The organism is Vibrio sp. L5-1 (assembly GCF_021728315.1).
Lineage (GTDB): Bacteria > Pseudomonadota > Gammaproteobacteria > Enterobacterales > Vibrionaceae > Vibrio > Vibrio splendidus_K.
Genome location: NZ_JAKKCQ010000012.1, coordinates 1 through 57,671 on the forward strand (window position 1 = coordinate 1; position 57,671 = coordinate 57,671).

Annotated in this window: 60 protein-coding genes (1 of these 60 running past the window's edge); 25 read left to right on the forward strand and 35 right to left on the reverse strand. The window is 45.5% G+C overall.

Translation table 11 applies throughout. The annotated features are described in order from the left end of the window. Positions 1-202 precede the first annotated feature (202 nt). The gene (locus L3V35_RS23370) at positions 203-748 is read left to right on the forward strand and encodes a gamma carbonic anhydrase family protein (protein WP_054548297.1); all 546 of its coding nucleotides are present in this window, start codon (positions 203-205) and stop codon (positions 746-748) included. Here L3V35_RS23370 and L3V35_RS23375 read toward each other — a convergent pair. The 4 genes from L3V35_RS23375 to L3V35_RS23390 all read right to left on the reverse strand — a co-directional run bounded on the left by L3V35_RS23375 (position 745) and on the right by L3V35_RS23390 (position 3,432). Beyond that, complete coding sequence (locus L3V35_RS23375; protein WP_054548298.1) at positions 745-1,014, reverse strand: DUF1488 domain-containing protein; 270 nt, start codon at positions 1,012-1,014, stop codon at positions 745-747. The two genes, L3V35_RS23370 and L3V35_RS23375, sit on opposite strands and share 4 nt — an antisense overlap. 17 nt (positions 1,015-1,031) lie before the next feature. Next, on the reverse strand, positions 1,032-1,862 hold the full coding sequence (aroE, locus tag L3V35_RS23380; protein ID WP_054548299.1) for a shikimate dehydrogenase: 831 nt from the start codon (positions 1,860-1,862) through the stop codon (positions 1,032-1,034). Between the two features lie 75 nt (positions 1,863-1,937). After that, complete coding sequence (gene hemF, locus L3V35_RS23385) at positions 1,938-2,855, reverse strand: oxygen-dependent coproporphyrinogen oxidase (protein WP_054548300.1); 918 nt, start codon at positions 2,853-2,855, stop codon at positions 1,938-1,940. 19 nt (positions 2,856-2,874) lie between these two features. Beyond that, positions 2,875-3,432: an L-threonylcarbamoyladenylate synthase gene (locus L3V35_RS23390; protein WP_054548301.1), complete on the reverse strand. Its 558-nt coding sequence runs from the start codon at positions 3,430-3,432 to the stop codon at positions 2,875-2,877. A 195-nt stretch (positions 3,433-3,627) separates the two neighbouring features. On the opposite strand from L3V35_RS23390, the gene purE reads away from it, so the two are divergent. Together purE and L3V35_RS23400 are read left to right on the forward strand one after the other, a co-directional pair. Next, positions 3,628-4,113 carry a 5-(carboxyamino)imidazole ribonucleotide mutase gene (gene purE, locus L3V35_RS23395; protein WP_004735777.1) on the forward strand — a complete coding sequence of 162 codons (486 nt, stop codon included), beginning with the start codon at positions 3,628-3,630 and terminating at the stop codon, positions 4,111-4,113. A 5-nt stretch (positions 4,114-4,118) separates the two neighbouring features. Beyond that, positions 4,119-5,249, forward strand: a complete 1,131-nt coding sequence (locus tag L3V35_RS23400) for a 5-(carboxyamino)imidazole ribonucleotide synthase (RefSeq protein WP_237300721.1) — start codon at positions 4,119-4,121, stop codon at positions 5,247-5,249. Between the two features lie 85 nt (positions 5,250-5,334). On the opposite strand, the gene L3V35_RS23405 is transcribed toward L3V35_RS23400, so the two are convergent. From L3V35_RS23405 to L3V35_RS23420, 4 genes are read right to left on the reverse strand one after another with little or no spacing between them, the layout of a single operon-like run. Beyond that, positions 5,335-5,904: a topoisomerase DNA-binding C4 zinc finger domain-containing protein gene (locus L3V35_RS23405; RefSeq protein WP_004735775.1), complete on the reverse strand. Its 570-nt coding sequence runs from the start codon at positions 5,902-5,904 to the stop codon at positions 5,335-5,337. Between the two features lie 12 nt (positions 5,905-5,916). Next, on the reverse strand, positions 5,917-6,393 hold the full coding sequence (locus tag L3V35_RS23410) for a DUF494 family protein (protein WP_059022081.1): 477 nt from the start codon (positions 6,391-6,393) through the stop codon (positions 5,917-5,919). A 3-nt stretch (positions 6,394-6,396) separates the two neighbouring features. Further along, entirely contained in the window at positions 6,397-7,509 is a 1,113-nt protein-coding gene (gene dprA / locus L3V35_RS23415; RefSeq protein WP_237300722.1) for a DNA-processing protein DprA, read from the reverse strand. Next, positions 7,506-8,597: a LysM peptidoglycan-binding domain-containing protein gene (locus L3V35_RS23420; protein ID WP_237300723.1), complete on the reverse strand. Its 1,092-nt coding sequence runs from the start codon at positions 8,595-8,597 to the stop codon at positions 7,506-7,508. Before L3V35_RS23420 ends, dprA begins: the two co-directional genes overlap by 4 nt. Positions 8,598-8,737: 140 nt before the next feature. On the opposite strand from L3V35_RS23420, the gene def reads away from it, so the two are divergent. The 6 genes from def (at position 8,738) to L3V35_RS23450 (ending at position 15,312) form a co-directional block, all read left to right on the forward strand. After that, complete coding sequence (gene def, locus L3V35_RS23425; protein WP_048611208.1) at positions 8,738-9,250, forward strand: peptide deformylase; 513 nt, start codon at positions 8,738-8,740, stop codon at positions 9,248-9,250. 38 nt (positions 9,251-9,288) lie between these two features. Further along, positions 9,289-10,254 (forward strand): methionyl-tRNA formyltransferase, encoded by a 966-nt coding sequence (gene fmt, locus L3V35_RS23430; RefSeq protein WP_237300724.1) that lies wholly within the window; start codon positions 9,289-9,291, stop codon positions 10,252-10,254. 119 nt (positions 10,255-10,373) lie between these two features. After that, the gene (gene rsmB / locus L3V35_RS23435; RefSeq protein ID WP_054548306.1) at positions 10,374-11,654 is read left to right on the forward strand and encodes a 16S rRNA (cytosine(967)-C(5))-methyltransferase RsmB; all 1,281 of its coding nucleotides are present in this window, start codon (positions 10,374-10,376) and stop codon (positions 11,652-11,654) included. Positions 11,655-11,764: 110 nt separating this feature from the next. Next, the gene (gene trkA / locus L3V35_RS23440; protein WP_004735766.1) at positions 11,765-13,141 is read left to right on the forward strand and encodes a Trk system potassium transporter TrkA; all 1,377 of its coding nucleotides are present in this window, start codon (positions 11,765-11,767) and stop codon (positions 13,139-13,141) included. Between the two features lie 96 nt (positions 13,142-13,237). Then, entirely contained in the window at positions 13,238-14,683 is a 1,446-nt protein-coding gene (locus L3V35_RS23445) for a TrkH family potassium uptake protein (protein WP_237300725.1), read from the forward strand. A 26-nt stretch (positions 14,684-14,709) separates the two neighbouring features. Beyond that, entirely contained in the window at positions 14,710-15,312 is a 603-nt protein-coding gene (locus tag L3V35_RS23450; protein WP_237300726.1) for a DUF3157 family protein, read from the forward strand. Here the strand turns inward: L3V35_RS23450 and L3V35_RS23455 are convergent. Continuing rightward, entirely contained in the window at positions 15,309-15,962 is a 654-nt protein-coding gene (locus L3V35_RS23455) for a hemolysin III family protein (RefSeq protein ID WP_004735763.1), read from the reverse strand. The two genes, L3V35_RS23450 and L3V35_RS23455, sit on opposite strands and share 4 nt — an antisense overlap. A 109-nt stretch (positions 15,963-16,071) precedes the next feature. After that, positions 16,072-16,863, reverse strand: a complete 792-nt coding sequence (locus L3V35_RS23460; protein WP_237300727.1) for a sporulation protein — start codon at positions 16,861-16,863, stop codon at positions 16,072-16,074. 283 nt (positions 16,864-17,146) lie between these two features. Here L3V35_RS23460 and L3V35_RS23465 point away from each other — a divergent pair, with 283 nt between their 5' ends. The 6 genes from L3V35_RS23465 (at position 17,147) to L3V35_RS23490 (ending at position 22,264) form a co-directional block, all read left to right on the forward strand. Continuing rightward, the gene (locus L3V35_RS23465) at positions 17,147-17,314 is read left to right on the forward strand and encodes a hypothetical protein (RefSeq protein WP_004735761.1); all 168 of its coding nucleotides are present in this window, start codon (positions 17,147-17,149) and stop codon (positions 17,312-17,314) included. A gap of 131 nt (positions 17,315-17,445) precedes the next feature. Continuing rightward, positions 17,446-17,709 (forward strand): YihD family protein, encoded by a 264-nt coding sequence (locus L3V35_RS23470; protein WP_054548310.1) that lies wholly within the window; start codon positions 17,446-17,448, stop codon positions 17,707-17,709. Positions 17,710-18,036: 327 nt separating this feature from the next. Continuing rightward, a complete protein-coding gene (gene ccoG / locus L3V35_RS23475; RefSeq protein WP_237300728.1) occupies positions 18,037-19,455 on the forward strand; it encodes a cytochrome c oxidase accessory protein CcoG in 1,419 nt (472 codons plus the stop codon). A gap of 74 nt (positions 19,456-19,529) precedes the next feature. Further along, positions 19,530-20,516, forward strand: a complete 987-nt coding sequence (locus L3V35_RS23480) for a serine/threonine protein kinase (protein ID WP_237300741.1) — start codon at positions 19,530-19,532, stop codon at positions 20,514-20,516. 55 nt (positions 20,517-20,571) lie between these two features. After that, positions 20,572-21,171, forward strand: a complete 600-nt coding sequence (locus tag L3V35_RS23485; protein WP_004735755.1) for a thiol:disulfide interchange protein DsbA/DsbL — start codon at positions 20,572-20,574, stop codon at positions 21,169-21,171. A gap of 139 nt (positions 21,172-21,310) precedes the next feature. Beyond that, positions 21,311-22,264, forward strand: coding sequence for a DUF2860 domain-containing protein (locus L3V35_RS23490; RefSeq protein WP_237300729.1), 954 nt, complete (start codon positions 21,311-21,313; stop codon positions 22,262-22,264). A gap of 127 nt (positions 22,265-22,391) precedes the next feature. Here L3V35_RS23490 and L3V35_RS23495 read toward each other — a convergent pair whose 3' ends face one another. Next, the gene (locus L3V35_RS23495; protein ID WP_237300730.1) at positions 22,392-23,915 is read right to left on the reverse strand and encodes a YifB family Mg chelatase-like AAA ATPase; all 1,524 of its coding nucleotides are present in this window, start codon (positions 23,913-23,915) and stop codon (positions 22,392-22,394) included. A gap of 472 nt (positions 23,916-24,387) precedes the next feature. Here L3V35_RS23495 and ilvG point away from each other — a divergent pair, with 472 nt between their 5' ends. The 5 genes from ilvG to ilvA are packed head-to-tail and all read left to right on the forward strand — an operon-like array spanning position 24,388 to position 30,723. Further along, a complete protein-coding gene (gene ilvG, locus L3V35_RS23500) occupies positions 24,388-26,034 on the forward strand; it encodes an acetolactate synthase 2 catalytic subunit (RefSeq protein ID WP_237300731.1) in 1,647 nt (548 codons plus the stop codon). Position 26,035: 1 nt separating this feature from the next. Further along, positions 26,036-26,320 (forward strand): acetolactate synthase 2 small subunit, encoded by a 285-nt coding sequence (gene ilvM / locus L3V35_RS23505; RefSeq protein ID WP_017077311.1) that lies wholly within the window; start codon positions 26,036-26,038, stop codon positions 26,318-26,320. Positions 26,321-26,332: 12 nt separating this feature from the next. Then, a complete protein-coding gene (locus tag L3V35_RS23510) occupies positions 26,333-27,301 on the forward strand; it encodes a branched-chain amino acid transaminase (RefSeq protein ID WP_017095708.1) in 969 nt (322 codons plus the stop codon). A 33-nt stretch (positions 27,302-27,334) separates the two neighbouring features. Beyond that, positions 27,335-29,176, forward strand: a complete 1,842-nt coding sequence (gene ilvD, locus L3V35_RS23515) for a dihydroxy-acid dehydratase (protein ID WP_054548317.1) — start codon at positions 27,335-27,337, stop codon at positions 29,174-29,176. A 2-nt stretch (positions 29,177-29,178) separates the two neighbouring features. Next, the gene (ilvA, locus tag L3V35_RS23520; RefSeq protein WP_065205706.1) at positions 29,179-30,723 is read left to right on the forward strand and encodes a threonine ammonia-lyase, biosynthetic; all 1,545 of its coding nucleotides are present in this window, start codon (positions 29,179-29,181) and stop codon (positions 30,721-30,723) included. A 97-nt stretch (positions 30,724-30,820) separates the two neighbouring features. On the opposite strand, the gene punR is transcribed toward ilvA, so the two are convergent. Beyond that, on the reverse strand, positions 30,821-31,735 hold the full coding sequence (gene punR / locus L3V35_RS23525; RefSeq protein ID WP_004735746.1) for a DNA-binding transcriptional activator PunR: 915 nt from the start codon (positions 31,733-31,735) through the stop codon (positions 30,821-30,823). Positions 31,736-31,898: 163 nt separating this feature from the next. Here punR and punC point away from each other — a divergent pair, with 163 nt between their 5' ends. Continuing rightward, positions 31,899-33,110, forward strand: a complete 1,212-nt coding sequence (gene punC / locus L3V35_RS23530) for a purine nucleoside transporter PunC (protein ID WP_017090728.1) — start codon at positions 31,899-31,901, stop codon at positions 33,108-33,110. Between the two features lie 126 nt (positions 33,111-33,236). Here punC and glmU read toward each other — a convergent pair whose 3' ends face one another. The 23 genes from glmU to L3V35_RS23645 form a co-directional block, all read right to left on the reverse strand. Continuing rightward, entirely contained in the window at positions 33,237-34,595 is a 1,359-nt protein-coding gene (gene glmU, locus L3V35_RS23535; RefSeq protein WP_004735743.1) for a bifunctional UDP-N-acetylglucosamine diphosphorylase/glucosamine-1-phosphate N-acetyltransferase GlmU, read from the reverse strand. Between the two features lie 215 nt (positions 34,596-34,810). Next, positions 34,811-35,233: a F0F1 ATP synthase subunit epsilon gene (locus L3V35_RS23540; protein ID WP_004735742.1), complete on the reverse strand. Its 423-nt coding sequence runs from the start codon at positions 35,231-35,233 to the stop codon at positions 34,811-34,813. 18 nt (positions 35,234-35,251) lie between these two features. After that, positions 35,252-36,655: a F0F1 ATP synthase subunit beta gene (gene atpD / locus L3V35_RS23545; protein WP_017077305.1), complete on the reverse strand. Its 1,404-nt coding sequence runs from the start codon at positions 36,653-36,655 to the stop codon at positions 35,252-35,254. Positions 36,656-36,689: 34 nt separating this feature from the next. Further along, positions 36,690-37,556, reverse strand: a complete 867-nt coding sequence (gene atpG, locus L3V35_RS23550; RefSeq protein WP_004735739.1) for a F0F1 ATP synthase subunit gamma — start codon at positions 37,554-37,556, stop codon at positions 36,690-36,692. Between the two features lie 48 nt (positions 37,557-37,604). Beyond that, the gene (gene atpA / locus L3V35_RS23555) at positions 37,605-39,146 is read right to left on the reverse strand and encodes a F0F1 ATP synthase subunit alpha (protein ID WP_004735737.1); all 1,542 of its coding nucleotides are present in this window, start codon (positions 39,144-39,146) and stop codon (positions 37,605-37,607) included. A gap of 13 nt (positions 39,147-39,159) precedes the next feature. Continuing rightward, on the reverse strand, positions 39,160-39,693 hold the full coding sequence (gene atpH / locus L3V35_RS23560; protein ID WP_004735736.1) for a F0F1 ATP synthase subunit delta: 534 nt from the start codon (positions 39,691-39,693) through the stop codon (positions 39,160-39,162). A 15-nt stretch (positions 39,694-39,708) separates the two neighbouring features. Then, a complete protein-coding gene (gene atpF, locus L3V35_RS23565; protein WP_017077303.1) occupies positions 39,709-40,179 on the reverse strand; it encodes a F0F1 ATP synthase subunit B in 471 nt (156 codons plus the stop codon). Between the two features lie 58 nt (positions 40,180-40,237). Continuing rightward, positions 40,238-40,495, reverse strand: a complete 258-nt coding sequence (gene atpE, locus L3V35_RS23570; protein WP_004735734.1) for a F0F1 ATP synthase subunit C — start codon at positions 40,493-40,495, stop codon at positions 40,238-40,240. 50 nt (positions 40,496-40,545) lie between these two features. Next, on the reverse strand, positions 40,546-41,343 hold the full coding sequence (atpB, locus tag L3V35_RS23575; RefSeq protein ID WP_004735733.1) for a F0F1 ATP synthase subunit A: 798 nt from the start codon (positions 41,341-41,343) through the stop codon (positions 40,546-40,548). Positions 41,344-41,351: 8 nt separating this feature from the next. Then, positions 41,352-41,741: a F0F1 ATP synthase subunit I gene (locus L3V35_RS23580; RefSeq protein ID WP_004735732.1), complete on the reverse strand. Its 390-nt coding sequence runs from the start codon at positions 41,739-41,741 to the stop codon at positions 41,352-41,354. Between the two features lie 191 nt (positions 41,742-41,932). Further along, positions 41,933-42,814 carry a ParB/RepB/Spo0J family partition protein gene (locus L3V35_RS23585; RefSeq protein WP_237300732.1) on the reverse strand — a complete coding sequence of 294 codons (882 nt, stop codon included), beginning with the start codon at positions 42,812-42,814 and terminating at the stop codon, positions 41,933-41,935. Positions 42,815-42,837: 23 nt separating this feature from the next. Beyond that, positions 42,838-43,611 (reverse strand): ParA family protein, encoded by a 774-nt coding sequence (locus tag L3V35_RS23590; protein ID WP_017077301.1) that lies wholly within the window; start codon positions 43,609-43,611, stop codon positions 42,838-42,840. 14 nt (positions 43,612-43,625) lie between these two features. After that, positions 43,626-44,258, reverse strand: coding sequence for a 16S rRNA (guanine(527)-N(7))-methyltransferase RsmG (gene rsmG / locus L3V35_RS23595; RefSeq protein ID WP_017058801.1), 633 nt, complete (start codon positions 44,256-44,258; stop codon positions 43,626-43,628). Then, on the reverse strand, positions 44,258-46,153 hold the full coding sequence (gene mnmG / locus L3V35_RS23600) for a tRNA uridine-5-carboxymethylaminomethyl(34) synthesis enzyme MnmG (RefSeq protein WP_237300733.1): 1,896 nt from the start codon (positions 46,151-46,153) through the stop codon (positions 44,258-44,260). Before mnmG ends, rsmG begins: the two co-directional genes overlap by 1 nt. Before the next feature lie 481 nt (positions 46,154-46,634). Further along, positions 46,635-47,069 carry an FMN-binding protein MioC gene (gene mioC / locus L3V35_RS23605; protein ID WP_114634140.1) on the reverse strand — a complete coding sequence of 145 codons (435 nt, stop codon included), beginning with the start codon at positions 47,067-47,069 and terminating at the stop codon, positions 46,635-46,637. Positions 47,070-47,116: 47 nt separating this feature from the next. Further along, entirely contained in the window at positions 47,117-48,478 is a 1,362-nt protein-coding gene (gene mnmE / locus L3V35_RS23610; RefSeq protein ID WP_004735804.1) for a tRNA uridine-5-carboxymethylaminomethyl(34) synthesis GTPase MnmE, read from the reverse strand. A 130-nt stretch (positions 48,479-48,608) separates the two neighbouring features. Continuing rightward, on the reverse strand, positions 48,609-50,231 hold the full coding sequence (yidC, locus tag L3V35_RS23615; protein ID WP_004735803.1) for a membrane protein insertase YidC: 1,623 nt from the start codon (positions 50,229-50,231) through the stop codon (positions 48,609-48,611). Between the two features lie 2 nt (positions 50,232-50,233). Then, positions 50,234-50,491 carry a membrane protein insertion efficiency factor YidD gene (yidD, locus tag L3V35_RS23620; protein ID WP_004735802.1) on the reverse strand — a complete coding sequence of 86 codons (258 nt, stop codon included), beginning with the start codon at positions 50,489-50,491 and terminating at the stop codon, positions 50,234-50,236. Continuing rightward, positions 50,458-50,781 (reverse strand): ribonuclease P protein component, encoded by a 324-nt coding sequence (gene rnpA / locus L3V35_RS23625; protein WP_017055478.1) that lies wholly within the window; start codon positions 50,779-50,781, stop codon positions 50,458-50,460. Before rnpA ends, yidD begins: the two co-directional genes overlap by 34 nt. A 45-nt stretch (positions 50,782-50,826) precedes the next feature. Next, positions 50,827-50,961 carry a 50S ribosomal protein L34 gene (rpmH, locus tag L3V35_RS23630; RefSeq protein ID WP_004735800.1) on the reverse strand — a complete coding sequence of 45 codons (135 nt, stop codon included), beginning with the start codon at positions 50,959-50,961 and terminating at the stop codon, positions 50,827-50,829. A 206-nt stretch (positions 50,962-51,167) separates the two neighbouring features. After that, entirely contained in the window at positions 51,168-51,905 is a 738-nt protein-coding gene (locus L3V35_RS23635) for an amino acid ABC transporter ATP-binding protein (protein ID WP_004735798.1), read from the reverse strand. Continuing rightward, positions 51,902-52,573, reverse strand: a complete 672-nt coding sequence (locus L3V35_RS23640) for an amino acid ABC transporter permease (RefSeq protein WP_237300734.1) — start codon at positions 52,571-52,573, stop codon at positions 51,902-51,904. Before L3V35_RS23640 ends, L3V35_RS23635 begins: the two co-directional genes overlap by 4 nt. Positions 52,574-52,702: 129 nt before the next feature. Further along, positions 52,703-53,452 carry an amino acid ABC transporter substrate-binding protein gene (locus L3V35_RS23645; protein WP_054548324.1) on the reverse strand — a complete coding sequence of 250 codons (750 nt, stop codon included), beginning with the start codon at positions 53,450-53,452 and terminating at the stop codon, positions 52,703-52,705. A gap of 309 nt (positions 53,453-53,761) precedes the next feature. Here L3V35_RS23645 and dnaA point away from each other — a divergent pair, with 309 nt between their 5' ends. The 4 genes from dnaA to gyrB all read left to right on the forward strand — a co-directional run. After that, on the forward strand, positions 53,762-55,183 hold the full coding sequence (dnaA, locus tag L3V35_RS23650) for a chromosomal replication initiator protein DnaA (protein ID WP_017081729.1): 1,422 nt from the start codon (positions 53,762-53,764) through the stop codon (positions 55,181-55,183). A gap of 81 nt (positions 55,184-55,264) precedes the next feature. Beyond that, positions 55,265-56,365 carry a DNA polymerase III subunit beta gene (gene dnaN, locus L3V35_RS23655; protein ID WP_017073815.1) on the forward strand — a complete coding sequence of 367 codons (1,101 nt, stop codon included), beginning with the start codon at positions 55,265-55,267 and terminating at the stop codon, positions 56,363-56,365. Between the two features lie 81 nt (positions 56,366-56,446). Continuing rightward, positions 56,447-57,526 (forward strand): DNA replication/repair protein RecF, encoded by a 1,080-nt coding sequence (gene recF, locus L3V35_RS23660; protein WP_237300735.1) that lies wholly within the window; start codon positions 56,447-56,449, stop codon positions 57,524-57,526. Positions 57,527-57,543: 17 nt separating this feature from the next. Beyond that, on the forward strand, positions 57,544-57,671 hold the beginning of the coding sequence (gyrB, locus tag L3V35_RS23665) for a DNA topoisomerase (ATP-hydrolyzing) subunit B (protein ID WP_237300736.1). Its footprint extends 2,290 nt past the window's final position; only the first 128 of its 2,418 coding nucleotides appear in the window; the start codon lies at positions 57,544-57,546; its stop codon lies off the right edge, out of view.

Genomic DNA, 57,671 nt, shown 5'->3' on the forward strand with positions numbered 1-57,671 from the left:
GCTTGTTGGTTCGTTTTGGTTTCCTAAGAAGCCTTCCCGTTTCAACGAGGTCGCATTATAGAGATTTCGATCACACTGGCAAGCCCTTTTTGAAGTTTTTCTTACTTTTTTGATTGTTCGAGCGTTTTTTGTTCAAAACACCTCATTATCACTAGTATTCCCCTTAATTAAGGGCTTAAGGTACCTATATAAAGGAGGACTTATGAGTTCAATACGCAGTTATAAAGGAATATCCCCTCAGATTGGACAAGGTGTCTATATAGATACAAGTTCGGTACTGGTTGGTGATATCAAAATCGGTGACGACTCTAGCGTGTGGCCTTTGGTTGCAGCTCGAGGAGATGTGAACCACATTCATATTGGAGATAGAACGAATATCCAAGACGGCAGCATTTTGCACGTCACCCATAAGAATGCTGACAACCCTGAAGGTTATCCTCTACTAATAGGTAATGATGTCACTATCGGACATAAAGTAATGCTGCATGGCTGTACTATTGAAGATCGCGTACTTGTTGGCATGGGAGCTATCGTGCTTGATGGCGTGATTATTAAAGAAGAAGTGATGATTGGTGCTGGTAGCTTGGTTCCACCTAATAAGGTACTTGAAAGCGGTTATCTATATGTAGGAAGCCCAGTAAAACAAGCACGCCCATTAAATGATAAAGAGCGTACCTTTTTACAGAAGTCAGCTGACAACTATGTTCAGAATAAAAACGACTATCTAGACTCTGTGCTGCCAGTCTAAAGCATTTTGATTTGAATCCGATTAGAGGAGTCATACTCCTCTTCTTCTATTAACTCTTCAGCTAGTTCTTCAATATCAAAACGTAACTCTGAAAAGATAACTAAAGCTTGATCGCCTTCTTCTATATCTTTACCTGCCAATCGAGACAGCTCTTCAATAGACATAACACACTCAATTAGTGCGCCAGACTGCTGTGCTGGGAATATGATTGATTGATTTTCTTCATCCCAATCTTGGATATCAGGAAATAGGATTGATTGATTCATTTTTTATAAATACCTCATTACATCTCTAGGTTTTTACGTAGTTCTCTTAAAATCTGTTTTGTTCCCGGACGAAGACCACGCCAAAGCATAAAACTCTCTGCTGCCTGCCCCACCAACATACCCAAACCATCATAAGCAGCATGAACACTATTATCTAATGCCCATTGATTGAATACTGTGGTTCCCGATCCATAAACCATGTCATAAACGGCGCTAGTAGAATTGAAAATAGCATCAGACACTTCAGGAAGCTGCCCGCTTAGACCAGACGAAGTCGAGTTAATAATGACATCAAAGCCATCACTTACATCACTTAACCCCATCCCCTTGATGTTGCCATGCGACGAAAACATCTCAGCCAATAGTTCTGCCTTGGAGCTAGTTCGATTAGCGACCACCAGCTGTTTTGGCTTTTGGTCGAGAAGAGGTTGAATCACTCCTCTCGCAGCACCACCAGCGCCAAGAAGAAGAACACGTGCTCCTTTTAGCGTGACTTGATGTTGAAGTAGGTCTTGAACTAAACCCTCACCATCGGTGTTATCACCAATGATCTCTCCATCATCTAACTTCTTAAGGGTATTTACGGCACCGGCCAGTTCAGCCCTCTCAGTTAGGCGATTAGCAAACTGATAGGCATCTTCTTTAAAAGGTGCTGTTACGTTACATCCTCGACCACCTTCGCTGAAAAAGGCTTTGGCAGCAGTGATAAATTCACCATGCTCTGGCTGTAATGCTGTATAGGTAAGTTGTTGGCTGGTTTGGCGAGCAAATAATGTGTGAATGAATGGCGATTTGCTTTGCCCAATAGGGTTACCGAAAACGGCATAACGATCTACTTGCTGTGTCATATCCTTACCTAACAGAAATAAAAAAGGGTCATCTATATAGATGACCCTATCACTATCCCTATAAGGAAGGAAGAACTACCAAACTCGAGGCTTTAGGTAGTCGCTATAAAGCAGAGCTTCTGGTGAACCCGCTTGTGGTTCGTAGCGGTATTCCCAGCGAGCCAATGGCGGCATCGACATCAATATAGACTCTGTACGACCACCGCTTTGTAGACCAAATAGGGTGCCACGGTCATACACTAAGTTAAATTCAACATAGCGACCACGACGATAAAGTTGGAAATCACGCTCGCGCTCACCATAAGGCGTCTCTTTGCGTCGTTCTACAATTGGTAAGTATGCGGCTGCAAAACCTTCACCGACCGCCTGCATATAAGCAAAGCTCTTTTCAAAGCCCCACTCGTTAAGATCATCAAAGAACAGACCACCCACACCACGTGTTTCGTCTCGGTGAGGCAGATAGAAGTACTTATCACACCACTCTTTGTGCTCTTGATAAACATCATCACCAAATGGCGCACAAAGATCTTTGGCTGTTTGATGCCAAGATTGGCAGTCTTCGTCGACAGGATAAAATGGCGTTAAGTCAAAACCACCACCAAACCACCAAATCGGGTCTTCCCCTTCTTTTTCTGCTATGAAGAATCGAACGTTCGCGTGTGAGGTAGGGATATATGGGTTTTTAGGGTGGATAACTAATGATACCCCCATCGCCTCAAACTTGCGTCCGGCTAATTCAGGGCGATGAGCGGTGGCTGAGGCTGGCATCGCCTTACCCGCTACGTGAGAGAAGTTAACCCCACCTTGTTCAAATACCGCACCGTTGGTCATCACACGAGTTCGACCACCGCCACCAAGGCGCTCGCCAGGTTCACGCTCCCATGCATCCTCTTCAAACAGTGCAGTACCATCAGCTTGCTCAAGCTGCTGGCAAATCGAATCTTGTAGGCTCAGTAAAAACTGTTTTACTGCTTCTTTATCAATTGCTGACATCTTTCTTCCTCTGCAGGGTTTAACCCTGTCTTAATATTTTCGACGTTTTTGCATCTCTAATTTCGCTTGGCTTCTCACGACCACCCGTTTGACCTTTTAAAATAGCCACCAAATGTTGGCCAAGTTGCTGTTGAACTTCTTCAGTCGTCATACAAGGCGGTTCACCTGTCAGGTTAGCACTGGTCGAGGTTAACGGCTTACCGAATTCATTACACATTCTTTGAACTAAAGGGTGATCCGTCACTCGCACCGCGATGGATTCAAATTGGCCACTGACCCAGTCAGTTACTTTACTGCTGGTTGGCATTATCCAAGTCACTGGTCCCGGCCATGTTGCTTTTACGGTCGCTAACTGCGCTTCCGTCAACTGGCTTTCGTCAATATAGGGCAGCAACTGCTCGTAACTCGCAGCAATTAGGATCAACCCTTTCTCCATCGGCCGCTGTTTTAAATCGAGCAATTTCTTAATGGCTTGTGGATTATCGGGATCACAACCGACCCCAAAAACGCCTTCAGTCGGGTAAGCAATGACTTCACCTTGTTGTAATGCCTGCAAAGTATGTTGAAAGTTATCCAAGGGTTGCCTCATTAATTCTGTTATCGAACTCGCTAAGTGTACAAATTATCATTCACTGTGACTAAAGCTATTTGTTTATAAAATGTATCAATTAACAACTTAGACTGACGCAAACGTTTTCCTTAAGCAATTTTACCCGTATAATGCGCGCAAAATATCTAATCACTAATTAAATCGTACCTGAAGGAGTTTGAGATGACTGTCGGTATTATCATGGGTTCTAAATCTGATTGGCCAACAATGAAGCTAGCTGCAGAAATGTTGGATCAGTTTGGCGTGGCGTACGAAACAAAAGTGGTTTCTGCTCACCGCACACCTCAGTTGCTTGCTGACTACGCAACCAGTGCGAAAGAGCGCGGTATTAAAGTAATTATTGCTGGTGCTGGCGGTGCTGCGCATCTTCCGGGCATGGCTGCAGCTTTCACAAGCGTACCTGTTTTAGGTGTTCCTGTTCAGTCTAAAGCACTGAAGGGCATGGACTCACTGCTTTCTATCGTACAAATGCCAAAAGGTATTGCGGTAGGTACTTTGGCTATCGGTGAAGCTGGTGCTGCCAATGCAGGCATCCTAGCAGCTCAAATCATTGGTACACACAATGAAGAAGTAATGGCAAAAGTAGAAGCGTTCCGCTCTGAGCAAACAGAAACGGTTCTTGCTAATCCTAACCCTGCAGAGGACTAATTCCCATGCATGTTCTTGTGTTAGGCGCGGGCCAACTTGCTCGCATGATGTCCCTAGCTGGGGCACCGCTGAATATTGAAATTTCTGCTTTTGATGTTGGCAGCAAAAATATTGTTCACCCATTAACGCAAGCGATTCTGGGCAACGGCTTAGAAAATGCGATTGAGCGTGCGGATGTGATTACTGCCGAGTTCGAGCATATCCCTCACGATGTTCTTGAGGTATGCGAGCGCAGCGGTAAATTCTTACCGACAACAGAAGCAATCAAAGCCGGTGGTGACCGTCGCCTTGAAAAAGCTCTGTTAGACGAAGCAAGCGTGAAAAATGCTAAGTACTACGTGATTAACTCTCGCGAAGACTTTGACGCTGCGATCGCTCACGTTGGCTTACCAATGGTATTGAAGAGCACACTTGGCGGTTACGATGGCAAAGGCCAGTGGCGCTTAAAGACATTAGATAATGTTGACGCGACTTGGACAGAAATGGCTGAGTGCATTGCCGCAACAGACAACCAAGCCATTGTGGCTGAAGAGTTTGTTCCATTTGACCGCGAAGTATCACTGGTTGGTGCTCGTGGTACCAATGGCGAGATTCAAGTGTACCCACTGGCTGAAAATGTTCACACCGATGGCGTGTTGAGCTTATCGACAGCGATTGATGACATTGAACTGCAAGAGCAAGCGAAAGCCATGTTCACTGCCATTGCTGAACGCTTAGATTACGTTGGCGTACTCGCGCTAGAGTTCTTTGATGTTCAAGGTTCACTGCTGGTGAATGAGATTGCACCACGTGTTCATAACTCTGGCCACTGGACACAACAAGGCGCTGAAACTTGTCAGTTTGAAAACCATCTACGTGCCGTATGTGGGATGCCATTAGGCAGCACTAAGCTGATTCGTCCAACCGCAATGATCAACATCCTTGGTGAAGATACCCTACCTGAAGCAATTCTTGCTCAAGGTGGTTGTCATGTTCATTGGTATGGTAAAGAGAAGCGTGCAGGTCGTAAGATGGGCCACATTAACGTGAGCGCTGACTACAACGCAGAGCTGCAAAGAGCGCTATGCTCACTGGCAGACATTCTCGATAAGCAAGCCTACCCTGCTGTGCATGAATTTGCTGAGCAGATGAAGTAAATCTACATTGCTTGATGAATATAGAACGTTTATTGGATATAGAAACGGCGCTCATTGAGCGCCGTTTTTTGTCTATAACATCAAGTTATTGAGATTGAATGTGATGACACTTGCGATCAGCACATTGCTTCTTAGTGCCACTGGCCGTTTTCTTCTCCAGCAACAGCGGGAACTGACACTCTTCACAACGACCTATAACAGGTGGCTGATTAACGGCGAACTTACACTTAGGGTAGTTATCGCACGCATAGAAGGTTTTGCCATAGCGAGATTTACGCTCAACCAAATGGCCTCTGCCACACTCAGGACAAGCAACAAGTGGCTGCTCTTCAGGTTGTTCTTTTGGTTGGTCCAAAGATTCGATGTGATTACACGTTGGGTAGCTACTACAACCAATGAACATACCAAAGCGACCTTGCCTTAATACCAATTCGTTTTGGCATTTAGGACACGGTACACCCAGCTCTTTCACTACGTGGCCATCGTTCTGATGCAGAGGCTTGATGTAATCACAGCTAGGATACTGCTTACAGCCTAAAAATGGGCCGTGCTTACCATGGCGAAGCTGAAGCTCTCCACCACACTGTGGACATGGTTCATGCTCTAATGCATGTTCATGTGCCGAAAAAAGCTGATTATCAATCTTACTACTCATGACAAGCCTGTATTAATGCAAGATACCTTGCTCTTTGGTGTACAACAGCTCTTCCATTTGCGTGTAAGCACTTTCATTACCCGGCACATTAAATAGCACCATTAAGATAATCCATTTCAGATCATCCAATTCAAATTCGTTGGTCTCAAGCCCCATCACACGATCAATCACCATTTCACGAATCTCTGTCGTGAGGACATTGATCTGCTCAAGGAACAGTAAGAAGCCTCGACACTCCATATTAATACGTGAAATTTCTCGACTGGTATAAATACGCATCGAGGTATTAGAACACATAGTAATCGCCGCTTGATTCTCAGTATCTTGCAATGCCGCAAGATCTTCTAACCAATGGAGGGCCTTATAAATATCATCTTGGTGAAACCCTGCTCGAAGAAGCTCATCTTCCAGCTCATCTTGATCCACCTGCAATTCAGAATCGCTATGGATGTAGGTTTCAAACAAGTACATCAGTATGTCCATCATCATAGCTTAGCCTCTCCCCTTTCGAATATAGCCACCGGAAACTGCAACAACATGCCCTGAGAGCTCAAGCTCTAAAAGCTGCATCATGACCTCATGCACAGGTATATGGGTTCTCTGTGCCAAAATATCAACGGGTGTCGCCTCTAACCCTACGTTAGCTAACAGCTGTGGAAATGGCAATTGTTCATTTTCCCCCATACTGAGCGTAGGTTCGAACAAGCTGGGTTGCTGATCGATAGACCAGTCTAGCAGACTCTTTATCTCAATCAGAACATCTTGTGCACTCTGTACTAAGCATGCTCCAGCTTTGATTAAGCTATTTCCTCCTCGACTGGTTGGATTATGAATAGAGCCAGGAAGCGCAAACACCTCTCGGCCTTGCTCCATGGCATAGCGAGCTGTAATCAAAGAACCACTCTTCTCAGCCGCTTCAACCACCAAGGTTCCGAGCGATAACCCACTTATAATACGGTTACGGCGAGGGAAATGTTCAGGTCGTGGTTTGGCACTTGGGCGAAACTCTGAAATCAACGCACCATTTTCACAGATCTTATCGGCTAAATTTCTGTGTCGCGCAGGATAAATGGAATCCAAGCCAGAACCCAACACAGCAAAAGTTTCCCCACCTTTATCTAGAGCACCATCATGAGCATAACCATCAATACCGAGCGCTAAGCCACTGGTGACAATCAAACCGTTTTGGACGAACTCTTTGGCGAAGGACTTCGCGGTTTGCAGCCCTTCGAGACTGGCATTGCGACTGCCGACCATAGCGATTTGAGGCTCAATCAGCTTTTCAACGTGACCTTTAACAAAAAGCACGCTTGGCGCAGAGGCGGTCTCATTCAGCAGTTTGGGATAATGCGAGCAATTCGGGGTAATGATGTGATGGTTGGGTTGTCTTGCTTGCCACTCTAGGCAAGCCTCCACTTCTCTCGGGGCTTGCTCTCTTAGATAGGCAATTTGCTTGGCAGACAAACCAAGCGCTTGCAGTTGCTGACTTGAGTAACTAACAATATTCGAAGGGGAATCAATGCTCAGCAGCCGAGAAAGTCGCTTGCCACCCAATTGCGGAACAAAACTTAGAGTTAGCCAAGCACTCAGTTGTTGCTCATTCACTCGGTGCCCTTAACTTGTTCCGTCAAAACAAGATCCACAGGCGATACCGCCAGAATGTCATTGCTAACAGGCTTAGAGCTCTGAGTAATCAGGGCGAGGCTAAAATACTCGTAAGGGCGGATGACCATCAAACTACCGAGTGAGGTACTTGGTAATTGCACCTTATCGCTCGCCGCAGACTCTTTGTAGCTGTATTCACCTTGCTTACCAAACACCACGGCGCCGCTTTCGCTGAGGGTAAACATAGAGCCTTGGCGAAGATTGTCCTGTGAGCCTTTATTGATAACAACCACCTGATTCTTTGCGCTGTATTGGCTGCCATCTAATGAACCCAAGATATTGGCAAACTGACCCGCAGCACTAGGCGTAGGGTAAAACGTGGTTGAGAGCTTCACCTGATCAACGCCAAGTTCAGGTAACACGAGGTCATTAAGTAACACCTCTTGCAGTTGAGTCTCTATCTGTAAACTACTGAACTCAGCATCCACCTCTTTCAAGCGCGCCGTGGCGACCAAACGCAAAGAGGTAATACTCGCTTGAGGTTGTTGCCTTTGATAAGTCTCGACGGCACGGTAGATACCCCATTTTTGATGCTGCTGGTTCCCAGAAATAAACAATCGGTCTTCACCTGATAAGAAACGCTTGCCATCACTCGTCCCCAATACTCGTTGCGCCGATTGAATATCTTGCTGTTCAACCAAGCGATCAGATTGTAGATACGGTAGAACAAGCCCCTCATTCACGGTAGGTACTGCTTTCTTCTCTGATACACGAATCTTAGGGCTTAGCTTTATGACGGGTTTGAGGCTCAACACAGGCTCGCCATTAATCCAAACCAGAGACAATTTATCTCCGGGGTAAATAAGGTGAGGGTTTTCTATTTCAGGGTTTACCTGCCATAGCCTTGGCCACAACCAAGGGCTATCGAGATACATCGCGGAGATATCCCATAAGGTATCCCCCTTAACCACCACATACGCCTCGGGTGCGCCTTGTTTAATGGTTAAAGGTTGCTCACTATTTTCAGCCATAACGACGAACGAAAGCGAGGCACAAATAAGAGAAAAAGTGGGAGAAAAATGACGCATGACCTAGGTTCCTTGGTCTGAATATATGACATCTGATTAGAGAATTAACTTCAGGATGCTGTCATTTGACCTCTAAAATGTCTAGAATTGAGCCAACAAGGTTTAAGCTGTTTCGGCACAGTTCAATATTTCGAGTGTATATGTCTGTATTACAAGTATTAACATTACCAGATGATCGTCTACGTACCGTGGCGAAACCGGTAAAAGAAGTTACCCCAGAGATTCAAAAGTTCGTTGATGACATGATTGAAACCATGTACGACGAAGAAGGTATCGGCCTTGCTGCAACGCAAGTAGATTTCCACCAGCGCATCGTTGTTATCGATATTTCAGAAACACGTGACGAGCCTATGGTTCTGATCAACCCTGAAATTACCGACAAACGTGGCGAAGATGGTATCGAAGAAGGCTGTCTATCTGTACCAGGCGCTCGAGCTCTAGTACCTCGCGCTGCAGAAGTAACGGTTAAAGCACTAGATCGCGATGGCAACGAATTCACATTCGACGCCGATGATCTATTGGCTATCTGTGTTCAGCACGAACTTGACCACCTAGAAGGCAAGTTGTTTGTTGATTACCTATCGCCACTAAAACGCAAACGTATTCAAGATAAGCTAGCGAAGATTAAACGTTTCAACGAGAAACAAGGTTAATAACCGCTGCTATTACTAAATTAAGAAGGAAGTCTACCTTGAGTCAATCTTTAAGAATTGTCTTCGCAGGTACTCCGGATTTCGCCGCCCGTCACTTGGCGGCGTTGTTGTCTTCGGAGCATGAAGTTATTGCTGTTTACACACAGCCAGATCGTCCAGCAGGCCGCGGTAAAAAACTGACTGCGAGTCCAGTAAAAAACATCGCACTTGAAAATAATATTCCGGTTTACCAACCCGAAAACTTCAAGTCAGATGAAGCTAAGCAAGAGCTAGCAGATTTGAATGCTGACATCATGGTTGTCGTAGCTTACGGCTTGCTTCTTCCACAAGCTGTATTAGATACACCTCGCTTGGGTTGTATCAACGTGCATGGCTCGATCCTACCGCGCTGGCGTGGTGCTGCTCCGATCCAACGCTCTATCTGGGCGGGCGATAAAGAGACTGGCGTGACGATCATGCAGATGGATATCGGCCTAGATACGGGGGATATGCTAAGCATCGCAACGCTACCAATCGAAGCTACAGATACGAGCGCTTCAATGTACGAGAAGTTGGCTGGCCTTGGCCCTGATGCTCTTGTTGATTGTTTAGCAAACATCGCTTCAGGTAAAGCCGTCGCAGAAAAGCAAGACGACGAACTTGCTAACTACGCGAAGAAGCTAAGCAAAGAAGAAGCTAAAATTGATTGGAATGACAGTGCAGAACACATCGAACGTTGTGTGCGCGCTTTCAATCCATGGCCAATGAGCCACTTTGCGGTTGTTGATAGCAGCTCTAATGATGAAAAAAGCATTAAAGTTTGGCAGACACGTGTTGACCAAGAATCAACGTCTGCGCCAACTGGTTCAATCATCAAAGCAGATAAAACGGGTATCTATGTTGCGACTGGCGACAAAGTACTGGTTTTGGAACAACTGCAAGTTCCAGGTAAAAAAGCCATGTCAGTTCAAGACATCTTGAACTCACGTGCAAGCTGGTTTGAAGTTGGTACTCAACTTTCTTAACCGCTTTAAAGCTACTCAATATGAACTTAGAAATGTGTAGCTTATAAAAACACAGTTTAGAAAACCTTTACGAGGGCAGAGATGCCCTCATGTATTCAAATAAATATTCGGTACCCCTCATGAATGTTCGCGCTGCTGCTGCAAATGTCCTATTCCAAGTTGTCGATAAAGGCCACTCTCTTTCACACGCTCTCCCTGCGGCTCAAAAAACGATCCGTCCGCGAGACCATGCTCTACTGCAAGAGATTTGCTACGGCGCACTTCGTTACCTGCCTCGCTTAGAGTCAATCGCTAACGAACTGATGGAAAACTCGCTTAAAGGTAAAAAGCGCGTCTTCCATCACCTGATCTTAGTAGGCATTTATCAGTTGGGCTTTATGCGAATTCCTTCGCATGCCGCCGTTGCTGAAACAGTTGAAGCAACCAAAACACTGCGCGGCCCAAGCCTCAGTGGTTTGATCAATGCCGTACTTCGCAGCTATCTGCGCGATCAAGAAGAACTAGACGAGAAAGCCGTTAGCCACAATGCTGGTAAATACAGCCATCCAAGCTGGATTCTAAAAATGCTTCAAGAGAGCTACCCAGATCAGTGGGAGCAATTGGTTGAAGCAAACAATAACAAGGCACCAATGTGGCTGCGCGTAAACCGCCAACACCACACTCGTGACGAGTATGTTGAACTGCTTAAAAACGAAAACATTGAATACACACTGCACCCTGAAGCAGCTGATGCCATAAAATTAGCCTCACCTTGTGACGTTACTTTGCTTCCTGGCTTCGACAGAGGCTGGGTATCGGTACAAGATGCTGCAGCTCAGCTTTCCGTTGATTTCCTAACACCAAAAGATGGTGAGCTAATCCTAGATTGCTGCGCAGCACCTGGTGGTAAAACTGCACACATTCTTGAACATACTCAAGACACTGAAGTGGTTGCAATCGACAGTGATATTAAACGCCTAGACCGCGTTTACGATAACCTTGAACGCCTACAACTGCGTGCCGACGTAATCTGTGGTGATGCTCGCTACCCTGAAGAGTGGTGGACAGGCAACCAGTTCGACCGCATCCTACTTGATGCTCCATGTTCAGCGACCGGTGTAATTCGCCGTCACCCTGACATTAAGTGGCTACGCCGTGCATCTGATATTGATGCACTAGCAGAGCTGCAAAGCGAGATCTTGGATGCAATGTGGCGCCAGCTAAAAGAAGGCGGCACCATGGTTTATGCGACATGTTCTATCACGCCGCAAGAAAACGTGCTGCAAGTGAAAGCCTTCTTAGAGCGTACCGAGAACGCAACGCTGGTTGGGTCTGATATCGAAAAACCGGGTCGTCAAATACTGCCTGGTGAAGAAGATATGGATGGCTTCTACTACGCAGTTCTAGTAAAACAGGCATAACAACTAACAGCGGCTAAGAATTTATTTCTTAGCCGCTGTTTCTTTCTAGTGCATTATCAAAGCGAAAAGAGATCACTAGAATTACAACGGCAAAAAATAAGAGAAAGGCTATGAAGATCATTATTCTAGGTGCTGGACAAGTTGGCGGTACCCTTGCTGAAAACCTAGTGGGTGAAAACAATGACATCACAATCGTCGACCGTAATGCCGACCGACTTCGTGAACTTCAGGACAAATACGACCTTAGGGTTGTAAACGGTTATGCCAGCCACCCGAACACACTACGTGAAGCGGGCGCGCAAGATGCCGACATGTTGGTTGCGGTAACCAACATGGATGAAACCAACATGGCCGCATGTCAGGTTGCCTTTTCTCTGTTTAATACGCCAAACCGAATTGCCCGAATCCGCTCTCCACAGTATTTAGAAGAGAAAGAAGCACTCTTCAAATCAGGGGCGATTCCGGTTGATCATTTAATTGCCCCAGAAGAACTCGTCACCAGCTACATCGAGCGCCTGATTCAATATCCAGGTGCATTGCAGGTTGTGAGCTTTGCTGAACAGAAAGTTAGCCTAGTAGCGGTAAAAGCCTACTACGGTGGCCCACTGGTCGGTAACGCACTGTCTGCTTTGCGTGAGCACATGCCGCACATTGATACTCGTGTTGCCGCTATCTTCCGTCAAGGTCGACCAATTCGCCCACAAGGTACCACCATCATTGAAGCCGATGATGAAGTGTTCTTCGTGGCAGCGAGTAACCATATCCGCTCGGTAATGAGTGAACTACAACGCCTAGAAAAGCCTTACCGCCGTATTATGATTGTTGGTGGCGGTAACATAGGTGCAAGCTTGGCAAAACGCCTTGAGCAAAGCTACAGCATCAAGCTTATCGAGCGCAGCTACACTCGCGCCGAGAAGCTATCTGAAGAATTAGAAAACACCATCGTATTCTGTGGTGATGCTGCCGACCAAGAACTGCTGACCGAAGAGAACATCGATCAAGTTGATGTGTTCATCGCTCTAACCAATGAAGATGAAACCAACATCATGTCAGCAATGCTGGCGAAGCGAATGGGTGCCAAGAAAGTAATGGTACTGATTCAGCGTGGTGCTTACGTCGATCTTGTTCAGGGCGGTGTGATTGATATTGCGATCTCGCCACAGCAAGCGACCATTTCTGCGCTGCTTACTCACGTTCGTCGTGCTGATATCGTAAACGTATCATCTCTACGTCGCGGCGCTGCAGAGGCGATCGAAGCGATTGCTCACGGTGACGAAACCACCTCTAAGGTTGTTGGCCGAGCGATTGGAGACATCAAACTGCCACCGGGCACCACCATTGGTGCGATTGTTCGCGGAGAAGAAGTACTTATCGCGCACGATAGAACCGTAATCGAACAGGATGACCACGTAGTGATGTTCCTAGTGGACAAGAAATACGTACCTGATGTTGAGTCTCTATTCCAACCGAGCCCGTTCTTCTTATAGCCTTGTTCTCGTAAGCTTCTTCTCGCAACTTTCTTTTTGTGAGAACGACGCTCCGGCACAAAGCTGTAATCAATTAAAGCTATGGTCTATTAAGCTATGGTCAACTTTCGTCCGATATTATTAGTGATAGGGTTAGTGTTATCAAAACTCGCCCTTTTCATGTACATCCCCACATTGGTTGCCTTTTTTACTGGCACCGGTGGTTTCCTCGAGTTTGGTCAATCAGTAGTGATCACGCACATTGTGGCGTTCATCTGCTTGAGCTTGGGCCGCTCCGCTAAGTTCCGACTTGGGGTGCGAGACATGTTCCTGATTACCTCTTTGGTTTGGACAATTGCCAGCGCCTTTGCCGCCCTGCCATTTGTCTTCATTAACCACATCAGCTTTACGGACGCCTACTTCGAAACCATGTCTGGTATAACCACGACAGGCTCAACCGTATTAAGCGGCTTAGACAGCATGGCACCAAGCATTCTGTTGTGGCGTTCAATACTGCAATGGTTAGGCGGCATCGGCTTTATCGTTATGGCGGTAGCAGTTCTACCAATGCTCAACGTTGGTGGTATGCGCCTGTTCCAAACCGAATCATCCGATTGGTCAGATAAAAGCAGCCCACGAGCAAAAACCGTCGCGAAGAACATCGTAGCGGTTTATCTGGTTCTGACAGGCTTGTGCTTGGTGAGTTACCTGTTTGCCGGAATGAGCGTCTTTGATGCCATCAATCATGCATTCACAACGCTCTCGACTGGCGGTTACTCAACCTCAGATAGCTCAATGAATCACTTCTCTAACAGCGCCCACTGGGTCGGAACTGCGTTCATGTTCCTTGGCGGCCTGCCGTTCTTACTGTTTGTCAGTGCACTTCGCGGCCGAAAGCTCTCATTACTCTATAAAGACGCGCAAGTCAGAGGTTTCACTTACCTATTCTTAGTCACCAGTGCTGTGATTTCCACATGGTTGGTGATGAGAGATGGTTATAGTGTGATGGATGCTCTACGTGTCTCAATGTTCAACATCGTATCCGTCGTCACCACAACCGGTTTTGGCTTAGAAGACTTCACCGCATGGGGCGCACTACCAACCACACTGTTTGCGTTTCTAATGATGGCAGGGGCCTGCTCGGGTTCTACCTCTGGTGGTATTAAAATATTCCGCTTCCAGATCGCGATGACCATGCTCCACAAACAAATGATGAAGCTGATTCATCCGTCAGGTGTGTTTGTGCAACGCTACAATCAGCGACCTGTGAATGACGATATTGTGCGTTCACTCGTGGCATTTGGTTTGATGTTCTTTATCACGATTATCTTAATTGCAGGCGGCTTGAGCGCGATGGGGCTTGATCCTGTAACCAGTATATCTGGCGCTATCACAGCCGTTGCCAACGTGGGCCCAGGCATGGGTAACGTGATCGGTCCAACGGGTAACTTTGCACCACTGCCAGACGCCGCTAAATGGTTATTAAGTTTAGGTATGTTGATGGGCCGACTTGAGATACTGACGCTAATTGTTCTATTTTTCCCTGCCTTTTGGCGACGCTAATTACGCGAATATTTAAGGAAACACAGATGAAATCATACGTACTTCTCGCTAGCGCATTGCTCGCAAACTCAGTATTCGTAAGCTCTGCCTTTGCTGATCAAATGGTCACATTGCCTGATGGCAAGCAAGTGTTACTAAAAGACGATTTTACTTGGCTGTATGTGGCAGAAAATAAAACAGAAGAAACAACAACGACAGAGATAACTTCAGCGGTAGCGACGGCGCCAGTCGCAGCAGTACCCGTTGTCGCTGTCCCAGTAGCAACGAGTACGCGTGGTACTACGATTGTGGTTAATAGTAAAAAGCCAAGCTTACAGCTGTCTCAATCAGGAGTGGATGTAGTACTAGGTGCAAGTCGCTATGAAGACGGCGAGCTGATCATCCCTACGGCTATTACTAACCAAGGTACGCAGGCTGTCATCTTAGTGTCTTTGAAGTTAGGTGTATATTCACCAAGTGGTGAGTTATTAGAAGAGAAAACAGTAGCGGTTTGGAAATCGATAAAGCGTATGGCAGATACCTACCTTCGACCAAAAACCGATGCCGAAGGTACGTCGCTTAACCTAGCTGTTGATCAATACCCAGAATATCAAATCAAAGCTGAAATCGTTGAAGTGCTGGCTCGCTAAACCGGTGTCACAAACAGATAGATAGCGAAGAAATGGCAAGCGCAGCCCGCCAACACAAACAGGTGCCAGATGGCATGGTTATAAGGGATGCGTTTTGCCACATAGAAAATGACACCCAGCGAGTAAATCACCCCGCCAACCGCCAGTAACACCAAACCACCTATATCGATGTTCATCGCTAATTGATAAACAACAATCAAAGATAGCCAACCCATCGCTAAGTAAATGAATAACGATAAGCGCTTGAATCGGTACACAAAGGCAATCTTCATGATGATGCCCACCAACGCAATTCCCCAGATCACCGCCATCAAGCCCATCGCTAATGGGGTTCTTAAGCCCACCAAGAGAAAAGGCGTGTAACTGCCCGCGATCAGCAAATAAATCGCACAGTGATCGAGCGTTTTGAGTAAGCGCTTGGTTTTCTCAGTGGTGATAGAGTGGTACAACGTGGAAGCAAGAAAGAGCAGAATAATACTGCTGCCATACACCGCCATACTGGCAACCGTTAGCATGTCAGCTTGGTAATCAAACGCACGAATCAGTAACAGGATCAGGCCCACTACGCCAAGTACGACGCCCAAACCATGGGTTATCGCATTAGCGCGTTCTTCGATGTCACTGTATTCGCTGGCTGATGATGCAGACATGAGTATCCTACTAGAGTAAATGTTCGATTGCCCCAGTATTACACATTAAGCTTACACGTGTAAGCTTAAAATTTTTATGACAAAATGACTTATAAAATGTGCGATTCAGCTAAGATGCGCTTTCTAAATACTCGACCACCATCTTACCAGCGTCTTCTGGTGAGGTATCAAGCGGGACACTCAATTGGCGCTGTAGCTGACCAATTCCCAGCAAACTCGCCAACATGCCTTTTGCGCCATCGCGATTGCGGTCTATCTCAAACCACAACTTAAGTTCTGTCTCACCACGATGAGCAACAACCTCAAGCTCACGCCAGCGACCATGATAAGGGCCAGTAGTAGGAACGAACTCAAACTCTTGCACAAACGGCAGTTCAAAGCCATCCACCGCTTCACATTCCACTTGGCGTATCCGCAGCCCTTGAGCTTCAAGTTCGTTAAAGATGCCATCGAGGAGTGCATCAGGACGAACCGTTAAGGTATCTTTATCCGATGGGTCAATCGCCATCGCAATGTCCAACCCGGTTTCCAGCCACACCTTTGAATCACCAATAGTGACTGGTGTATTCAGCGGTACATCAAACTCACATTCAAAGTCACGGATTTCTCCCGGCTGAATCACAAAGGCATACGGCAGGCTCCATTTGGCCAACGAGTACGTCTGATGCATTCGGCGTTTATGACCGCCCTCTTGCCTTTGCGAGTTCATGGTGACTTCTTTGACGTAACGACAGCACAAGTTGAGATCAATGTTGTCGATTTCTTGTGGCTGAGCGCCACCATAGACATGCACAATAATGCTCGCCTTCTTGCCTGGGTAAAGCACTTCCTGTTGCAATACAGAATCCACCTTGGCAGATCCAATACCAAAACTAGCTAACGTTTTCTTTAAGAACGACATATGCACCTCCTTTAAAGCATCATCTTAAGCCTGAAAGAGGTTCAAACTCAAATATACTGCTCACACTATTTTAGCTCTAATATCGTTTAATTATCACTCAGGCGTCGATCGATAACTTAGATAGTGATAATCTAAGCCTTGATATGCATGCATATCATTATCCTGATTTATTTTTCGGATTGGCGAAAGCCAGACGAGTGACTCTTCAAGTAATTGAAGCGAAGCTCATGATAAGTCAGGCCATTAGATTGGCAATGGATATGCCTGACCGTTAGGTAAATTAATGCGCCCAACAGCTGTCAGGTTCTCGCACACCAACCGTAGTGCGATGCGTCGTCGTAGTGGCTTTGTTGCTGCTCCAACGGCTAAGAAATTGGCTCCTACAATGACTCTCGTTCAGAAGACTGCTTTATTAGCACCGACTGCAACAAAAGTAATTAAAGCCGCTTAACGAAAAGCGCAGTTTTTACTGCGCTTTTTTCTTGCCCAGTCCCATCTTGAAATGCCTTTACACATTGGTATTCCCTACCCGATTTGATACCTTAACCACAAATCATTATAAAATTTGTGGAGAAGTAAAGTATGAAGTGTCACCGCATTGAAGAACTGCTTGAACTGATGGAGCCTGAGTGGCAGAAAGATCAAGAGCTTAACCTATTAGAGTTCATCATTAAGCTATCAAACGAAGCTGGCTATCAAGGCAAGCTTGAAGAGCTGACTGACGATGTTCTTATCTACCATCTAAAAATGCGTAACAGCGAAAAAGATGAAATGATCCCAGGTCTTAAAAAAGACCAAGAAGATGATTTCAAAACGGCAATTCTAAAAGCGCGTGGCATCCTTTAACTGCTTAAATGCGTTAAAGCTTAATTGCCTTATAAATAAATTGCTCAATTCTAAAAAGCGACCACTCGGTCGCTTTTTTATTTCTGTTCGCTATTTTTTCGTCACAACTGTTATGACTTTTGTTGTTAAAGGTTGATAGCGTTAAAGAAATGAGAACAAGATTGTCGTTATAATCGCCATCCATAAGAATCTTCTAAAATAATAAGAGTGAGTGCGATACCAACAAATGCACCAAGCTCAATTTCTACAGGTTCTCTAAACCATACTTTCAAGTAATGTCGTCATGCCCGACTTAACCGGGCAAACAAGCCACAAAAAGGATAGTCCATGAGTCAGGATAAAATCGACATCAAAGATGTGACTCCTAAAACCTTTAACCCAAAAACACATAAAGGTAATGGAGATCGATTTAACCCAAGTAACCGAATCTATGTTCGAGAAAGCAAAGGTAAATTCCAACAACTTCGTCGTTACGGCGGTTGGTTCTTACTTTTACTTTTTGCGCTTATCCCATGGATCCCATTTGGCGAGCGACAAGCGATCTTGCTCGATATCGGCAGCCAACAGTTCAACTTCTTTGGTACAACCCTATACCCACAAGATCTGACGCTACTCGCCATCCTATTTATGATTGCTGCGTTTGGCTTATTCTTCATAACCACCTTCTTAGGGCGAGTCTGGTGTGGTTATTTATGCCCGCAAACCGTCTGGACCTTCATGTACATCTGGTTCGAAGAGAAACTGGAAGGTGCTGCCAATAAGCGAAGAAAACAAGACTCGGGCAAACTGACAAGCAATTTAATTCTCAGAAAAACCATCAAGCACATCGCGTGGTGGGCGATTGCCATTGCGACGGGCTTAACCTTTGTCGGTTATTTCATCCCAATCAAAGAGCTGGTGGTTGGTTTCTTTACCTTTAACTCGACTTTCTGGCCGGTGTTTTGGGTATTGTTCTTTGCTGGGTGTACTTATGCGAATGCGGGATGGATGCGTTCTATTGTTTGTCTGCACATGTGTCCTTACGCGCGTTTCCAATCGGCAATGTTCGATAAAGATACCTTCATCGTGGGTTACGACGCTGAACGAGGTGAAAGCCGCGGCCCTCGCTCTCGTAAAGCCGATCCAAAAGAACTTGGTCTAGGCGACTGTATTGACTGTAATTTATGTGTTCAAGTGTGCCCAACGGGTATCGATATCCGTGACGGCCTACAATACGAATGTATTAACTGTGGCGCGTGTATTGATGCCTGCGACAACACAATGGAACGTATGGGTTATGACAAAGGCCTAATCAACTACACCACAGAACACAGGCTCGATGGTCACACAACCAAGGTGATGCGTCCTAAGCTGCTAGGTTATGGCGCTATATTGATCGTCATGCTGGGTTTGTTCTTCGCACAGATAGCGAGTGTTGATCCTGCAGGCTTAAGTGTTCTACGAGATAGAAACCAGCTATTTAGAATCAATAGCCAAGGGCTTGTCGAAAATACTTACAACTTGAAAGTCATCAACAAAACTCAGCAAGAGCAAGAGTACAAGCTTGATGTCAGCGGGCTACCAGATTCTATCTGGTACGGTAAACAAACGATCACCGTAGACCCAGGTGAGGTTTTAAACCTTCCTATCAGCTTAGGCGTCGATCCAGAAAAACTGAGCTCACCAGTTTCGACAATTCAGTTTATACTCTCGGATAATGAAGAGTTTACGATGGAAGTCGAAAGCCGCTTTATCAAGAAGCTCTGATATCAGTCACCTTAGTGCTTGGTATAACACCCCAATAAATGGAAAAAGGCTCAGTAATGAGCCTTTTTTATTCTATGACGATGCAAGCCTTTAACTTTGATAACCTGACTCCTGACTTCATGTGGTACGCACTGGAGAGCATTGGAGTTCGTGCTGAATCCGGGCTTCTCGCTCTCAACAGCTACGAAAACCGGGTGTATCAATTCACCGATGAAGACCGTAAACGCTACGTCGTTAAGTTTTATCGTCCGCAGCGTTGGAACACTGCACAGATCCAAGAAGAGCACGACTTCGCGTTAAAGCTGATCGAACAAGAGTTACCGATTGCTCCACCTATGCGAATCAACGGCGCAACCTTGCATGAATATCAAGGCTATCTATTTGCACTGTTTGAAAGCGTCGGTGGCAGGCAATATGAAGTCGATAATCTAGATCAATTGGAAGGCGTTGGACGCTTCCTTGGCCGTATTCATAAAGCCAGTGCCGGAAGAACATTTCAGCATCGCCCGACCATCAGCTTAGATGAATACCTTTATCAGCCACGTAAGATTCTAGAGAACTCTCAGTTTATCCCAACGCACCTAGAGAACGCGTTCTTCAATGACGTCGACCTTCTGATTAAAGAACTAGAGAGCCAGTGGCCGAGTAACATTGACAACATTCGTCTCCATGGCGACTGCCACCCGGGCAATATCTTGTGGCGCGACGGACCAATGTTCGTCGATCTTGATGACGCGCGTAATGGTCCTGCTGTTCAAGATCTATGGATGCTGCTTAACGGCGAACGCCAAGATAAAATGATGCAACTGGATATTCTGCTAGAGAGTTATCAAGAGTTTTGCGATTTTAATACCGCGCAACTGAAACTAATCGAACCACTGCGCGGTCTACGTATGGTGCATTACATGGCATGGTTGGCGAAACGATGGCACGATCCGGCGTTTCCTTTGGCCTTCCCGTGGTTTAATGATCCGAAATATTGGGAGCAACAAGTACTTGCTTGTAAAGAGCAAATTGCTACCCTGCAAGAACCACCACTTTCGTTAATGCCTCAGTGGTAACAACAATCGCAACATACAACTAGATAAAAATTCAAACATAATGGAGATTGGATAAATGAAAAAGCTATTCGCATTTTTCTCATTGATCATGTTGAGCCTTTCAGCTCACGCTGCGAAATTTAACGAAGGTGAACACTACAAAGTTCTCGATCTAGAAGCATCAAAAAAACCAATGGTGACAGAGTTCTTCTCTTTTTACTGCCCACACTGTAATAGCTTTGAGCCAATCATCCAGCAGCTAAAACAACAGCTACCTAAAGACGCTAAGCTACAGAAGAACCATGTTTCATTCATGGGTGGCAACATGGGTCTGCCAATGAGCAAAGCTTACGCAACCATGATTGCATTGAAAGTGGAAGATAAAATGGTGCCAGTGATGTTTAACCGCATCCACACCATGAACAAGCCACCACGCGATGAAGCAGAACTGCGTCAAATCTTCCTAGACGAAGGCGTTGATGCTAAGAAATTCGATGCGGCATACAACGGCTTTGCAGTAGATTCGATGGTTCGTCGTTTCGACAAAGCATTCAAAGACAGCGGCTTGTCAGGCGTTCCAGCTGTTGTAGTAAACAACCGCTACCTGATTGACGCTCAAGGTATTAACTCTCTCGATGAGTACTTCGAGCTGGTTAACTTCTTATTAAAGAAGTAAGGTAATGATTAAAGGAAGCTTCGGCTTCCTTTTTTTTCCTAGTTCAAAAATCATCATTGATAAATAATCAGCCATAAAACTCAGAGCTTTACTGGTATTAATAACCCGTCCTAAGAACCGGTGGGCAAGGAGCCCTTAAATGAAAATAAAAATCACACTTCTCGCATTAAGCGTTGCAGCCTCTCCCGCTTTTGCCAAACTTGCAGACGAACAAGGTTTCAGTGGTGAAATCTCTATCAATACCGGGGTAACCTCTTCCTCCTCAAATTTTAATACCGATGCTGATAGCACCCTCTCGTCAAATAAACAGAAAGCCTCATCTGAAAGCTCATTTCTTGTCGCACCTTTAGGCAGTGTCGCTTACACCTTTGGTGAGAAGCTAAATCACCAGGTGTACACAGGTACTGCTCGTGATGATGTGGCAACCGGTACTGTTGTGCTGGAGGTTGGCTATAAATACCAACTAGAGTCAGGCATGACTATCGACGCGTCACTCCTGCCAACCATTATGTCAGGTGAAACTTGGGCGAATCCATACACAGAAGACGTTGCTCGAAGCAAAACCGATGAAACCGGCAATGCCTTTCGTTTGAAATTAAGTAGCATCGCAGGTTCTGCATTCTCGCTAGATATGGCCTACGCGACTAAAGATGTGAAAGATGATCGAGTTGAAGAAGCTCTACAGCGTGATGCCGAAACTTTCTACCTGAAAGGCCAATACCGCGTTCCATTGAGTCGCACCATGATGCTTATCCCATCGATCATTTATCAAACAAGAGATGCCGACGGCAACGCTGAGTCTTACGACCAATTTGGTGGTGAAGTGAGTTTATTTGGTGGCATGGGTCGCCATCAATATGCACTAACGGCGGGCTACAACCAACGTTCTTACGATGCAAGTAACCCGATCTACGATAAGAAACGCAGTGATGACAACATCAACCTGTTTGCCGCGTATGAATATGACCGATTTATGGATTGGGAAAACTGGTCGTTTGTTTCTCTTGCGGGCTACGGCACCAGCGATTCAAACATTACCTTCTACGATGAATCGCAATACATCGTCTCAGTCGGCCTGAACTACAAGTTTTAGTTAGGCATCACTGCTTGCTCATAGCCATTAGTTCATAACAACGAAAGCCTGCGTAAAAAGCAGGCTTTCTTGTTTGTATACCAATCACAGTAAATAAATGACCCGTTGTTTACTACGATTGGTATGACTACACCGCTTGAGCCGTGAGTTGTTTCAACAGTCGATCCATAGCTCGGTAGCCAAGTGCCTCTGATAAGTGCTTCTTTTCAATCTGCTCATTACCGTCAAGGTCTGCAATGGTTCGCGCTACCTTAATAATGCGATGATAGGCACGGATCGATAAACCCAATCGATGTAGTGCGGTCTCGAGAAACTCCGCATCTTCACGTCGCAATGGGCAATACTTTTCAATTTCTCGACTACCTAACAGTGCGTTCGACTTATGGTTTCGAGATAACATCAACTGACGCGCTTGTTTAACTCGTTGCTTCACGACTTGAGTGGTTTCTCCACGATCGCCTCCTTCGGCTAACATCCCTTTGGGCAATAGAGGGATCTCCAATGACATATCGAATCTATCCAACAATGGTCCAGATAAGCGGTTGAGGTAACGCAGGATAATTTGCGGGTTCGCTCGAGCTTGATTGCCCTCGTAATAACCTGTTGGGCTTGGGTTAAGTGCACCGACTAATTGAAAGCGAGCAGGAAAGCGAGTCTTACCCGCGACACGGGAGATAATGATTTCACCCGACTCTAGCGGCTCTCGCAGTGAATCAAGCACCTTGCGCTCAAACTCTGGCATCTCATCAAGAAACAATAAGCCATTATGCGCCAAAGATATCTCACCGGGGCGAGGTATCGAGCCACCACCGACCAATGCTGCCATCGAACTCGAATGATGTGGGGAACGGAAAGGTCGTTGCTTCCAGTTGTACTGATTGATCTCTTGTTGCGTTAAAGAAGCCACCGAAGCGGTTTCCATCGCCTCGTCATCACTCATTTCGGGTAAAAGGTCACGCAGTCGAGAAGCCAGCATGGTTTTTCCAGTTCCGGGCGGACCGAGAAAAAGCAGGTTATGGTTACCAGCCGCGGCAATCTCCAATGCTCGCTTACCTTGCTGCTGGCCAATAATATCTTGTAAGTCACGATTATCAGACACATCGACATGATGATGCTCGGTTCGATATAGACCAAGCTGAGCCTGGCCACACATATCTGCACAAACCTCTAGCAAGGTTTGCGCTGATTTATGGGCCCCCTTGCCGACTAAGGCCGCCTGATCACCATTGTGGTGTGGAACCACTAAGCATCGTTCGACACTATCGGCGGCTAACGTCGCAGGCAGAACGCCCTTTACCGAGCGCAATTCTCCTGACAATGCCAACTCACCGATAAATTCATGTTGAGCTATTTTTGATGTCGGAAGTTGATCTGACGCCACCAAAATCCCAAGCGCGATTGGCAGATCGAAACGTCCTCCCTCCTTGGGTAAATCAGCAGGCGCGAGGTTGACCGTGATCCTTTTCGATGGAAATTCAAAGCGAGAATTGATGATGGCACTCCTGACTCGATCTTTAGATTCCTTGACCGTCGTTTCAGGTAGCCCCACCAATGTAAACCCAGGCATACCGTTGCTTATATGCACTTCAACTGTCACTTCTGGTGCCTCTACTCCCACACTAGCTCGGCTGTGAATTATCGCGAGTCCCATAACTTTCCTTTGTCTTTGATTTAAAAGTATTCGCTCTGGGTATTCGTTGCTCACCAAAGCGATAAGGTTGTTATATAGCTTGGTGGAATGGTGTTTTAATGTGAAAAAAGAATGACATTTTCCTTGTCATACTGCAGATTTGTGTGATAACACTAGAGATGTAGACTTTTACTGAAGACAATAAACGAGAAAACTCGAATATTATGATTTTTAACGCTCGCATTTACGCACTGATTAACCTGATTATCGTAGTCATTATTAAGACTGCGCGGGGGCGAGTGGGAAGAAAGTAACCACGAATTAGAAAAAACCCCCGCACTGAAAAGTCCGGGGGTTTTTTCTAATTTAGCGATTCGATTTTTATAATTTTTATTATTTTCGGCCTTGCCGATTTACAGGAAGAATGGGAGCACAAGATGTGCAAAGACAACGGAAACAATGACCAAAATAAAGGTAATACGGAGGGATTACGATGAAAGGCGCAGAACTAGTCGTATCCGCACTCAAGCAACAAGGCATTGAGACCGTATTTGGTTACCCAGGTGGTGCCATCATGCCAATCTACGATGCACTTTATGACGGCGGTGTTGAACACATCCTTTGTCGCCATGAACAAGGTGCTGCAATGGCTGCTATTGGTATGGCGCGTGCAACACAAGACGTGGCTGTTTGTATGGCAACCTCAGGCCCAGGCGCGACTAACCTAGTAACTGGTCTTGCTGATGCTTTTATGGACTCCATCCCACTCGTCGCTATCACTGGTCAAGTTGCTAGCTCCCACATCGGTACCGATGCATTCCAAGAAATGGATGTGATTGGTATGTCTCTGTCATGTACTAAACACAGCTACCTCGTTACCGATATTGAAGATCTTGCGCCAACATTGGCTGAAGCATTTATCGTTGCAAAAGCAGGGCGTCCCGGTCCGGTTATTGTCGATATCGCTAAAGATGTTCAACTAGCCGAATCCCCTGTAAAAATTCTTCCTGAATTTACACCACCAGCCATTCCTGTTGTGACAACGGATGCTATTGAACAAGCTCAGTACTTCTTGTCTCAAGCGACTCGTCCTGTTTTATACGTAGGTGGTGGCGTTCAACTGGCGAAAGCAACCGATGCAGTTCGCGAGTTTTTACGCCTTAACCCAATGCCGGCCGTAAGCACACTGAAAGGCTTAGGCACTATCGAACGTGACGACCCGCACTACCTTGGCATGCTTGGTATGCACGGCACTAAAGCTGCTAACCTAGTGGTTCAAGAAAGTGACCTATTGATTGTTGTCGGTGCTCGTTTTGATGATCGAGTAACAGGCAAGCTTGATACTTTTGCTCCTCACGCAAAAGTTATCCATATCGATATCGATGCGGCAGAGTTCAGTAAACTGCGCCTTGCTGATGCGCCAATTCGTGGTGACATCAACAAGATCATGCCTCAACTAGAACTGAGCCAAGACATCTCATCTTGGGTTCACCACTCAGAAGGCCTTCGTAGCTCATTCAAGTGGCGTTACGACCACCCTGGTGATCTGATCTTTGCTCCACTACTACTAAAGCAGCTATCAGACATGATGCCAGCAAGCTCTATCATTTCGACGGATGTTGGCCAACATCAGATGTGGGCTGCTCAGCACATTCAGCCTCGCGATCCACAAAACTTCATCACCTCAGCCGGTTTAGGCACTATGGGCTTTGGTTTACCAGCAGCTATGGGTGCATCGGTTGGCCGTCCTGATGACCAATCGATTCTTATCTCTGGTGATGGTTCATTCATGATGAACATCCAAGAGCTTGGCACGCTAAAGCGTCGTCAGATCCCAGTGAAGATGGTGCTTCTGAATAACTCTCGCTTGGGCATGGTTCGCCAATGGCAATCTCTGTTCTTTGATGGCCGACACAGTGAAACCATCTTGGATGACAACCCTGATTTCGTCATGCTCGCGAAAGCATTTGATATCCCGGGCAAAACCATCACGCGTAAAGAAGAAGTAGAGCCAGCATTGAAAGAGATGCTAGAAAGCAAAACCGCTTACCTACTTCATGTTCTTATCGATGAAGAAGAAAACGTATGGCCACTAGTACCGCCAGGTGCTTCAAACAGTGAGATGTTGGAGAACACATAACATGAAAAGATACCTATTAGACATCAAAGCCGATGATAAGCCTGTACTACTAGAGCGTGTTCTTCGTGTTATTCGTCACCGTGGCTTCATTGTTAAGCAAGTCGCGGGCACTCAAAACCACGAAAGCAAAGTGGCGAGTGTAGAGATCATTGTCGACAGTGACCGTCCGATCTCTTTTTTGGTAAACCAAATCGAAAAGCTGTGGGATGTACGTTCCGTTGACGTTATCTCTATCAGTCGTAATGAATTGCCAAATAACAACTTACAGCAAAAGATAAACGCATAAGGAACCGCAAACATGACAGCTAAAACAGCAGACTATATTTGGTTTAACGGTGAAATGGTTCCTTGGGCAGAGGCGAACGTTCACGTCCTGACTCACGCAATGCACTACGGTACTTCTGTGTTTGAAGGCGTTCGTTGTTACAACACGCCAAAAGGGCCGGTAATCTTCCGTCACCCAGAGCATGCAAGACGCCTAAAAGACTCAGCAAAAATCTACCGCTTTCCTATTCCTTTTACTGAGGAAGAAATTATGGAAGCGACTCGCGAAACGCTACGCCAAAATAAGCTACAGTCTGCGTACATACGTCCACTGGGCTTTGTAGGTAATGTTGGTTTGGGTGTGTGTCCGCCAGAAAATACTGAGATGGATCTGATCATCGCTGCGTTCCCTTGGGGTTCTTACCTAGGTGAAGAAGCGCTAGAGAATGGTGTAGATGCGATGATTTCAAGCTGGAATCGTGCCGCTCCAAATACTATCCCTACCGCTGCGAAAGCTGGTGGTAACTACCTATCTTCATTACTGGTTGGTGGTGAAGCTCGTCGTCATGGTTACGATGAAGGTATCGCACTGAGCGTCGATGGTTACCTTTCAGAAGGTGCTGGCGAGAACATCTTTGTGATTCGTAACGGTGTGTTATCAACGCCACCAGCAACCAGCGCGATTCTACCGGGCATCACCCGTGATTCAATCATGACACTAGCAAAAGACATGGGTTACGAAATCCGTGAAGAGAACATTGCTCGTGAAGCGCTATACCTTGCCGATGAAGTATTCATGACAGGCACAGCTGCAGAGATCGTTCCGGTTCGTAGTGTAGACAAAATTACAGTAGGTGAAGGCAAACGCGGTCCTATCACTGAAAAAGTTCAAGCAGCTTACTTTGGTTTATTCAATGGAACCACTGAAGATAAGTGGGGCTGGTTAGACTACGTTTATCCAGCAGACCATGCGTCAGCAAGCCAAACACAAACAAATAAGTAAGCAACAGCCAAATATTTTATAAGGATTTAAACAATGCCAATCTATCGTTCAGCAACGACAACCCACGGACGCAACATGGCTGGTGCGCGCGCTTTATGGCGTGCAACTGGCGTAAAAGACGATGACTTCGGTAAGCCGATCATCGCGGTTGTAAACTCTTTCACTCAATTTGTTCCAGGCCACGTTCACCTTAAAGATATGGGTCAGCTGGTTGCGGGTGAAATAGAGAAAGCGGGCGGTATCGCTAAAGAATTCAACACCATCGCAGTCGATGATGGTATCGCAATGGGCCACGGCGGCATGCTGTACTCACTGCCATCACGTGAGCTTATTGCAGACTCAGTAGAATACATGGTCAACGCACACTGTGCGGACGCAATGGTGTGTATCTCTAACTGTGACAAAATCACTCCGGGAATGATGATGGCTGCAATGCGCCTTAACATCCCAGTGATCTTTGTATCAGGCGGCCCAATGGAAGCAGGTAAAACCAAGCTTTCAGATCAAATCATCAAGCTCGACCTTGTTGATGCAATGATCCAAGGTGCCGATCCAACGATTTCAGATGAGCAAAGTGAGCAAGTAGAACGTTCTGCATGTCCAACCTGTGGTTCATGTTCAGGTATGTTCACAGCTAACTCCATGAACTGTCTAACAGAAGCACTTGGCCTATCTCAGCCTGGTAACGGTTCTATGCTAGCGACGCACGCAGACCGTGAAGAACTGTTCATCAATGCCGGTAAGCGCATCGTTGATCTAACCAAGCGCTACTACGAGCAAGACGACGAATCAGCACTGCCACGCAACATCGCAAACCGCGCAGCCTTTGATAATGCGATGGCGCTTGATATCGCAATGGGTGGTTCTAGTAACACAGTACTTCACCTTTTAGCGGCCGCTCAAGAAGGCGACATTGATTTCGATATGGATGATATCGATGCGATGTCTCGCCGTGTTCCACACCTATGTAAAGTGGCACCTTCAACACCGAAATACCACATGGAAGACGTTCACCGTGCTGGTGGCGTAATGGCTATCCTAGGTGAGCTTGATCGTGCTGGCCTACTGAATAATCAAACTCGCACCGTACTTGGCTTAAGTATGCAAGAGCAGCTCGCTCAATACGACATCATGCAAACAGAAGACGAAGCCGTGCTTAAGTTCTTCCGTGCAGGTCCTGCAGGCATCCGTACCACCAAAGCCTTCTCACAAGATTGCCGTTGGGATCGTCTAGATGACGACCGCAAAGAAGGTTGTATTCGTACCAAAGAGAACGCATTCAGCCAAGAAGGTGGCCTAGCGGTACTTTCAGGTAACATCGCGGTTGATGGTTGTATCGTTAAGACCGCGGGTGTTGATGAAGAAAACCTTAAATTCCAAGGTCCTGCAATCGTATTCGAAAGCCAAGATACGGCAGTAGAAGGCATCTTAGCGGGTAAAGTAAAAGCAGGCGAAGTGGTTGTCATTCGTTACGAAGGTCCTAAAGGCGGCCCGGGTATGCAAGAAATGCTCTACCCAACGACTTACCTAAAATCGATGGGTCTAGGCAAGTCTTGTGCTCTTCTAACCGATGGTCGCTTCTCTGGTGGTACATCAGGTCTGTCTATCGGTCACGCTTCTCCAGAAGCAGCAAGCGGTGGTGTAATTGGTCTAGTGAACACAGGCGATATCATCACTATCGATATCCCTAGCCGCTCAATCACGCTTGATGTTCCAGAAGCAGAACTAGAAGCGCGTCGTGTTAAGCAAGATGCTCTAGGCTGGAAACCAGAAAACCGTCAACGTGAAGTATCTTTCGCACTGAAAGCTTACGCAAGTATGGCGACCAGTGCCGACAAAGGCGCTGTGCGTGATAAGTCTAAGCTTGAGGGCTAACTATGAGTGATGACACCTCCAGCCCCAAAAAACAAAGTGGCGCAGATTATCTGCGCCAGATCCTGAGAGCTCCGGTTTACGAAGCGGCAATCGTGACACCTCTGCAAGATATGCCACGCTTAAGCGCTCGTATCGGTAATCAGGTTCAGCTAAAACGAGAAGACCGTCAGCCGGTACACTCGTTTAAGCTGCGCGGTGCTTACAACATGGTTTCAAGCCTTTCTGAACAACAGAAAGCAGCCGGTGTTATCGCAGCATCCGCAGGGAATCACGCACAAGGAATGGCGCTATCTGGCTCTAAGCTGGGTATTCAAACCACGATCGTGATGCCAAAAACGACGCCGGATATCAAGGTCGATGCGGTACGCGGGTTTGGCGGCAAAGTGGTTCTGCACGGCAGTAATTTCGATGAAGCGAAAGCGGAAGCGGAACGTCTGTCGGCTGAACATGGCTTCACCTTTGTTCCTCCTTTCGATCACCCACTCGTGATTGCAGGGCAAGGTACGATGGGTATGGAGATGCTGCAGCAAAACGGCCACATGGATTATATCTTTGTGCCGGTTGGTGGTGGTGGCTTAGCCGCTGGTGTTGCAGTGCTTATCAAACAACTGATGCCAGAGATTAAAGTGATTGCGGTAGAGCCTGAAGACTCGGCTTGCTTGAAAGCAGCACTGGATGCGGGTGAACCAGTGGTACTGGATCAGGTCAGCATGTTTGCTGATGGTGTTGCGGTTAAACGCATAGGTGAAGAAACCTTCCGTCTTTGCCAACAGTACATTGATGGTCATATTACCGTCTCCAGCGATGAAATTTGCTCTGCGGTAAAGGACATCTTTGAAGATACCCGTGCCATTGCTGAGCCTTCAGGAGCGCTTGCTCTGGCTGGCTTGAAGAAGTTTGCAGAACAAAACCAACTGCAAAATAAGCAACTAGCAACGGTACTGTCTGGTGCGAACACCAACTTCCACGGTCTGCGTTATGTCTCTGAACGTTGTGAATTGGGTGAGAAGCGAGAAGGTCTACTTGCGGTGACGATTCCAGAGCGACAAGGTGCGTTCCTAGAGTTCTGTAACATTATTGGTGGTCGAGCGGTGACTGAGTTTAACTACCGCCACAACGACGAAAGCCTGGCGAATATCTTCGTTGGTGTACGTCTACAAGGTGGACAAGAAGAACTCGAACACATCATCAATGACCTACGTGAGGGCGGCTACCCGGTTGTCGATCTCTCAGATGATGAGATGGCAAAACTGCACATTCGCTACATGATTGGCGGTAAACCATCGAAACCTCTGAAAGAACGCCTATACAGCTTTGAGTTCCCAGAATACCCAGGTGCATTGATTAAATTCCTTGATACCTTAGGTACTCACTGGAATATCAGCCTGTTCAACTATCGTAACCACGGTGCCGATTACGGTCGAGTGCTGTGTGGCTTCGAACTCGGTGATGATGATTTGGCTCAGTTCTCTACACACTTAGAAGAACTTGGCTACCAATGCAAAGATGAAACCGATAACCCTTCCTACAAGTTCTTCTTATCTTAAGAGTTAAGCTATCGAACCAAAAAGAGCGAGTATTTACTCGCTCTTTTTATTTGAGCGTTTCCGGTAAACCTCACACGATCTTATTTCAAATAGATCATTAAAGTGCTTTACGATGATCTAACCAATCTTGGTGAAGCTGTTCACTTGATCCTAGATATTTGACCATCCATTCGATCAATTTATGGTTGTCATCTTTTCTCCACACCAAACAACAGTGACTCTGTGGGCTAGGCTCTGGTAATATTTTTTCCACCAGCAAGCCTTGTTCGATAATAGGCGCGGCAATATGCCTTGGCATGTAACCCACCCCAACACCATTCTTGAGGCACTCTATCGCACTGTACCAATTAGGTAATAGAAGACGTCTCTGACTCGCATAATGGCCAGTGTGACGCTTTGGCAGTACGCTAGAGGTATCATCCAAGCAGATCGCAGGATACTGGCTAACAAAGGCTTCATTAAGGTTTTGCTCTCGCACACACGGATGACTGGGTGACATTACAAATGCCCAATCTAACCGTCCCATATCCTTAACTTCAAAGTCACCGCCAACCGGAATCGCCGAAGTGGCGCCAATGACGACATCGGCCCTACCCTGTGCAATGGCTTCCCAAGAACCATTAAACACTTCCATGTTGATCTGCAGCTCAGCGAACTCAAAGGTTTGATAAAACTCTTCAATCATAGGCTTCATCTTGTCGAGCTTAACCACGTTATCAAGGGTTAGACGTAAGGTTTTCTTCCAACCACGCGCAGCTCGGCGAGTTTGCGCACTGAGTTCTTCCATCTGTCTCAGCAGTTGACGAGCCTCTTCAATAAACAACTCCCCAGCAGGCGTCAGCTCTACTTTTCTTGGTAAGCGTCTGAAAAGTAGAACATCAAGCTCTTGCTCTACCTGCCTAACCCCATAGCTGATCGCCGATGGCACTTTGTGCAATTGCTCTGCAGCCGCAGTGAAGCTGCCCAAGCGAGCAACGGTATCAAGCATTTCTAACGAGGATTTAGAGAACATAAGCCTTCAAATTTTTTGATTGATAACTACATATTTTAGCGTTTTATTTTATCAGCTCTGAAAAATAGAATGTCAGCATAAATAAACAGGGGTTCTGACTCCTGAGTATCTAACAATTTTTTTGATGATAAAAACATCACTACCTTTAGCTTAATGGCATCTTATGAATATTTCTAAATTTCAATTGGTCTACCTTGCAGTTCTTTCCATGCTTGGCTTTATTGCGACCGATATGTACCTTCCTGCATTTAAGGCAATGGAAGTCGATTTTGCAACCGGCCCTGAGCAGATTGCTCTGTCTCTAACCGTATTCCTTGGTGGTATGGCAATGGGTCAGCTTCTTTGGGGTCTGGCGAGTGACAAGTATGGTCACCGTAATACGCTAGCGGTTGGTCTTGTTATCTTTACTGCGGCTTCATTCGGCTTAGCATTCAGTACCGAAGTATGGCACCTACTAACGCTGCGCTTCATTCAAGCGATCGGTGTGTGTGCGCCTGCGGTAATCTGGCAAGCAATGGTTATTAAGCGTTACTCTCAAAGCAGCAGCCAGCAAATTTTTGCTACTATCATGCCTCTAGTAGCGCTATCTCCAGCATTAGCACCGCAACTGGGTGTGTTGCTAGCAGACAGCTTTGGTTGGCACAGTATCTTTATCACACTGACGCTAATGGGCGCATTGTTGATCGCAACGACCATGGCTCAACCAAAAGAAGCGCCAGAAGTAAAACAAACGTCGATCAAAACCGATATCAAAGCACTGCTTCATTCAAAGCCTTACATGGGTAATGTGTTGATGTTTGCTTCTGCGTCAGCAGCGTTCTTCGCTTACCTAACCGGTATGCCAGAGATCATGGCTCAGCTGGGTTATGAAGCAAAAGACATCGGTTTGAGCTTTATTCCACAAACCATTGCATTTATGGCGGGTGGTTACTTCGGTAAGCAGGCTGTGAAGAAGTATGGCGATGGTGTCGTACTAAGAAATCTTATTGGTTTGTTTAGTGTTGCCGCATTACTAATTTTCATTGCATCACAATGGGAACTGACTTCAATCTGGCCTCTACTGGCACCTTTCTGTCTAATTGCCGTAGCGAATGGCGCACTTTACCCAATCGTAGTAAACCGTGCTCTATCAAGCGCGAAACAGAGCCCTGCGACAGCGGCTGGCTTACAAAACAGCCTGCAAATCAGTATTAGTGGCCTAGCAAGTGCATTGGTTGCAGCAATGGCAAGCCAAGCACTAAGCGCAACAGGTATCGCGGTAGTAATTTGTTTAGGTGCACTGTGGGTTGGCTATATTGTTTCGAATAAAGAGCTTTCTGAACACTTTGCAACACCGGATAACTCTCGAGTAGTTGCTGACGATAAACAAGACTAGTTTCTCGTTTAACGACAACAAAAAAGAGCGAGTAATCTCGCTCTTTTTTTATATCTAAAGTTATTTAGAAAGCAGCCAGTAGCATTGCTTCTGGCTTGTATCAGAATAACTTTTGGACGTTAGTACTTACTTTTTAGTTGGACGTTTCCAATCAGCAATCTTACGTTCTTTAGCACGGCTGATAACTAACTCATTTTCAGCAACATCACGAGTTACTGTAGAGCCAGCACCAACGGTAGCGCCATTACCAATCGTAACTGGAGCAATTAATTGACTATCTGAGCCAACGAATACGTCATCGCCGATGATGGTCTTAAACTTGTTTGCGCCATCATAGTTACAAGTGATAGCACCTGCACCCACGTTTACGCGCTGACCAATTTCAGCATCGCCTAAGTACGTTAGGTGATTCGCTTTAGAGCCTTCACCAAGGCGAGTGTTCTTCATTTCGACAAAGTTACCAACGTGCGAGTTATTACGCATGTCAGCACCAGGACGTAGACGAGTGAAAGGACCAACCGTACAGTCTTCACCGACCGTTGCACCTTCAATTACACTGTATGGACGCACGATGGTGTTGTCATCGATCTCACAGTCTTTCAATACACAACCTGTACCGATAACCACGTTGTCGCCAATGCTTACGCTACCTTCAATGATAACGTTAGTATCAATCTCAACATCCATACCGCACTGCAATTCACCGCGTAGATCAAAGCGGCTTGGGTCACGTAGCATAACGCCTTGCTTCAATAGTTTGTCGGCTTGCTCAGCTTGATAAGCGCGCTCTAAACGAGCCAGTTGAGAGCGGTCGTTCACGCCTTCAACTTCAATTGGGCTTACTGGGTGTACAGCTTCTACAGCACGACCTTCATCGTGAGCCGCTGCAATAACGTCAGTCAGGTAGTATTCACCTTGTGCGTTATCGTTGCTTAAGCCAGACAACCAACGCTTCAGATCGCCACCAGTCGCCACCATAACGCCAGTGTTGATCTCTTTGATAAGCTTCTGCTCATCCGTTGCGTCTTTTTGTTCAACGATAGCGACAACAGGACCATTACGACGAATAATGCGACCGTAGCCCATTGGGTTGTCTAACACGACCGTAAGTAGCGCGATGCCACCATTTGGTTGAGCGTCTAATAGGTTTTCAATGGTTTGAGGCGAAATCAATGGAACATCACCGTATAGCACTAGTACTTTTTCATCATCAGCGAAATGTGCAGATGCCTGATCCACAGCGTGGCCAGTACCCAACTGCTCAGCTTGCAGTGCCCAGTTTACCGATTCTTCAGCTAAAGTAGCCTTCATCTGATCACCACCGTGACCGTAAACCAAGTTGATGTTTTGAGCACCAAGACCATTACATGTATCGATAACATGCTTCACCATTGGCTTACCTGCAAGCGTATGCAGAACCTTTGGTGTGTTTGAATACATGCGAGTGCCTTTGCCCGCTGCGAGAATTACCGCACTAAACTTCATTGTAAACCTATCCAACATTATTTTTATTAAGCCGATATTGTAACCGTTTTTAGCTAACAAATTAAATTGTAATAGCTATTTAACCAGTACTGATACGTAAAAGGGGCATCATTAGTCCTCAATGTGTAAACACATTTCAGGGCGGGATAACCTAAAAATGCAAAAAGGCGACCCTTAGGTCGCCTTTATCTCAGAGTCAGTAATCTTATAAAAGATTAACGACGCTGTTTTGTCAGTTCGATAACTCGTAACTGAGCAATGGCTTTAGCCAGTTCACCGGCCGCTTGTGCGAAGTCTATGTCGCCATGCTGATTTTGGATATTCTCCACAGCCTTGCGTTTAGCTTCTTCCGCCTTTGCTGCGTCTAGTTCTTCACCACGGATAGCCGTATCAGCCAGTACAGTCGCTGTACCAGGTTGAACTTCTACCATACCACCAGAAACATAAATAATTTCTTCGTGGCCGTGCTGCTTAACAATACGCACCATACCAGGCTTGATAGCGGTCAGCAGTGGAGTGTGACCATGGAAAATACCAAGCTCACCCTCACTACCGGTCACCTGAAACGTCTCAACAAGGCCTGAGAAAATTTGTTTCTCTGCACTTACAACGTCTAGGTGAAAGGTTATTGCTGCCATATCGCCTCCTAGTTAGCCTTATAGCTTCTTAGCATTCTCAATAGCTTCGTCAATTGCACCACAGTACATGAACGCTTGCTCTGGAATGTCATCGTATTCACCAGATAGAAGACCTTGGAAGCCACGTAGAGTCTCTTTAAGAGGTACGTAAACACCTGGGTCACCTGTAAATACTTCCGCTACGTGGTAAGGCTGAGTTAGGAACTTCTCAATCTTACGAGCACGAGATACAACTTGCTTATCTTCTTCAGATAGCTCGTCCATACCTAGGATAGCAATGATATCTTTCAGCTCTTTATAGCGCTGAAGAGTAGACTGAACGCCACGAGCGATGTCGTAGTGCTCTTGTCCAACTACCAATGGATCCAGTTGACGTGAAGTAGAATCTAGCGGGTCGATCGCTGGGTATAGACCCATAGATGCGATATTACGGTTAAGTACTACCGTTGCATCTAAGTGAGCGAACGTTGTTGCTGGAGACGGGTCAGTCAAGTCATCCGCAGGTACATATACCGCCTGTACAGACGTGATAGAACCAGCTTTAGTTGACGTGATACGCTCTTGTAGAACACCCATTTCTTCAGCTAGTGTAGGTTGGTAACCTACCGCAGAAGGCATACGACCTAGAAGTGCTGAAACTTCAGTACCTGCTAGTGTGTAACGGTAGATGTTATCAACAAACAGTAGAACGTCACGACCTTCGTCACGGAAGCGCTCAGCCATTGTTAGACCAGTCAGTGCAACACGTAGACGGTTACCTGGTGGCTCGTTCATCTGACCGTAAACCATCGCTACTTTTGATTCTTCAGGGTTTTCGATGTTTACAACACCTGCTTCCTGCATCTCAAAGTAGAAATCGTTACCTTCACGAGTACGCTCACCTACACCTGCAAATACAGATAGGCCTGAGTGTTGAAGTGCGATGTTGTTGATAAGTTCCATCATGTTAACGGTCTTACCTACACCAGCACCACCGAATAGACCGATTTTACCACCCTTAGCGAATGGACAAATCAAGTCGATTACTTTAACACCAGTTTCTAGAAGAGAAGTCTCGTTAGACTGCTCTTCGTAGCTTGGAGCTTCGCGGTGAATTGCGTAATGCTCTTCAGCACCGATTTCACCACACTCATCAATTGCGTCACCTAGGACGTTCATGATACGACCAAGTGTCTTAGTACCTACTGGTACCGAGATTGGAGCGCCAGTATTTTCAACTGTCAAACCACGACGTAAACCATCAGAGCTACCCATTACGATTGCGCGTACTACGCCACCGCCAAGTTGTTGCTGAACTTCAAGAACTAGACGTTCTGTCACTTCATTAACATTCAGAGCATCGTATACACGAGGTACTTCGCCCTGTGGGAACTCTACGTCGACTACCGCACCAATGATCTGTACGATCTTACCTGTAGCCATCGTTAATCCTCTAACTATTTAGTTTTACCTAAGCTTAAACCGCAGCTGCGCCTGAAACGATCTCAGAAAGTTCTTGTGTAATCGCCGATTGACGGGCTTTGTTATACACAAGTTCTAAGTCATCAATAATGTCACCAGCGTTATCTGTTGCTGATTTCATTGCAATCATTCGAGCTGCTTGCTCACAAGCAAGATTCTCGACCACACCTTGATACACTTGAGATTCGACGTATCGAACTAATAGTGCATCTAGTAGTGGTTTTGGCTCGGGCTCATAAATGTAGTCCCAAGAATGACTGCGTTTCATTTCTTCGCTGTCTGATTTAGGCAAAGGAAGTAATTGATCGATCGTTGGTTCTTGAACCATAGTGTTTTCAAATCTGTTAAACACTACGAACAGGCGATCCAATTCACCTTCATCATATTTCTTCAGCATAACGCTTACAGAGCCAATCAAGTCTTCAAGGCTTGGACGATCGCCCAGACCAGAAACTTGAGCTGCTACTTTCGCGCCGCTGTTATTGAAAAATGCTGTTGCTTTAGAACCTACAATTGCAAGCTCTACATCAGCACCTTTCTCAGACCAATCTTTCATGTCGTTCATAGCTTTTTTGAACAAGTTAATGTTCAAACCACCACAAAGACCACGGTCTGTAGAAACGATGATGTAACCAACACGTTTGGCTTCACGTTCCTCAAGATAAGGATGCTTATACTCGAGGCTACCATTAGCCAAATGACCGATCACTTTACGCATTGTTTCTGCATATGGACGAGTAGCTTCCATTGCGTCTTGAGAACGACGCATTTTCGAAGCTGCTACCATTTCCATTGCTTTCGTAATCTTCTGTGTGCTTTTAACACTACCGATTTTATTACGTATCTCTTTTGCGCCGGCCATCGTTACTCTCCGTTAATGGTATGAGGTGGCCCTAAGACCACCTACCAATTACCAGGTCTGGGTTGCCTTGAAATCGTCAACAAGCTTCTTCAGCTCAGCTTCGATTTCTTTGTTGAAAGCACCCGTTGCGTCGATCTGTGTTGCTAGATCAGCGTATTGACCACGAGCAAACGACAGTAAAGCAGCTTCAAAATCTAGAACTTTTGACAGTTCTACGTCTTGAAGGTATCCACGCTCTGCAGCGAAGATTACTAGAGCTTGGTCAAATACAGACATAGGAGCATATTGTTTCTGCTTCATCAGTTCTGTAACTTTTTGACCGTGGTCTAGCTGCTTTTTGGTCGCTTCATCAAGATCCGATGAAAACTGTGCAAATGCTGCAAGTTCACGGTATTGAGCTAGAGCAGTACGGATACCGCCAGATAGCTTCTTGATGATTTTAGTCTGCGCCGAACCACCTACACGAGAAACTGAGATACCAGGGTCAACAGCTGGACGTACGCCCGCGTTGAATAGTTCAGTTTGTAGGAAGATCTGACCATCAGTAATCGAGATTACGTTCGTTGGTACGAATGCAGATACGTCACCAGCTTGCGTTTCGATGATAGGAAGAGCAGTTAAAGAACCAGTCTTGCCTGTCACTTCACCGTTAGTGAACTTTTCTACGTATGCTTCGCTTACACGAGCAGCACGCTCTAGTAGACGAGAGTGAAGGTAGAAAACATCACCAGGGAACGCTTCACGGCCAGGTGGACGCTTAAGTAGTAGTGAAATTTGACGGTAAGCTACCGCTTGCTTAGATAGATCATCATAAACAATCAGTGCATCTTCGCCGCGATCACGGAAGTATTCACCCATCGCACAACCAGCATACGGTGCAAGGTATTGCAGCGCTGCAGATTCAGAAGCAGATGCAACAACAACAACAGTGTTTGCCAGTGCGCCGTGCTCTTCTAGTTTGCGAACTACGTTAGCAATAGTCGACGCTTTTTGGCCGATAGCTACGTAGATAGAGAAAATACCAGAGTCTTTCTGGTTGATAATCGCATCGATCGCCATTGCTGTTTTACCAGTCTGACGGTCACCGATTACTAGTTCACGTTGACCACGACCGATAGGGATCATTGAGTCAACTGACTTGTAACCAGTTTGAACAGGTTGATCTACCGATTTACGGTCGATTACACCTGGTGCGATAATTTCTACAGGCGAAGTTAGTTTCGCTTCGATAGGACCTTTACCATCAATTGGCTCACCTAGCGTGTTTACAACACGACCAAGCATTTCAGGACCTACTGGTACTTCAAGAATACGACCAGTACCTGTAACTTTCATGCCTTCCTGTAGGTCAGCATACGGGCCCATTACAACAGCACCAACCGAATCACGGTTCAAGTTTAGTGCTAGCGCGTAACGGCCACCCGGTAGTTCGATCATTTCACCTTGCATCACGTCCGCTAGGCCGTGGATGCTAAGGATGCCATCGCTTACAGAAACGATAGTACCTTCATTGCGAGCTTCACTAACAACGTCGAAAGATTCAATACGTTGTTTAATTAGATCGCTAATTTCAGTGGAATTAAGTTGCATGCTCCAATCCCCATTAAGACTGCAATGCATCGCTCAGGCGGTCTAAACGACTGCGCGCTGAGTTATCGATGACTAGGTCTCCGGCTCGAATAATAACTCCACTAAGTAGAGTCTCATCTATACTGCAATTCAGCTGAACTTTGCGCGCTAGGCGCAGTTCCAATTTGCTGATGATGCTTGTGCGCTGTTCTTCAGAAAGTTCAACCGCTGAAGTAACGTCAACGTCGATTTCTTTCTCGTGCTCTTGTTTAAGCAATAAGAACTGTTTACAAACATCAGGAAAGGCCATTAAACGACCATTCTCTGCCATCACTTTAATTAAGTTCTGGCCGAATTCATCAAATTGTTCGCCACAAATTACAATGAATATTTCAGCTAACTTTTCAGCAGTCATTGAACTGCTTAATAAATTATGAACATCATCATTTTGTGCCACTTCGGCAGCAAAAGTAAGCATTTGACCCCATTGGTCTAGCTCACCTTTATCTACCGCAAAGTCAAACGCTGCTTTAGCATAGGGGCGTGCGATTGTAGTCAAATCAGACATATACAGCCCCTTGCTTTAAAGTTTTGCAGTAATGTTGTTAAGAAGATCATTGTGTACATCTTTATCGATTGTACGCTCAAGGATTTTCTCAGCACCAGCTATAGCCAGAGTTGCGACTTGTTTGCGCAGGTCATCACGGGCACGTGTGCGTTCAGCTTCAATTTCAGCTTCAGCTTGCGTTAAGATCTTCTGGCGTTCTGCCTGAGCCTCTTCGCGAGCTTCATCGATAATTTGAGCTTTACGTTTGTTTGCCTGATCAATAACCTCAGTTGCAGTGCGCTTCGCTTCCTTCATTTGCTCAGAAGCGTTGGCTTGTGCCAGGTTCAAGTCTTTAGCAGCGCGTTCAGCGGCTACAAGACCGTCAGCAATTTTCTTCTGACGTTCTTCAATTGCTTGCATGATTGGTGGCCATACATATTTCATGCAGAACCAAACAAACAGCGAAAAAGCAATTGCTTGACCTAACAGAGTTGCGTTCATATTCACAACAGCTACTCCTCGTTAAGAATCAACTACAAAAATTTAATTAACTATTAAGAGTTAATTAGCCTGCTAGCTGACTTACAAATGGGTTAGCAAACGTGAATAGTAGTGCGATTACGATACCGATCATTGGAACAGCATCCAGTAGACCAGCGATGATGAACATCTTAACTTGTAGCATTGGAGCCATTTCAGGTTGACGCGCAGCGCCTTCTAGGAATTTACCACCAAGAATAGCAAAACCAATTGCAGTACCTACGGCACAAAGACCAACAATGATAGCAACAGCGATTGCTGAAAAACTTAGTACAGTTTCCATTTACGTTCTCCGATTAACATTAATAGTTAGAATAAAGCTTAAAAATTTTTTTAGTGATCACTATCTTCATGGGCCATTGATAGGTAAACGATTGTCAACATCATGAAAACAAACGCTTGAATCAAAATAACCAAGATATGGAAGATAGCCCAAGGTAGTGCACCTACCCATTGTAAGTACCACGGTAGCATTGCCGCGATAAGAATAAACACCACCTCACCCGCAAACATATTACCAAATAAACGCATACCTAGAGATAGTGGCTTCGCTAATAACGAAATTACCTCAAGCACCAAGTTAAATGGAATCATGATTGGGTGATTAAATGGATGCAGTGCCAATTCTTTAGCAAATCCGCCTAAGCCTTTTACTTTGATGCTGTAGTAGATCATCAGAGCAAAAACACCTAAAGCCATTGCCATTGTTATATTTACATCAGCTGTAGGAACCACTTTCAAGTAAGGGATACCTAGCCAATGTTCTGCAGGATACGGTAAGAAATCGATAGGCACTAAGTCCATCAAGTTCATTATGATAATCCAGCAGAATATAGTCAGTGCTAATGGAGCTACCAGAGGATTGCGGCCATGGAAAGTTTCTTTAACGTTGTCGCCAACGAATTCCACTACCATTTCAACAAAACACTGAAGCTTACCAGGTACACCTACTGTTGCTTTCTTAGCGACTGAGCGAAAAACCCAAAGGAATAACACCCCTGTCAGCACAGAAAAAAACAGACTGTCTATATGTACGTTCCAGAAACTTGTTTCCTCTACAAGACCAAACTTAGCTAAAGAAAGGTTTTGTAAATGGTGTTCAATGTATCCGGATGCTGTTGGCGCAGCCATAACTCATCCTATTTTTTATTGTTAATGAAAAGCACTGGCGCAAAGATATTAATACCTAGAACCAGTAAATAGGTCAGTTTGAGGGGAATTAATTCCACCTGCATATACATGTAGACAATAGAGAATAGTAAAACTGTGATTAAGATTTTGAGCACTTCGCCAGCATAGAACGACGCCGCAACTAACTTAGTTGCACGAGCTCCACAAAATAGGAAAGCACACACACAAAAAACTACATTCGCGATGACAAAAATACCGCCACCGATTAATGCAGCAAAACCCCAATCAGGATTAACAGCTAAACCTAACCCTATCGCCACTAATATAACCGCGCTAAGCTCGATCAATAACATTTGCTTTGCAAGCACTCGTCCTGGTCTTGCTAACGCCGCTACCATGTATTCGTTCCTCTTTAAGCCCACTTTACCACTCGCTTATAAGCGTGCTGAGAAATTGGCGAAAATTATACGTTCAGCCAAATTGATTGCAATCACAATGCAGCAATCTTTTACATTTTTGCATACAAACCGACAACTTTTGTACGAAATTACTTGTTTATTACATAATTGACCTAAATCAATTATCTCATTTAGTACTCTAGTTTAGCAATAAGTTGCTCTAATTTGTGAGGCTCATCAAGAGTAATCGTCACTTTTGACTTACCGCTAACAGAACGAGTAACTGAAACGTTTGCTTGCAATTTTTCCGTGAGTCTTCGTGAAAGTTCGATAGCTTCTGTGTCTTCAGGCTTCGATTCTGATTCAACGTCTGGTTTTAAGCACTTTTTGACAAGCTGCTCAGTTTGACGCACGGTCATTTTTTTGGTTGCCGCAGTGTTTGCTGCTTCAATCTGGGTATCACCTTCAAGCGCAAGCAATGCTCGAGCATGACCCATTTCCAGTTGTTTATTGGAAACTAAACCTTTTACTTCATTTTCTAGCTGATTTAGACGTAATAAGTTACTAACCGTTGCTCTCGATTTACCGATCACTTCGGCGACTTGTTGATGTGTCAGCTCGAATTCGTTCTGTAAGCGCTCTAGCGCTTGTGCTTCTTCGATAACATTCAAGTCTTCACGCTGAATGTTCTCAATCAATGCCATCGCAATCGCAGCTTTGTCTTCAACCTTCTTGACCAAGCACGGCACCTGTTTTAAGCCAGCTTGACGCGCAGCTCTCCAACGGCGCTCACCAGCGATAATCTCATATTGACCATACGCTAAAGGACGCACGACGATAGGTTGGATAATACCTTGAGATTGAATAGATGCGGCCAGCTCTTCTAGCGCTTCTGGCGCCATATCCTTACGCGGTTGATATACACCTGGCTTCAAGCTACCGATAGCAATCTCTGTGAACTCGCCTTCTGCAGACAAAGCCTGACTATGAGAAGCAACTTGTTGTTTTTCACGAGCCAATGAGCTAGTTGCAAGCAATGCATCTAACCCTTTTCCTAAACCACGCTTAGACATTGAGCGAATTCCTTTGGTTAGACCTATACTGGGACTTCTTCACGACGCAACATTTCGCCTGCAAGAGCAAGATATGCCTTAGCACCTGCGGAATACTTGTCGTAGTACATTGCTGGCTTGCCATGACTCGGCGCTTCTGCCAAACGTACATTTCGAGGGATCACAGTTCGGTAAACTTTGCTACCGAAGTGTTTTTTGAGTTGATCAGAGACTTCATTCGATAAGCGGTTACGAGGATCATACATTGTACGAAGAAGACCTTCGATCTTCAGATTCTCGTTTACTACCGCAGCGAGCTTACTGATGGTATCCATCAACGCAGTCAAACCTTCCAAAGCAAAATATTCACATTGCATAGGAACCAATACGGAATCGGCCGCAGCCATCGCGTTGATTGTAAGAAGGTTTAATGAAGGTGGGCAATCAATAAAGATGAAATCATAGTTGTCGCGAATGGATTCGAGTGCGTTTTTTAAACGAACTTCACGAGCAAATACTTCCATTAACTTGATTTCTGCCGCAGTCACATCACCGTTTGCGGCGATGAGGTCATAATTGCCAGATGTACTTCGGCAAACTACCTCATCAAATGGGGTGTCTTCAACCAGCAAATCGTAAGCAGTTGCTTCAACTTGATACTTGTCGACACCGCTCGCCATAGTGGCATTACCTTGAGGATCGAGGTCAACAACCAATATCTTGCGTTTTGTTGCCGCCATTGATGCTGCCAAATTAATGCAAGTTGTTGTTTTTCCTACGCCGCCCTTCTGGTTGGCAATTGCTACGATTTTACCCACTATGGCCTCGCTGATTATCCCTGACGCGATAAAGTAACTAGATGACGCTCTCCATCAAGCTCTGGCACTTGCAAAGCTTTAATGTCTGTCACTGAACACCATTCAGGTAACAGGTCGATTTCGTCTCTAGGATGTTGTCCCTTAAGAGCCAAAAATACACCGGATTGCTCTTTAGGTAAATGGTGACACCACTCTACCATGTCTGTCATTGACGCAAATGCGCGACTGAGCACGGCATCAAACTTTTCTTCTGGTTGAAACTCTTCAACACGACTTTGAACCGGTACCACGTTGTCGATGCCTAATTCATGAATCACTTGTTTAATAAAACGAATACGCTTACCTAGGCTATCGAGCAAGTAAAACTCGCAGTCAGGGTTCATGATTGAGAGCGGAATCCCAGGAAGACCAGGGCCTGTACCTACATCAATAAAGCGCTTGCCTTGTAAGTGAGTGCTAACAATGATGCTATCTAAGATATGTTTCACCATCATTTCTTGCGGGTCACGAACTGACGTTAAGTTGTAAGCCTTGTTCCACTTGTTCAGTAACTCAACGTAGCCAACCAATTGGCCACGTTGCTTTTCAGATACTTCAAGTTCAGTCTGGCCAATCAGGTGATCCAGTTTTTCGCGTAATGCGCTCATTATGCTTCCTCACCTTTTTTCAGCAGGCCGTGTTTTTTCAAATAAACCAACAGAATTGAGATTGCTGCAGGCGTAATACCTGAAATTCGAGAAGCAATACCAATTGAGTCAGGCTTAGCAGTCGTTAGTTTAAGAACCACTTCGTTAGAAAGTCCTTTCACCTTGCTGTAATCGATATCAGCAGGCAATTTGGTATTTTCATGACGCAGTGATTTTTCAATTTCGTCTTGTTGACGCTGGATATAACCATCGTACTTCACTTGGATCTCAACTTGCTCGGATGCTTGTTGATCTTCCAATGCAGGGCCAAAACGATCCAATGCCGTTAGCTGTGAATAAGTCATTTCAGGGCGACGAAGAAGATCTTCACCGCTTGCTTCACGAGACATAGGTGTTTTTAGAATTTGGTTCAGTTGATCAATATCTTCAGACTTTGGATTAATCCACGTTTCTTTTAGACGTTGACGTTCCTTCTCCATGTTTTCTACTTTCTCGTTGAATCGAGCCCAACGAGCATCATCCACCAAGCCAAGCTCACGCGACTTCTCAGTCAAGCGGATATCAGCGTTGTCTTCACGAAGTAACAAACGGTATTCCGCACGAGACGTGAACATACGGTAAGGTTCTTTGGTACCCATCGTCGACAAGTCATCAATAAGAACGCCCATGTAAGCTTGGTCACGACGCGGGCTCCAGCCCTCTTTGCCTTGTGTAAACAAACTTGCATTCAGACCGGCCATCAAGCCTTGTGCTGCCGCTTCTTCGTAGCCAGTGGTACCGTTGATTTGACCGGCAAAGAATAGACCCTTAATAAACTTAGTTTCGTAAGTCAGCTTAAGGTCGCGAGGATCAAAGAAATCATACTCGATCGCATAGCCTGGGCGGACGATATGAGCATTTTCAAAACCTTTCATTGAGTGAACGATTTTTACCTGAACATCAAATGGCAGACTTGTCGAGATACCATTCGGGTATAGCTCATGGGTCGTCAGACCTTCAGGTTCAATGAAAATCTGGTGACTGTTCTTGTCAGCAAAACGCATCACTTTGTCTTCAATCGATGGACAGTAGCGCGGGCCAATACCTTCAATCACGCCCGCGTACATTGGGCTGCGATCGAGATTGGCGCGAATAACGTCATGCGTATTTTCGTTGGTATGCGTGATGTAGCATGGAATTTGGCGAGGCTGTTGAGCTCGGCTACCCATGAACGAGAATACAGGTGTTGGGTTATCACCGTGCTGAACCTCTAACTCTGAAAAATCAACGCTACGTGCATCGATACGAGGAGGTGTACCCGTTTTCAGGCGATCAACTCGGAATGGAAGATCACGAAGACGGTCAGCCAGTGCGATCGATGGTGGATCACCAGCGCGACCGCCTGAAGAACTTTCCATACCAATATGGATCTTTCCACCTAGAAATGTACCGACCGTCAGTACCACTGCGTTAGCGCGGAACTTAAGGCCCATCTGTGTAACAACACCCACCACTTGATCCTGCTCAACGATCAAGTCATCAACCGATTGTTGAAACAGAGTTAGGTTTGGTGTGTTTTCAAGAACATTTCGAACAAAGGCTTTGTAAAGCGCGCGGTCAGCTTGTGCACGAGTTGCACGTACCGCTGGACCTTTTGATGCGTTTAATGTTCTGAACTGAATACCTGCATGATCAATAGCTTGCGCCATTAATCCACCCATTGCATCGACCTCTTTTACCAAGTGGCCCTTACCGATCCCGCCAATAGCAGGGTTGCAAGACATTTGTCCCAACGTATCGATATTATGAGTGAGTAGTAACGTACTTTGACCAGTACGTGCAGATGCGAGTGCGGCTTCCGTTCCTGCATGGCCACCACCAACAACGATGACGTCAAATTTTTCGTGATAAAGCATGAACCGACCTCGGGTATTCAAACGTTTTCTAGATTGATAAAAAGGAGCGATATTCTACCTGTTTTCATAGCTTGAGAAAACGTTTTTGGGATTTTTCGATAAAGCTGTTTTTAATTAATATAGATAAGATCTTTATAGAGATCTTTTATTATATCTATTATTAGGATCGAGGGTGTCTGTGGATAAGTCAAAAATGATCAACAAGATCATGGATCTTTTTTGGATCAAAGTATGTGATCTAACTTTGATCATGATGAGGATTAGCTGGGATCAAAATGGCTACTTATTCACAGGGGGGAATTGGCTTGAAAGTTGTTATTTGGATAACTATAGGTTAATCACCGTATATGTATGATCTTATCCACAGAAAAAATTGAGGTTTTTGCTTTAATTTTCAAATTTTTTCAAAAAAGTTATTCACAATCACGATATTCAGAGACAAAAAAAGCGGCATAAGCCGCTTTTTGGGGAAATTGAGGGACTAGAACTGGTCACTATGATCGTTAAACCACTCTTCAGCTGCATCCTCAGGTACCGGAGTTTCCAATACATCGATGGTAAAGCAGTCTGAAATAGGCTGTGCACCGAGTTTTTTCAGTTGGCTGTGGACTGATTTTCCCGCAGAACAGAAGGTATCGTAACTTGAATCACCAAGTGCGATAACAGCATAACGAATAGCACTTAAATCTGGAGATTCTTGAGTCAATGCGTTGATCAACGGTTGGATATTATCAGGAAAATCGCCCGCACCATGTGTTGATGTCACCACTAACCAAGTACCTTGCTGAGGAATATTATTGTATTCAGGCTGATTATGAAGTTCTATCTCGTGCCCTTGAGCCTCTAGAAGATCGTTAAGGTGATCGCCAACGTATTCAGCGCCACCTAAGGTGCTGCCTGTAATAATGTGGATCATTAAACTGTCCTTACAAAAGAAAAGGCCAGCGTAAGCTAGCCTTTATGTTATTTACCGATACAGAATGAAGAGAAGATTCGACCTAAAAGATCATCGGAACTGAACTCGCCTGTGATCTCATTGAGGTGCTGTTGGGTGATACGAAGCTCTTCTGCTAATATCTCTCCGGCCATGTAGCCTTCAAGCTGCTGTTGCCCAATATCAAGGTGCTCCGATGCGCGTTCTAGTGCATCCAAGTGGCGGCGGCGCGCCATAAAGCCACCTTCATGACCACCAGCAAAGCCCATGCAATCCTTGAGATGGCTACGCAGAGCGTCGACACCTTGGCCTGTTTTTGCTGATAAGCGAATCAGGGTTGGATCGTTAACATGACAAATGCCTAACTCTTCACTGGTTTGATCCGCTTTATTACGAATTACCGTCATTCCGATGTTGTCTGGTAGACGATCAACGAAATCTGGCCAGATATCTTTCGGATCTGTTGCGTCTGTTGTCGTGCCATCAACCATAAATAAAACTCGGTCTGCCTGAGCAATTTCTTCCCAAGCGCGTTCAATACCGATTTTTTCTACTTCATCAGAGGCATCACGCAGGCCTGCGGTATCGATAATGTGCAGTGGCATACCGTCAATATGGATATGTTCACGCAATACATCACGTGTGGTGCCGGCAATATCGGTCACAATCGCAGACTCTTTACCTGACAGCGCATTCAATAAGCTTGATTTACCGGCATTTGGGCGACCTGCAATCACGACTTTCATGCCTTCACGCATAATAGCGCCTTGATTCGCTTCTTGGCGTACAGCTTCGAGGTTATCGATGATAGCCTGTAAGTCAGTACTGACTTTACCGTCAGCAAGAAAATCAATTTCTTCTTCTGGGAAATCGATCGCTGCTTCAACGTAGATTCTTAAGTAAATAAGAGAATCTACAAGCGTATTAATGCGTTTAGAGAATTCGCCTTGTAGCGATTGAAGCGCCGATTTTGCTGCTTCTTCTGAACTGGCATCAATTAAGTCAGCAATCGCTTCGGCTTGAGTTAAATCCATCTTATCGTTCAAGAAGGCACGTTCTGAAAACTCACCTGGACGCGCTGCACGTACGCCTGAAATGGCTAGGATGCGTTTGATTAGCATATCCATAACCACTGGGCCGCCGTGGCCTTGCAACTCTAATACGTCTTCGCCGGTAAACGAGTGCGGGTTAGGGAAGTAAAGCGCGATGCCTTGGTCGAGTTCGATGCCATCGTCAGATTTAAACGGTAGGTACTCAGCGTAGCGAGGCTTGAGTGTTTTTCCTGTTACTTCTAGGGCAACCTGAGTCGCCAATGGGCCGGAAACGCGGATAATACCGACGCCACCACGGCCGGGCGCGGTCGCTTGAGCAACAATCGTATCTGTAGTCATAGTTGTGCCTGCTAGCATGTGAGAGCCAAAAAGGGGCGTTCACGATTAATCAATTAGCTGAATTGTAATCAGCTAAAAACAAAAAGGCGACCTTTTGGTCGCCTTTCTTTATCTCTTTCTATTATCGAACTTACTTAGAATGTAAGCCTTTCTTTTCCAGCGCGCGGTAGATAAGCGTTTGCTGAATCAGAGTTACGATGTTCGATACTAGCCAGTAAAGAACCAGACCTGAAGGGAAGAACAGGAAGAAGAATGTAAACATAACCGGCATAAAGGTCATGATCTTCTGCTGCATTGGATCCGTTACAGTTGTCGGGCTCATCTTCTGGATTAGGAACATTGAAGCACCCATCAGAAGTGGCAAGATGTAGTATGGGTCTTGTGCTGAAAGGTCAGTAATCCAACCGAAGAACGGTGAGTGACGCAGTTCAACAGATTCCATTAGTGCCCAGTATAGCGAAATGAAGATCGGCATTTGCAAGATGATAGGTAAACAGCCACCAAGTGGGTTTACTTTCTCTTTCTTGTACAGCTCCATCATTTCTTGGCTCATGCGTTGACGGTCGTCGCCAATACGCTCACGCATTGCTGTCAGCTTAGGCTGAAGCATACGCATTTTCGCCATAGACGTGTACTGAGCTTTCGTTAGTGGGTACATCGCACCACGAACGATAAACGTTAGACAGATGATCGCTAGACCCCAGTTCACAACGATGCCTTGAATGAACGAAAGCAGAGTATGAAGTGGTTTAGCAATGAACCATAACCAACCGTAGTCAACTACTAGGTCTAGGTTCGGTGCAACAGCAGCCATTTGGTCTTGAAGTTTAGGACCAACCCAAAGCGTTGCTTTAAAGCTTGCTTCGTCGCCAGTAGCGATGGTTTTGTTCGGCATACGAACACCGATGTCGCCAAGGTTACCGATTACACGAGTGTAAAGGTTGCTGCCTGCTTCGTCGCGTGGGATCCATGCACTTGCAAAGTAGTGCTGAATCATCGCTGCCCAACCTTGACCATTGGCTAGGTTAAGAGACAGGTTGCGATCTTGCATGTCGTCGAAGCTGTATTTTTTGTAACGCGTATCTTCCGTAGAGTAAGCACCACCGCGGTAAGTTGGCATTGTTAAGCTACCGCCGTCATCCATAACGTTTTGACGTAGGTGAGCGTACATGCCGAATGTCGCGTTAGTACCAGAGTTGTTGACTACATCGTATTCAACATCCATTGCGTAGCTGCCACGCTTAAGGACGAATGTTTTCGTGTAATCAAGGCCGTTCGCTTGGTAAGTCATCGGGATGCGTAGTTCATCCTGACCATCAGCAAGCGTGAAGCTGTCTGCTGAAACTGTGTAGCTAGGGCGGTTAGTGCTGCTTAAATCGATACCTTGAGGGCCAACTAGACCGCTTTGCGCGATAAATTGGTGACCAGGTTCGTTCTTAAGAAGAACAAATGTATCTTCAGAATCAAACTCAGCAGAGTAATCATTTAGGTTTGCTTGAACGACATCACCACCAACCGTATCAATTGACAGAGTCAGTACATCAGTTGTTACTGTGATAGTTTTTGCAGAAGCGACTTGTTGGCCCGGAGCTGGGTCTAAGTCATCTGCATAAGATGGCGCTGGTAGGGTGCTGCCAGATTGTGCCTGCTCAATCGCTTGTGGAGCTGGGTTCTGAGCTACGTTCCATTGTTGGAACAGTAGGAAAGAAACCAAAGCCAATGCGATTAACAGGATATTACGTTGAGAATCCATCGTTATTTATCTCTGTCTTGTTTTTGGACTGGTGGAACGGGGTCAAAGCCCCCTTCGTTCAAAGGATGGCATTTTAATAGACGTTTGCCTGATAACCAACACCCTTTTACAAAACCGTGAGCTTTCAACGCTTCTATCGCATATAAAGAGCAGGTTGGAGTAAATCGGCAGCGTGGGCCGATGAGTGGACTAATAAACCATCTATAAAAATAGATGGGTATTAGCGCTATCCACGCGAAGGGCGAGACAGGCGAAGCCATAATTTGTCGAGTAGCTTGAACATTTCTTCATTGCTTAAATCTTGCGCGCTCTTCTTAGCGATTACAACAAAATCTTTGTTAGGAAGTTTGTGTTGAGTGTTACGAAAGCTTTCACGAGTAAGACGCTTGAATCGGTTACGACCCACGGCGGTTTTAATCTGCTTTTTCGGAACAGCTAATCCAAGGCGAGGATTTGAAAGAGAGTTATTTCGGGCAATGATGGTGAAATGAGGGGAGCCTGCTCGATGAGCTTGCTTGAAGACATTCTGATAATGTTCGGGAGTTAACAAGCGTAACTCCCGACCGAAGGCTAGCTTATTCAAAATAATCAAAGATTACTTAGAAAGACGCTTACGGCCTTTTGCACGACGTGCATTGATTGTTGCGCGACCGTTCTTAGTAGCCATGCGAGCACGGAAACCGTGAGTACGCTTACGCTTTAGAACTGTAGGTTGAAAAGTGCGTTTCATTGTAATTACCTTACTGATCAGTAGTTTTAGGTTTTTGTTAAACCCGGCGTGGGCATTTTTTCTCTTCTTTATATAAGAAAGGAAAACCGACGCCTCTCAACAAAGAGGCGGAATTGTAATCACTGTCACAAAAAGTGTCAATGATTGGGTTAACTAAAATTCCGGTCGGGGGATTATACGTAGAATAACTAAAATCACAAGGATCCTTATTCGATCCCGACCTTATTTAAGAATTTCTTTAATTTAGGATCCTGTGGATTACCAAAAATATCCTGTGGAGATCCCTGTTCGACAATGTGACCATCAGCCATGAAGATCACTCGGTCCGCGACCTCCCTAGCGAACTGCATTTCATGGGTAACCACCAGCATGGTTTGATGCTGATTTGCCAGTTTTTTCATTAAGTTAAGCACTTCGCCAACCCACTCAGGATCGAGCGCTGAAGTAGGCTCATCAAACAATAAAAGCTCTGGTTGTAGAGCCATCGCACGGCCAATACCAACACGTTGCTGCTGGCCACCAGAGAGCGCTGCTGGATAGCTATCTGTTTTCTCTCCTAGGCCAATATCATCGAGTATTTGTTGTGCTTTTTCATGAGCTTGCTGCTTTTTCCAACCACGAACAGTAATCAAACCTTCGGCAATATTTTGCCTTGCCGTTTGGTGAGCGAACAGTGCATAGTTTTGGAACACAAAACCGGTCTTACGGCGCAGTGCAAGCACCTCTGCTTTAGTATGTTTCTGAGTATCAACCTTGATATCATCAATCGAAATCGTACCTTGATCGGCTTGCTCTAGAAAATTCACACAACGCAGCAGGGTAGACTTACCCGTACCACTTGAACCTATGATGACAATTATCTCACCTTGCTTGATTTCGAGGTCGATCCCTTTCAATACTTCGGTGTCACCAAACTGCTTGTGGATATTTTGTAATTTGATCATCGTACATACGCCTTATTCAGTTTCACTTCGGCCCAAATTTGAATACGAGTGAGGATAAGCACCACGCCCCAGTAAATCAGCGCGACTGCTAAGAAAGCCTCGAAGAAGCGGAAACTTGAAGAAGCTTCCATCTGAGCTTTAGCCATGATTTCGGCTACACCTAGGGTGAATGCAAGTGAAGTCGACTTAATCATGTCGATGAAATAGTTCATTAAAGAAGGCAGTGCCACACGTGTCGCTTGCGGTAAGATCACTCGACGCATGGCTTGGCTGGTTGTCATACCGACTGACAGGCTTGCTTCCATTTGGCTACGATCGATACCGATAATCGCGGCACGAATACTTTCAGCCATGTAAGCAGCAAAGTGTAAGGTTAAGCCAATAACCGCGGCGCCAAACGCATCAAGTCCAACCATCCACGGAAACACTTGTGGTAGGCCATAGTATAGAAGAAACAGCTGCACCAGCAGTGGCGTGCCTCGGAAGAAGCTAATATACAGCTGGCTAAGCTGGTCGAGTACTGGGATTTTGAATACACGAATGTTCGCCAGTATCAAAGATAGAATTAGGGCGAAAAATAAACCCCAGATTGCCATCTCCATAGTGGTGCCTAAATACTTCAGCAGTATTGGCAACAGACCTAGCATGTAATTAAAGTCAAATCCCATAATCTATCTCATATTTTTATTGGAAGTATTGTTTGGAAATACTGTTATATCAGGCTTTTTAATCAGTGCACAAAAGCAAAAAGCCCACCGCTGTGTAAAGCAGTGGGCCTTAAATGGGAAAGTGGGTCGTTACTTCTGAGTAATGTCCGCACCAAACCATTTCTGAGAGATACTTTCTAGCGTACCATCTGCGCGCATTGCTGCTAATGCTTCGTTTACTTCTGCTTGCAGTTTTTGACCGTTATCATTGTTTACGAAAGGCCAAGCATTTTCGATTGTCTCGAATGGTTGTCCTGCTAGCTGTAATGGTAGACCAGTCTTCTTGATAAGCTCTAGTGCTGATAGGCGATCCATTACGAATGCGTCGGCACGACCAAGAGCGACATCATGTTCAATACCGGTATCGTAGGTTTTGACATTGATTTTGCCTTCTTTGTCGTAGCTGCGCAGCAGTTGCTCAAAGTTTGAGCCAAGGTTTACCGCAACCGTCTTACCATCTAGGTCTTCGATACCTTTAATGCTGTCATTACCTTTACGAACGGTAATTTGTGCGCCGTCTACTACGTAAGGGTCTGCGAATAGGTATTTCGCTTTACGTGCATCCGTTATTGTAATTTGGTTTGAAATGGTATCGATTCGACCCGTTTCAAGAAGACCAAACAGACCAGAGAAGTTTGCCGTTACGTATTCAACGCTATAGTCATTACGTTTACCGATCTCATCCCATAAATCCACTTCAAAACCTTGTAGTTGGTCTTGTTTAACGAACGTAAATGGGAAGTAGCGACCAGACATGCCGACTTTAACTTCAGTCGCGGCTTGAACAGTAGCAGCAGAGAGTGCGATAGCCGCAATTGCAGCCTTAATCCAGTTATTCATTTGGTAACTCCTTATATTTATAGGGTTGGATGTTACTGGGAAAATGCTCAATAGAATAAATAACCAGATGTTATTAACCATAACCAGATCGTATTCTCGATTTGGGGATAACTAGCAAGGATCCGGGCATAAGTGGATCGTTGTGTGAGTAAAGTAGGGGCAAGATGTGTGGATCCATCCAGTTTTGCACTATTTATTGTGAATAACTTGGATCTTATTCACTGGATCTGTGATCAATTGCTGGTGATCTGACTTATCAACAGGTAAAATTAGCGGTCATTTCATATAACTTAAATAGAGTGGGGCACCGTGTCATCTTCGCTTTGGTTGCAATGCTTGCAACAGCTTCAAGAAGAGTTACCAGCTACAGAATTCAGTATGTGGGTACGTCCGTTACAAGCGGAGCTCAATGGTAATACTCTAACTCTATTTGCACCAAACCGATTTGTACTCGATTGGGTGCGCGATAAGTACCTAAATAGCATTAACCGTTTGCTACAAGAATATTGTGGTAATGATATCCCGCATCTTCATTTTGAGATTGGAAGTAAACGAGTCATTGCTCCAAGGTCTGAGGCTATCGCCCCTGCTCGTACACGTACTGCTGCTGATGTAGCTGCTGAGTCGTCTGCACCTGCGCAGCTACAAGCACGCAAACCAGTACACAATATCTGGCGTGATGAAGAACCTGTAGCGGTTGACCTTAATCACCGTTCAAACGTGAACCCAAAACATAAGTTCAATAACTTTGTTGAAGGTAAGTCGAACCAACTGGGTTTGGCTGCGGCACGTCAGGTTTCTGATAACCCAGGAACCGCTTACAACCCGTTGTTTTTGTATGGCGGTACTGGTTTAGGTAAAACGCACTTGTTGCATGCGGTGGGTAACGCCATTGTTGATAATAAGCCGAATGCTAAAGTGGTTTACATGCACTCAGAGCGCTTTGTTCAAGACATGGTGAAAGCGCTCCAAAACAATGCGATTGAAGAATTTAAGCGCTACTACCGTAGTGTTGATGCATTGCTTATCGATGATATCCAATTTTTTGCTAACAAAGAGCGCTCTCAAGAAGAGTTCTTCCATACCTTTAATGCGTTGCTTGAAGGTAATCAACAGATCATCCTAACGTCTGACCGTTATCCAAAAGAGATCAACGGGGTAGAGGATCGTCTTAAATCCCGCTTCGGTTGGGGTTTAACGGTTGCGATTGAGCCACCTGAGCTTGAGACTCGTGTGGCGATCTTGATGAAGAAAGCAGAAGACCACCAAATTCATCTTGCGGATGAAGTGGCGTTCTTTATTGCGAAGCGTTTACGCTCTAACGTTCGTGAGCTAGAAGGCGCATTGAACCGTGTTATTGCGAATGCAAACTTCACTGGCCGTCCGATCACGATCGATTTCGTGCGTGAAGCACTGCGTGACTTACTTGCCCTGCAAGAAAAACTGGTCACCATTGATAACATTCAAAAGACAGTCGCTGAATACTACAAAATCAAAGTCGCTGATCTATTATCTAAACGTCGTTCTCGTTCTGTTGCTCGTCCGCGCCAATTGGCGATGGCACTGGCTAAAGAGCTGACTAACCACAGCTTGCCTGAGATTGGTGATGCATTCGGTGGCCGTGACCACACGACTGTGCTGCACGCTTGTCGTAAGATTGCTCAGCTACGTGAAGAGAGCCACGATATTAAAGAAGATTATTCGAACTTGATTCGTACCCTTTCTTCTTAATACACAGTATTCTTAACCTTAATAAGCCGAATCTTGGCCGCGTAATATGACGCAGTGCCATTTAGACCGTAAGAGCAAGATATGAAATTTACCATTGAACGTAGTCACCTGATTAAGCCATTACAACAAGTATCTGGCGCACTCGGTGGCAGGCCAACGCTTCCAATTCTAGGAAACCTACTGATTAAAGTAGAAGATAACGTGCTGTCGATGACAGCGACGGATCTAGAAGTTGAATTGATCAGCCGTGTAACGCTTGAAGGTGATTTCGAAGCGGGCAGCATTACCGTACCTTCACGTAAGTTCCTAGATATCTGTCGCGGTTTGCCAGATAGCTCAGTGATCACAGTGGTATTGGATGGTGACCGTGTTCAGGTTCGTTCTGGTCGTAGCCGTTTCTCATTGGCAACATTACCTGCGGCAGATTTTCCAAATATTGAAGATTGGAGCAGTGAAGTTGAAGTGTCAGTGACACAAGCTGAATTGCGCGGTCTTATCGAGAAAACACAATTCTCAATGGCGAACCAAGACGTTCGTTACTACCTCAACGGTATGTTGTTTGAGATTGAAGGTTCTATCTTACGTAGTGTCGCAACTGATGGTCACCGTATGGCGGTATCTCAAGCGCAACTGGGTGCCGATTTTGCTCAGAAGCAGATCATTGTTCCTCGTAAAGGTGTGCAAGAGTTGGTGAAGCTCCTGGATGCTCCTGAACAGCCAGTAACGCTGCAGATTGGTAACTCTAACGTGCGTGCTGAAGTGAATAACTATGTCTTCACTTCTAAGCTGGTTGATGGTCGTTTCCCGGATTATCGCCGCGTAATGCCACAAAATACCACTAAGACATTAGAAGCCGGCTGCGATGAGTTACGTTCAGCGTTTTCTCGTGCTGCGATTCTGTCGAATGAAAAATTCCGTGGTGTTCGCGTTAATCTTGTAGATACCGAGATGCGTATTACGGCGAACAACCCAGAACAAGAAGAAGCGGAAGAAGTGCTAGACGTCACCTTCGACGGTGACGCGCTAGAGATTGGCTTCAACGTAAGCTACGTATTGGATGTATTGAACACACTGCGTTGTGAACAGGTTCGAATCTCAATGTCAGACGCGAATGCGAGTGCGTTGATTGAAAATGCACAAGATGACAGCGCGATGTACGTTGTTATGCCGATTCGTTTGTAACTGTGTTTATTTATACATTATGTTTGCTTATCAACAACGTTTGTCTATCGAGCCGTGATTGAAGATTAATATGAAGACGTTATGCCTTTATCGCGCTTAATCGTAAAGCAGTTTAGAAATATTGAAGCCTGTGACATTCAACCGTCATCAGGCTTTAACTTTCTTATAGGGGCTAACGGAAGCGGCAAAACCAGCGTCCTTGAAGCGGTGTATCTGCTCGGACATGGTCGATCGTTCAAAAGCTCCTTAACCGGTCGTATCATTCAAAATGAGTGTAGCGAACTGTTTGTCCATGGCCGTTTTATGACCTCGGATCAATTTGAGCTGCCAATTGGCATTAATAAGCAGCGCGATGGCACCACAGAGGTTAAAATAAGCGGTCAAACTGGGCAAAAATTGGCTCAGTTAGCTCAAGTCTTACCTTTGCAGTTGATTCACCCCGAAGGGTTTGATTTACTAACCGATGGACCTAAGCATCGCCGCGCATTCATTGATTGGGGAGTCTTCCACAGTGAGTCGGGCTTTTATGATGCTTGGGGCAGGGTAAAGCGCCTCAATAAACAGCGTAATGCATTATTGAAAACGGCGACGAACTATCGAGAACTGAGCTATTGGGATCAAGAATTAGCCCGTTTAGCTGAAAGCATCAGTCATTGGCGTGCCACGTACGTTGAACAGCTTAAAGAAGTCGCCGAAGAAATCTGTGCAACCTTCTTACCTGAGTTTGAGATAAAGATTAACTACTATCGAGGCTGGGATAAAGACACCCCATACGCCGAGATATTAGAAAAGAATTTTGAAAGGGATCAGCAGCTTGGTTACACCTTTAGTGGGCCAAACAAAGCGGATCTAAAGATAAAAGTGAACGGCACTCCTGTGGAAGATGTCTTGTCACGAGGTCAGTTGAAGTTGATGGTGTGCGCGCTACGAGTAGCACAAGGGCAACACCTCACTCAAATGACAGGTAAGCAGTGCATCTACTTGATAGATGACTTTGCTTCCGAATTAGATAGCCAACGCCGAGCACGTCTTGCTGAGTGTTTAAAGGCGACCAAGGCTCAAGTTTTTGTAAGCTCTATTACCGCTGATCAGATTGCAGATATGCATGACGAAAATAGCAGGATGTTTCATGTGGAACATGGCAAAATAGAGCAAGGATAATTAGTCAGAGAGTAACTATGTCAGATAATTACGATTCATCGAGTATTAAAGTACTGAAGGGTCTGGATGCGGTACGTAAGCGTCCTGGAATGTACATTGGCGACACGGATGATGGTACCGGTCTGCACCACATGGTTTTTGAGGT

Excerpts from the sequence above, each read along its gene's own strand:
- L3V35_RS23370 (WP_054548297.1), top strand. The coding sequence starts at position 203 with ATGAGTTCAATACGCAGTTATAAAGGAATATCCCCTCAGATTGGACAA.
- L3V35_RS23375 (WP_054548298.1), bottom strand. The coding sequence starts at position 1,014 with ATGAATCAATCAATCCTATTTCCTGATATCCAAGATTGGGATGAAGAA.
- aroE (WP_054548299.1), bottom strand. The coding sequence starts at position 1,862 with ATGACACAGCAAGTAGATCGTTATGCCGTTTTCGGTAACCCTATTGGG.
- hemF (WP_054548300.1), bottom strand. The coding sequence starts at position 2,855 with ATGTCAGCAATTGATAAAGAAGCAGTAAAACAGTTTTTACTGAGCCTA.
- purE (WP_004735777.1), top strand. The coding sequence starts at position 3,628 with ATGACTGTCGGTATTATCATGGGTTCTAAATCTGATTGGCCAACAATG.
- L3V35_RS23400 (WP_237300721.1), top strand. The coding sequence starts at position 4,119 with ATGCATGTTCTTGTGTTAGGCGCGGGCCAACTTGCTCGCATGATGTCC.
- L3V35_RS23405 (WP_004735775.1), bottom strand. The coding sequence starts at position 5,904 with ATGAGTAGTAAGATTGATAATCAGCTTTTTTCGGCACATGAACATGCA.
- L3V35_RS23410 (WP_059022081.1), bottom strand. The coding sequence starts at position 6,393 with ATGATGATGGACATACTGATGTACTTGTTTGAAACCTACATCCATAGC.
- L3V35_RS23420 (WP_237300723.1), bottom strand. The coding sequence starts at position 8,597 with ATGCGTCATTTTTCTCCCACTTTTTCTCTTATTTGTGCCTCGCTTTCG.
- def (WP_048611208.1), top strand. The coding sequence starts at position 8,738 with ATGTCTGTATTACAAGTATTAACATTACCAGATGATCGTCTACGTACC.
- rsmB (WP_054548306.1), top strand. The coding sequence starts at position 10,374 with ATGAATGTTCGCGCTGCTGCTGCAAATGTCCTATTCCAAGTTGTCGAT.
- trkA (WP_004735766.1), top strand. The coding sequence starts at position 11,765 with ATGAAGATCATTATTCTAGGTGCTGGACAAGTTGGCGGTACCCTTGCT.
- L3V35_RS23445 (WP_237300725.1), top strand. The coding sequence starts at position 13,238 with ATGGTCAACTTTCGTCCGATATTATTAGTGATAGGGTTAGTGTTATCA.
- L3V35_RS23450 (WP_237300726.1), top strand. The coding sequence starts at position 14,710 with ATGAAATCATACGTACTTCTCGCTAGCGCATTGCTCGCAAACTCAGTA.
- L3V35_RS23455 (WP_004735763.1), bottom strand. The coding sequence starts at position 15,962 with ATGTCTGCATCATCAGCCAGCGAATACAGTGACATCGAAGAACGCGCT.
- L3V35_RS23460 (WP_237300727.1), bottom strand. The coding sequence starts at position 16,863 with ATGTCGTTCTTAAAGAAAACGTTAGCTAGTTTTGGTATTGGATCTGCC.
- L3V35_RS23465 (WP_004735761.1), top strand. The coding sequence starts at position 17,147 with ATGCGCCCAACAGCTGTCAGGTTCTCGCACACCAACCGTAGTGCGATG.
- L3V35_RS23470 (WP_054548310.1), top strand. The coding sequence starts at position 17,446 with ATGAAGTGTCACCGCATTGAAGAACTGCTTGAACTGATGGAGCCTGAG.
- ccoG (WP_237300728.1), top strand. The coding sequence starts at position 18,037 with ATGAGTCAGGATAAAATCGACATCAAAGATGTGACTCCTAAAACCTTT.
- L3V35_RS23480 (WP_237300741.1), top strand. The coding sequence starts at position 19,530 with ATGACGATGCAAGCCTTTAACTTTGATAACCTGACTCCTGACTTCATG.
- L3V35_RS23485 (WP_004735755.1), top strand. The coding sequence starts at position 20,572 with ATGAAAAAGCTATTCGCATTTTTCTCATTGATCATGTTGAGCCTTTCA.
- L3V35_RS23490 (WP_237300729.1), top strand. The coding sequence starts at position 21,311 with ATGAAAATAAAAATCACACTTCTCGCATTAAGCGTTGCAGCCTCTCCC.
- L3V35_RS23495 (WP_237300730.1), bottom strand. The coding sequence starts at position 23,915 with ATGGGACTCGCGATAATTCACAGCCGAGCTAGTGTGGGAGTAGAGGCA.
- ilvG (WP_237300731.1), top strand. The coding sequence starts at position 24,388 with ATGAAAGGCGCAGAACTAGTCGTATCCGCACTCAAGCAACAAGGCATT.
- ilvM (WP_017077311.1), top strand. The coding sequence starts at position 26,036 with ATGAAAAGATACCTATTAGACATCAAAGCCGATGATAAGCCTGTACTA.
- L3V35_RS23510 (WP_017095708.1), top strand. The coding sequence starts at position 26,333 with ATGACAGCTAAAACAGCAGACTATATTTGGTTTAACGGTGAAATGGTT.
- ilvD (WP_054548317.1), top strand. The coding sequence starts at position 27,335 with ATGCCAATCTATCGTTCAGCAACGACAACCCACGGACGCAACATGGCT.
- ilvA (WP_065205706.1), top strand. The coding sequence starts at position 29,179 with ATGAGTGATGACACCTCCAGCCCCAAAAAACAAAGTGGCGCAGATTAT.
- punR (WP_004735746.1), bottom strand. The coding sequence starts at position 31,735 with ATGTTCTCTAAATCCTCGTTAGAAATGCTTGATACCGTTGCTCGCTTG.
- punC (WP_017090728.1), top strand. The coding sequence starts at position 31,899 with ATGAATATTTCTAAATTTCAATTGGTCTACCTTGCAGTTCTTTCCATG.
- glmU (WP_004735743.1), bottom strand. The coding sequence starts at position 34,595 with ATGAAGTTTAGTGCGGTAATTCTCGCAGCGGGCAAAGGCACTCGCATG.
- L3V35_RS23540 (WP_004735742.1), bottom strand. The coding sequence starts at position 35,233 with ATGGCAGCAATAACCTTTCACCTAGACGTTGTAAGTGCAGAGAAACAA.
- atpD (WP_017077305.1), bottom strand. The coding sequence starts at position 36,655 with ATGGCTACAGGTAAGATCGTACAGATCATTGGTGCGGTAGTCGACGTA.
- atpG (WP_004735739.1), bottom strand. The coding sequence starts at position 37,556 with ATGGCCGGCGCAAAAGAGATACGTAATAAAATCGGTAGTGTTAAAAGC.
- atpA (WP_004735737.1), bottom strand. The coding sequence starts at position 39,146 with ATGCAACTTAATTCCACTGAAATTAGCGATCTAATTAAACAACGTATT.
- atpH (WP_004735736.1), bottom strand. The coding sequence starts at position 39,693 with ATGTCTGATTTGACTACAATCGCACGCCCCTATGCTAAAGCAGCGTTT.
- atpE (WP_004735734.1), bottom strand. The coding sequence starts at position 40,495 with ATGGAAACTGTACTAAGTTTTTCAGCAATCGCTGTTGCTATCATTGTT.
- atpB (WP_004735733.1), bottom strand. The coding sequence starts at position 41,343 with ATGGCTGCGCCAACAGCATCCGGATACATTGAACACCATTTACAAAAC.
- L3V35_RS23580 (WP_004735732.1), bottom strand. The coding sequence starts at position 41,741 with ATGGTAGCGGCGTTAGCAAGACCAGGACGAGTGCTTGCAAAGCAAATG.
- L3V35_RS23585 (WP_237300732.1), bottom strand. The coding sequence starts at position 42,814 with ATGTCTAAGCGTGGTTTAGGAAAAGGGTTAGATGCATTGCTTGCAACT.
- rsmG (WP_017058801.1), bottom strand. The coding sequence starts at position 44,258 with ATGAGCGCATTACGCGAAAAACTGGATCACCTGATTGGCCAGACTGAA.
- mnmG (WP_237300733.1), bottom strand. The coding sequence starts at position 46,153 with ATGCTTTATCACGAAAAATTTGACGTCATCGTTGTTGGTGGTGGCCAT.
- mioC (WP_114634140.1), bottom strand. The coding sequence starts at position 47,069 with ATGATCCACATTATTACAGGCAGCACCTTAGGTGGCGCTGAATACGTT.
- mnmE (WP_004735804.1), bottom strand. The coding sequence starts at position 48,478 with ATGACTACAGATACGATTGTTGCTCAAGCGACCGCGCCCGGCCGTGGT.
- yidC (WP_004735803.1), bottom strand. The coding sequence starts at position 50,231 with ATGGATTCTCAACGTAATATCCTGTTAATCGCATTGGCTTTGGTTTCT.
- yidD (WP_004735802.1), bottom strand. The coding sequence starts at position 50,491 with ATGGCTTCGCCTGTCTCGCCCTTCGCGTGGATAGCGCTAATACCCATC.
- rpmH (WP_004735800.1), bottom strand. The coding sequence starts at position 50,961 with ATGAAACGCACTTTTCAACCTACAGTTCTAAAGCGTAAGCGTACTCAC.
- L3V35_RS23635 (WP_004735798.1), bottom strand. The coding sequence starts at position 51,905 with ATGATCAAATTACAAAATATCCACAAGCAGTTTGGTGACACCGAAGTA.
- L3V35_RS23640 (WP_237300734.1), bottom strand. The coding sequence starts at position 52,573 with ATGGGATTTGACTTTAATTACATGCTAGGTCTGTTGCCAATACTGCTG.
- L3V35_RS23645 (WP_054548324.1), bottom strand. The coding sequence starts at position 53,452 with ATGAATAACTGGATTAAGGCTGCAATTGCGGCTATCGCACTCTCTGCT.
- dnaN (WP_017073815.1), top strand. The coding sequence starts at position 55,265 with ATGAAATTTACCATTGAACGTAGTCACCTGATTAAGCCATTACAACAA.
- recF (WP_237300735.1), top strand. The coding sequence starts at position 56,447 with ATGCCTTTATCGCGCTTAATCGTAAAGCAGTTTAGAAATATTGAAGCC.